33 protein-coding genes (1 of these 33 cut by a window edge) are annotated in these 46,396 nt (G+C 70.2%); 16 read left to right on the top strand and 17 right to left on the bottom strand.

All coding sequences use genetic code 11. The annotated features are described in order from the left end of the window. A partial coding sequence (locus tag VMR06_RS13740; protein ID WP_325377220.1) for a helix-turn-helix domain-containing protein occupies positions 1-185 on the bottom strand: 185 nt, incomplete at its 3' end. 91 nt (positions 186-276) lie between these two features. Here VMR06_RS13740 and VMR06_RS13735 point away from each other — a divergent pair. The 3 genes from VMR06_RS13735 (at position 277) to VMR06_RS13725 (ending at position 1,655) form a co-directional block, all read left to right on the top strand. Further along, positions 277-570, top strand: coding sequence for a hypothetical protein (locus VMR06_RS13735; protein ID WP_325377218.1), 294 nt, complete (start codon positions 277-279; stop codon positions 568-570). Positions 571-724: 154 nt separating this feature from the next. Beyond that, complete coding sequence (locus tag VMR06_RS13730) at positions 725-856, top strand: hypothetical protein (RefSeq protein ID WP_325377216.1); 132 nt, start codon at positions 725-727, stop codon at positions 854-856. A gap of 70 nt (positions 857-926) precedes the next feature. Then, positions 927-1,655, top strand: a complete 729-nt coding sequence (locus tag VMR06_RS13725; RefSeq protein WP_325377214.1) for an RHS repeat-associated core domain-containing protein — start codon at positions 927-929, stop codon at positions 1,653-1,655. A gap of 861 nt (positions 1,656-2,516) precedes the next feature. Here VMR06_RS13725 and aceK read toward each other — a convergent pair. Both aceK and icd read right to left on the bottom strand, forming a co-directional pair. Continuing rightward, entirely contained in the window at positions 2,517-4,271 is a 1,755-nt protein-coding gene (gene aceK, locus VMR06_RS13720) for a bifunctional isocitrate dehydrogenase kinase/phosphatase (RefSeq protein WP_325377212.1), read from the bottom strand. 247 nt (positions 4,272-4,518) lie between these two features. Continuing rightward, complete coding sequence (icd, locus tag VMR06_RS13715) at positions 4,519-5,778, bottom strand: NADP-dependent isocitrate dehydrogenase (protein ID WP_325377209.1); 1,260 nt, start codon at positions 5,776-5,778, stop codon at positions 4,519-4,521. Positions 5,779-5,978: 200 nt separating this feature from the next. On the opposite strand from icd, the gene VMR06_RS13710 reads away from it, so the two are divergent. Continuing rightward, on the top strand, positions 5,979-9,353 hold the full coding sequence (locus VMR06_RS13710; RefSeq protein ID WP_325377207.1) for a DEAD/DEAH box helicase: 3,375 nt from the start codon (positions 5,979-5,981) through the stop codon (positions 9,351-9,353). Positions 9,354-9,723: 370 nt separating this feature from the next. On the opposite strand, the gene VMR06_RS13705 is transcribed toward VMR06_RS13710, so the two are convergent. The 4 genes from VMR06_RS13705 to VMR06_RS13690 all read right to left on the bottom strand — a co-directional run bounded on the left by VMR06_RS13705 (position 9,724) and on the right by VMR06_RS13690 (position 19,262). Continuing rightward, the gene (locus VMR06_RS13705) at positions 9,724-13,728 is read right to left on the bottom strand and encodes an Ig-like domain-containing protein (RefSeq protein WP_325377205.1); all 4,005 of its coding nucleotides are present in this window, start codon (positions 13,726-13,728) and stop codon (positions 9,724-9,726) included. Between the two features lie 94 nt (positions 13,729-13,822). After that, positions 13,823-14,542 (bottom strand): hypothetical protein, encoded by a 720-nt coding sequence (locus VMR06_RS13700; protein ID WP_325377203.1) that lies wholly within the window; start codon positions 14,540-14,542, stop codon positions 13,823-13,825. A 1,115-nt stretch (positions 14,543-15,657) separates the two neighbouring features. Next, positions 15,658-16,218: a hypothetical protein gene (locus tag VMR06_RS13695; protein ID WP_325377201.1), complete on the bottom strand. Its 561-nt coding sequence runs from the start codon at positions 16,216-16,218 to the stop codon at positions 15,658-15,660. Further along, positions 16,215-19,262: a CHAT domain-containing tetratricopeptide repeat protein gene (locus tag VMR06_RS13690; protein WP_325377199.1), complete on the bottom strand. Its 3,048-nt coding sequence runs from the start codon at positions 19,260-19,262 to the stop codon at positions 16,215-16,217. The genes VMR06_RS13695 and VMR06_RS13690 overlap by 4 nt, the downstream gene beginning before the upstream one ends. 602 nt (positions 19,263-19,864) lie before the next feature. On the opposite strand from VMR06_RS13690, the gene VMR06_RS13685 reads away from it, so the two are divergent. Continuing rightward, on the top strand, positions 19,865-22,924 hold the full coding sequence (locus VMR06_RS13685) for a PQQ-binding-like beta-propeller repeat protein (RefSeq protein ID WP_325377196.1): 3,060 nt from the start codon (positions 19,865-19,867) through the stop codon (positions 22,922-22,924). A 258-nt stretch (positions 22,925-23,182) separates the two neighbouring features. Then, entirely contained in the window at positions 23,183-24,241 is a 1,059-nt protein-coding gene (locus tag VMR06_RS13680) for a hypothetical protein (RefSeq protein WP_325377193.1), read from the top strand. A gap of 7 nt (positions 24,242-24,248) precedes the next feature. Here VMR06_RS13680 and VMR06_RS13675 read toward each other — a convergent pair whose 3' ends face one another. The 6 genes from VMR06_RS13675 to VMR06_RS13650 form a co-directional block, all read right to left on the bottom strand. Beyond that, the gene (locus tag VMR06_RS13675) at positions 24,249-24,650 is read right to left on the bottom strand and encodes an NUDIX hydrolase (protein WP_414648138.1); all 402 of its coding nucleotides are present in this window, start codon (positions 24,648-24,650) and stop codon (positions 24,249-24,251) included. 164 nt (positions 24,651-24,814) lie between these two features. Continuing rightward, the gene (locus tag VMR06_RS13670) at positions 24,815-25,819 is read right to left on the bottom strand and encodes a DJ-1/PfpI family protein (protein ID WP_325377186.1); all 1,005 of its coding nucleotides are present in this window, start codon (positions 25,817-25,819) and stop codon (positions 24,815-24,817) included. A 109-nt stretch (positions 25,820-25,928) separates the two neighbouring features. Further along, positions 25,929-26,888 carry a GlxA family transcriptional regulator gene (locus tag VMR06_RS13665; RefSeq protein ID WP_325377184.1) on the bottom strand — a complete coding sequence of 320 codons (960 nt, stop codon included), beginning with the start codon at positions 26,886-26,888 and terminating at the stop codon, positions 25,929-25,931. A gap of 486 nt (positions 26,889-27,374) precedes the next feature. Continuing rightward, positions 27,375-27,845, bottom strand: a complete 471-nt coding sequence (ybeY, locus tag VMR06_RS13660) for an rRNA maturation RNase YbeY (RefSeq protein WP_325377182.1) — start codon at positions 27,843-27,845, stop codon at positions 27,375-27,377. 7 nt (positions 27,846-27,852) lie between these two features. Then, the gene (locus tag VMR06_RS13655; protein ID WP_325377180.1) at positions 27,853-28,713 is read right to left on the bottom strand and encodes a hypothetical protein; all 861 of its coding nucleotides are present in this window, start codon (positions 28,711-28,713) and stop codon (positions 27,853-27,855) included. Then, positions 28,710-29,690: a PhoH family protein gene (locus VMR06_RS13650; protein WP_325377178.1), complete on the bottom strand. Its 981-nt coding sequence runs from the start codon at positions 29,688-29,690 to the stop codon at positions 28,710-28,712. The genes VMR06_RS13655 and VMR06_RS13650 overlap by 4 nt, the downstream gene beginning before the upstream one ends. Before the next feature lie 176 nt (positions 29,691-29,866). Here VMR06_RS13650 and VMR06_RS13645 point away from each other — a divergent pair, with 176 nt between their 5' ends. From VMR06_RS13645 to VMR06_RS13620, 6 genes are all read left to right on the top strand, one after another. Beyond that, a complete protein-coding gene (locus VMR06_RS13645; RefSeq protein WP_325377176.1) occupies positions 29,867-32,326 on the top strand; it encodes a M14 family zinc carboxypeptidase in 2,460 nt (819 codons plus the stop codon). After that, positions 32,323-33,099, top strand: coding sequence for an ABC transporter ATP-binding protein (locus tag VMR06_RS13640; RefSeq protein ID WP_325377174.1), 777 nt, complete (start codon positions 32,323-32,325; stop codon positions 33,097-33,099). Before VMR06_RS13645 ends, VMR06_RS13640 begins: the two co-directional genes overlap by 4 nt. Then, the gene (locus tag VMR06_RS13635; RefSeq protein WP_325377172.1) at positions 33,096-33,899 is read left to right on the top strand and encodes an ABC transporter permease; all 804 of its coding nucleotides are present in this window, start codon (positions 33,096-33,098) and stop codon (positions 33,897-33,899) included. The genes VMR06_RS13640 and VMR06_RS13635 overlap by 4 nt, the downstream gene beginning before the upstream one ends. A 125-nt stretch (positions 33,900-34,024) precedes the next feature. Then, positions 34,025-34,738, top strand: a complete 714-nt coding sequence (locus tag VMR06_RS13630; protein ID WP_325377170.1) for a glycosyltransferase family 2 protein — start codon at positions 34,025-34,027, stop codon at positions 34,736-34,738. Next, positions 34,735-35,124: a DUF2304 domain-containing protein gene (locus VMR06_RS13625; RefSeq protein WP_325377168.1), complete on the top strand. Its 390-nt coding sequence runs from the start codon at positions 34,735-34,737 to the stop codon at positions 35,122-35,124. Before VMR06_RS13630 ends, VMR06_RS13625 begins: the two co-directional genes overlap by 4 nt. Positions 35,125-35,166: 42 nt before the next feature. After that, a complete protein-coding gene (locus VMR06_RS13620) occupies positions 35,167-36,306 on the top strand; it encodes a glycosyltransferase (protein ID WP_325377166.1) in 1,140 nt (379 codons plus the stop codon). Between the two features lie 22 nt (positions 36,307-36,328). On the opposite strand, the gene VMR06_RS13615 is transcribed toward VMR06_RS13620, so the two are convergent. Both VMR06_RS13615 and VMR06_RS13610 read right to left on the bottom strand, forming a co-directional pair. After that, positions 36,329-36,919 carry a hypothetical protein gene (locus VMR06_RS13615; protein ID WP_325377165.1) on the bottom strand — a complete coding sequence of 197 codons (591 nt, stop codon included), beginning with the start codon at positions 36,917-36,919 and terminating at the stop codon, positions 36,329-36,331. Further along, the gene (locus tag VMR06_RS13610) at positions 36,916-38,190 is read right to left on the bottom strand and encodes an MFS transporter (RefSeq protein WP_325377163.1); all 1,275 of its coding nucleotides are present in this window, start codon (positions 38,188-38,190) and stop codon (positions 36,916-36,918) included. The genes VMR06_RS13615 and VMR06_RS13610 overlap by 4 nt, the downstream gene beginning before the upstream one ends. Positions 38,191-38,481: 291 nt before the next feature. Between VMR06_RS13610 and VMR06_RS13605 the strand changes: the two genes are divergently transcribed. Beyond that, positions 38,482-38,691, top strand: coding sequence for a cold-shock protein (locus VMR06_RS13605; protein WP_325377161.1), 210 nt, complete (start codon positions 38,482-38,484; stop codon positions 38,689-38,691). A gap of 267 nt (positions 38,692-38,958) precedes the next feature. On the opposite strand, the gene VMR06_RS13600 is transcribed toward VMR06_RS13605, so the two are convergent. Beyond that, positions 38,959-39,549: a glycine zipper 2TM domain-containing protein gene (locus VMR06_RS13600; RefSeq protein ID WP_325377159.1), complete on the bottom strand. Its 591-nt coding sequence runs from the start codon at positions 39,547-39,549 to the stop codon at positions 38,959-38,961. A 455-nt stretch (positions 39,550-40,004) separates the two neighbouring features. Here VMR06_RS13600 and VMR06_RS13595 point away from each other — a divergent pair, with 455 nt between their 5' ends. Both VMR06_RS13595 and VMR06_RS13590 read left to right on the top strand, forming a co-directional pair. Next, entirely contained in the window at positions 40,005-40,424 is a 420-nt protein-coding gene (locus VMR06_RS13595; protein ID WP_325377157.1) for a ribonuclease, read from the top strand. Beyond that, positions 40,421-40,870 (top strand): barstar family protein, encoded by a 450-nt coding sequence (locus VMR06_RS13590; protein WP_325377155.1) that lies wholly within the window; start codon positions 40,421-40,423, stop codon positions 40,868-40,870. Before VMR06_RS13595 ends, VMR06_RS13590 begins: the two co-directional genes overlap by 4 nt. 84 nt (positions 40,871-40,954) lie before the next feature. Here VMR06_RS13590 and VMR06_RS13585 read toward each other — a convergent pair whose 3' ends face one another. Beyond that, positions 40,955-41,314, bottom strand: coding sequence for a hypothetical protein (locus tag VMR06_RS13585; RefSeq protein ID WP_414648140.1), 360 nt, complete (start codon positions 41,312-41,314; stop codon positions 40,955-40,957). An 896-nt stretch (positions 41,315-42,210) separates the two neighbouring features. On the opposite strand from VMR06_RS13585, the gene VMR06_RS13580 reads away from it, so the two are divergent. Further along, on the top strand, positions 42,211-46,396 hold the 5' portion of the coding sequence (locus tag VMR06_RS13580) for an ExeM/NucH family extracellular endonuclease (protein ID WP_325377153.1). 1,112 nt of this gene lie beyond the right edge of the window; 4,186 of the gene's 5,298 nt are visible here — the first part of the coding sequence; its start codon is at positions 42,211-42,213; its stop codon lies off the right edge, out of view.

Below are 46,396 nucleotides of genomic sequence, written 5' to 3'. Positions count from 1 at the left end.
TTCGCCTCGTAGCGAACCCGCTTCCCCGGCTCCATCTCTACCTCGTTACGCGCCAGCTCGCGCGAGACCGTCGACACGTCCCGATCCAGACCACGAGCGATCGCACGCAGCGATGATCCATTCCTCCGCTCGATCTGGATCACCGCGCGTTCCTCTCCACTCAGATGCTGATACTGTCTTGCCATGGCGACACCCTATCCGTTCCTGGGTGTTGCGCTTGGAAGTTGAGACTAAGCCTCGATACGGCGAATTGAGTGAGGGTTTATGAAGAGAATGGTGAACGCCGCGCTTTTACTGTTGCCCATGCTTTCTGGTAACTCGGAGGCCCGTGGTGATGATTCTGTTATTAGTTATGCTTGCGCCAAGGCGATAGCCTCGTCAGTAATTGATTTGGAAGGCAAGGGTTTTCATCTAGATTATGTAAAGGCAGGGGTGGCTTATTGCAATGAGAATAGTGATGGACTTGAGGTTGTATTTATGATGAAGAACAGAAGGGTCAGGGGTGGTGCTTATTATTATTATCTAGATGCAACAGGATCTATTGTAACCAACATTAGAGTTGGTAGATGAATTGGGGCGGGCGGCACATGATTTTTGTGACGTTATTTGGTTTCTGAGCGTGACTTAGCAGGCTGTTGAGAAACGCCCCACCCGAGCGACAATCATAGCCTCCATCAATCATGGGTCGATGAGGCATGCGCGGATCGGACGTACAGCAGTTGGGATGTTCTCGTACGTGTCGGTGGAAGAGCGAGTGCCGCGGGATCATCCGATCCGCAAGCTGCGCGTGCTGGTCGATGCGATCCTGAAGGACATGGATGGGTTGTTGGGCTCGCGTTACGCGAACGGGCCGTGAGTCGATCCCTCCGGAGCGACTGCTGCGCGCCTCGCTGCTGCAGGTGGTCTACAGCGTACGCAGCGAGGGTGTGTTGATTGAGCAGGCGCGGATTGCGCTATGCGGCCATTACACGGATTTCGCGACCGGTCTGAGCTACATGCAGCAGCGCTACTACGATCCGTACGCAGGAAGGTTCCTTGCAGTCGATCCGGTCGCGGCTAGTCCGGGCAGCTTCAATCGGTATTGGTATGCCAACAATAATCCTTATAAGTTCGTTGATCCGGATGGGCAGGCTAGCAAAGTTGCATATCTCGTTAGACTCACCGCAACGGGAATGAGAAAAGTTGCCGCACTAAGCCAAGAACAAGCAGTGCTCGCCCGCAGATCGGGTGAGAATGTGCTGGGTGCACGGAGGCAGATCTCTAGCCAGATTGAGAGAGCGGCGTTCCCCAACGGAGACAGAATGAAGCACGCGGCACACGAACTCGAAGATGGAGCGAAAGGATTGCCGCACTATCAGACAGAAGGCCAGATTGGCCACTCGTTTTGGGGAAGGCTCGGTGGTGCTGCGCTCGCTGCATCCACTTTCTTAGATAATTTGGCTGATGCAGCTGAGTACCTTCCGGACGCTGCACCGCGGCCTGCAACGGGTGATGATATTGACAGGACGAATGGGGTTATAAATTTCATGAACGAAAAAACTGGTTCTGATATACCGAACTTTTCTAAAAGAGGAATCGGTGAATTTAAAGGGGTTTTTAGAGTGGGCGGGAGAGTAGATGAGAGCCGGCTTAACGAGGAAATGAAGCGAAAATGACGTCGATATACAAAATTATAGTGGAGGGCATATTTGTAAGGTACAGAAACGAAATGTGTTGTGGGTTCTTGTCAACCTTCTATATAAGTGCCAAGGATGGACTAGAGGCGAAGTCCAAGGTTTTTCTCAAACTTGATCAAAGAATGAGAGAGAATGAGCTCCAGTCTAATGTTTGCTATATAAAGTCGAGGTATTACATTGAAGAGATATGGAAGTCGGAGGAGGGCGCTCCCGTAGGCGAAGAAGTCTCAGGTGTGGCCGGCTTTTCTCTATATAAAATTAACCTTCTTAATTTCATGCCTTGTTTAATAAGGTACTTTTTAGTAAAAATAAGGGAGCCTGGTCGCATTTTTAGGGAGAAAGATACGAGCATTTAGTATCTGTTGCTTAATGACCGATGTGATGAAGGTCACTATTGAGCGAAGGCGCGCGCGTCACGTTTAAAACTTCAAGGAAGTTAAAGGCGCGTTTCTTTTTCTGGTCAACCAAAGGCCCTGTCTGACTGGATAGAGACTAGGCCGGTTACTCAGGATCGGCTGGGCTGGCATGTGGTGAAGATTGATCCCAAACTGGCATCTGTGGTCAACCGGGTGCAGTCGATGACGACCGGTGGCACGGCGGAGGCTACACCTACTACGGTCAGGGTCGGCGCATGCGGGTGACGAAGGGATCGGTCACGAACATGCACTTCTACACGTTGGCAGGTGCCGGCGAGAGAGTGAACGAATCAGTCTTTCATAGACGCCTTGGGGGCATGGCCAGACGGCGCGCCTCACTTTTCGTTCTACTCCGAAGAACAGCTAATCATCGACGGCGCTTCATGGTGTGCTTCGCGGATCGGAATGCGAAGCACGCGGGCTCTTAGAGATCCTCATCCGCGTCTTGCTCAGTCAAACGCGCCGACGGCGGATACGGCGGCACGTCGGCATAGTCGCCGGCCGCGATGCCGTCCTGCACGGCCTGCCACCAGCGCGGATCGAAGATCTCGCCGTGCGCGGCGATCAGCGCCTGGCGCAGCTCGGCCGGAATGCCGAGGAAGCGCGGAAACTGCTCCGGAAAGACGTCGTTCTCGCGTACGGACAACCAGTCCTCGAGCGGACGCGTCTCGTCGTCGGCGGCGGCCTCGGGCAATGCGCGGAAGCGGCAGCTCTCGACCAGGCACAGTTCGTCGTAGTCGTAGAAGATTGCGCGCCCGCCGCGCGTGATGCCGAAATTCTTCAGCAGCAGATCGCCCGGAAAGATGTTGCTGCGCGCCAGGTCCTTGATCGCCTGGCCGTAGTCGAGCACGGCCGCGCGCGCCGCGTCCGGATCGGCCTCGCGCGCGTAGAGATTGAGCGGCCGCAGCCGGCGTTCGACGTAGCAGTGCGCGACGACCAGGTCGTCGCCGTCGACCGTCACCGTCTCGGCGCATTCGGCGAGCAGTTCCTCGAGCATCGGCGGATCGACCTGCGCCAGCGGAAAGCGCAGATAGCGAAACTCCTGCGCATCGACCAGGCGGCCGATGCGGTCGTAACGGAACACCAGGCGGTACTTCTCCTCGACCTGACGCCGGCCGATGTCCTTCGGATACGCGAAGCGGTCGCGGATCACCTTGAACACCAGTGGATAGCCGCGGGGCGTGAACACCGCCATGACCATGCCGCGCTCGCCGTCGGCGCGCACCAGCCGTTCCTCGGGATGCGCGGCCAGATGGCGGAACAGGTGCCGGTAGCGTTCGGTCTTGCCCTGCTTGGCACGGCCGAGCACCGTGTAGAGCTCTTCGATCGGCTTGTGCGGCATCAAGCCGTGCAGGTAGACGACCGTGTCGGTGACGGTCGGCAGATCGGCCAGGAAGTAGCTGCGCGTGTAGCCGAACAGCGTGGAGATCTGCTGCTGGCGCGTCAGCACCGCGTCGGCGCGGACGCCCTCGGCGGTGCTGACCAGGGCGATCGCCAGCGGCAGCTCGGCGCGTTCGCCGAGCAGGCGGCCGACCAGATAGGCGCGCCGCTCGCGGAAGAACGGGGTCGGCAGCAGTTCGATCGCGATCGCCGCACCGCCGTCGTGCTCGCGCAGCTGCGCCTCGCACGCGGCCGCCACGCGCATCGCGTCGGCGGCGGCCTCGGCATAGCCGCACGCGAACGGCACGTCGGCGAACACCTGTTCGATCGCCTCGGCCGGCGCGTCGCGCAGCCGGTAGCGCGTGCGCGACGTGGCTTCGGCGACGTGCGCGGTCGATTCGCGGTCGAGCGCGACGAACTCGATGTCGGCGGCGACGCCGACGGTGTGGAAGAAGCGCCGCGACAGCGAATTGAAGAAGGTCTTGCTGAGCTCGCGGTCCAGGTACGGCGCCACCTGCAGCTCGAACGCGTCGCGGATGCGCTGCCACAGCGGGCGCGAGCGCACGCGCTCGTCGAGCAGCAGCTCGAGCCGGCCGAGCGTCTCGGCCAGGCATTCCTCGTAGAGGTCCAGACGCCAGACCGTGTCGATCTGCGCCTGCCGCCAGCTGCGCCGCTCGAACCAGCGCTTGGCGCGCCGCGTGATGTCCGAGTAGCGCGCGTTGTAGTCGAGGAATGCGTCGAGGATCAGCGCCGCCGCGCGCACGGGCGTGCCGTCGGGACCGCTGGGCACCTGGCTCATCGTCGGACTCCATCGGATCCGGCGGCCGGAGGGCCGCCGTTCGCGGCAGTCTAGAACGTCCGACCGGCGTTGCGGCGGACATGCGGGCCGCCGCGCGTCGCGCGGCCGGGCACGCGCCGCCGCGCTGCGGACCGATGCTGCGGCGCGCCCGGCGAACGGCTCCGACAGGGCGAGGCTCTCGGGCCGCGCCGCGAAAACGAAGAGGCCGCCCATGGGCGGCCTCTTCAAGTGAACACCGCGCGCGCGGTCAGAGGTGCTTGATCAGCTCGTCGGCGAATTCCGAGCACTTGACCTCGGTCGCGCCGTCCATCAGGCGCGCGAAGTCGTAGGTGACCTTCTTCGATCCGATCGCCTTGTCCATCGCGGCGATGATCGCGTCGGCCGCCTCGGTCCAGCCCATGTAGCGCAGCATCATCTCGCCGGACAGGATCACCGAGCCCGGATTGACCTTGTCCAGGCCCGCGTACTTCGGCGCGGTGCCGTGGGTCGCCTCGAACACGGCATGCCCGGTCACGTAGTTGACGTTGCCACCGGGCGCGATGCCGATGCCGCCGACCTGGGCGGCCAGCGCGTCGGACAGGTAGTCGCCGTTGAGGTTCAGCGTGGCGACCACGTCGTACTCGGCCGGACGCAGCAGGATCTGCTGCAGGAACGCATCGGCGATCGCGTCCTTGATCACGATGTCGTTGCCGGTCTTGGGATTCTTGAGCGTGCACCACGGGCCGCCGTCGAGCTCGACCGCGCCGAACTCGCGCTGCGCCAGCGCGTAGCCCCAGTCGCGGAATCCGCCTTCGGTGAACTTCATGATGTTGCCCTTGTGCACGAGCGTCACCGACTTGCGGTCGTTGTCGATCGCGTACTGGATCGCCGCGCGGACCAGGCGCTCGGTGCCTTCCTTCGACACCGGCTTGATGCCGAAGCCGGAGGTCTCCGGGAAGCGGATCTTCTTGTAGCGGTCCGGGAAGTTCTCCTTGAGCAGCGCCGCGAACTTCTTCGCGTCGTCGCTGCCTTCCTGGAACTCGATGCCGGCGTAGATGTCCTCGGTGTTCTCGCGGTAGATCGTCATGTCGACCTTGGACGGGTCGCGCACCGGCGAGGGCACGCCCTTGAACCAGCGCACCGGACGCACGCAGGCGTACAGGTCCAGCATCTGGCGCAGCGCGACGTTGAGCGAGCGGATGCCGCCGCCGACCGGCGTCGTCAGCGGTCCCTTGATCGAGACCAGGTAGTCGCGGCAGGCGGCGACGGTGGCATCCGGCAGCCAGGTACCGAACTCGTTGAACGACTTCTCGCCGGCGTAGACCTCGAGCCAGTGGATCTTGCGTGCGCCGCCGTAGGCCTTGGCGACCGCGGCGTCGAGCACGCGCACCGAGGCGGCCCAGATGTCCGGACCGGTGCCATCGCCTTCGATGAACGGGATGATCGGGTTGTTCGGGACGGTGAGGACGCCGTCGGCGATCGTGATCTTGGCGCCGTCGGCCGGCGGCGTGAGGGTGGGTTCTGCCATGGATTCCTCCAGAGGTGACGGCGCCGGCGGCAGGCGGAGCGCACAGGGGATGTAAGCGGATGCAGGTAGCCGCCCATTGTCGCCGGAACGGCCCGTGCACGCCACGGGCGGCACCGCGCAGCGGCATCGCGCGAGGACCGATGACGGACGTCGGGCCGGCTCGTGCGACAATCAACGGTTTCCCCGGAGCGGACGGCTTGGTGGATACGGCGGCACTGCAGCGGATTCTGGCCCAGGGCGGATGGCGCGAACGCTTCGATCCGGGCGCGCTGCAGCGCGGCAACGCCTATTTCCGCAACGGTCGGCTGCGCGCGCTGGCGTATCGGCCGCGCGAGGGCGGCGGCCGGCTCGAAGCCGAGGTCCGCGGCCAGCACGGCAACGTCTACCGCACCGTCGTTTCGCTGACCGCGCATGCCGACGCCGGCGACTGGCTCTGCCAGTGCGAATGCCCGGTCACCTACGACTGCAAGCACGCCGTCGCCGTGCTGCTCCACGCCGAGCGGCGGCCGCCGTCGAGCTGGCCGGCGCTGACGCCCGCGCGGCCGCCGCCTGCGGCGAAGGCCGCCGCTGCATCGGCATCGGCGCCGGCACCGACCGACGAGGACGACTGGGCGCGCTGGCTGAGCCGGCTCGAAGCCGTCGACGAGGATCACGCCGCCGCGGTCGCCGAGCCGGGGCGCGTGTTCGCGCTGCTGCTGCGCGGCGCACCGGGCGTGCCGCAGCCGCGTCTGGAAGCGGCACCGGTCTGGCTGCGCCCGGCCAAGAGCCGCAGCAGCGGCCTGGTCGATCCGCAGCCGCTGGTGATGGACGTCGGCGGTCCGGTGCCGGCACCGGCCGGCGGCTGGCCGGTCGCCGATGCGGTCGCGCTCGGCCTGTTGCTCGGGCGCGCCGAGGGGCGGCACGGTCCGTTCGTGCCGATCGATACGCGCGCGCTCGAGCAGGCGCTCGCCGAGCTCGCGCGGCGCCATCGCGTCTACGTCGACAAGCCGGCGCACGGCGCCTGGACGCTGGCCGAGCCGGTCAAGCCGGTGCTCGCCTGGAAGGATCTGGCCGACGGCAGCCAGGTGCTCGACATCGGCATCGAAGCGACCGGCCCGGCCACGCTGCTGCGCGGCGCCGGGCTGTGGTACTTCCTGCCGGAGGCGCATCGCTTCGGTCTGGTGCAGGCATCGCCGGCCTGGGTCGATCTGGTCCAGGGCGCGCCGCGCGTCGCGCCCGAGAACGCCGAGACCGTGCGCCGCACGCTCGGCACGCGCAGCGCCGCCGCGGCATTGCCGGCGCCGGCGGTGCGGGCGCTGCGCCGCATCGAGGTCACGCCGGTCGCCGAGCTGACGCTGCGCACGGTCGACGTGCCGTGGCGTCAGGCGCTCCGGCTGCGTCTGGTCAGCGCCGGCTGCGCGCGGCTGGCGTTCGACTACGGCGGCGTGCGCGTTGCGCCGGCCGCGGCGGCGACGACGCGCCTGCTGCACGAGGGCGAACTGGTCGAGATCCAGCGCGACCGCAGCTACGAGCGCCAGATCCTCGATCTGCTCGAGCAGGTCGGTCTCGTCGAGGCCGACCTGCCAGTCGTGGCCGGCGCAGACGAGGCCGTCCATGCCGATTTCCTGCTGCAGCCGGCCGAGCAGCGCCCGCCGCTGGCGCCCGATGCCTGGAAGCCGGTCGTCAAGCAGCTGGTCGAGCAGGGCGTGCACGTGGTTTACGCCGAGGGCTTTCCGCGCGACGAGCTGCTCGACATCGACGACTGGCACGCCGATCTGGCCGAGACCGGCACGCCCTGGTTCGACGTCGCGCTCGGCATCGACGTCGGCGGCGAGCGCGTCGATCTGCTGCCGATCCTGCGCCGCCTGCTGACCGACCCGCGCTTCTCGCTGGCGCCGCGCCGCGGCGAGCGCCGCGACGCCGCGCTGCGCGTGCCGATCGACGAGCGGCGCAGCGTCGAGCTGCCGCTGGCGCGCGTACGCGCGCTGGTCGGACCGCTGCTCGAATGGATCGACGCCGATCGCGGCGAGCGCCTGACCGTGCACCGCAGCGCGGCCGCCAGCCTGCTCGCGGCCGGCGACGAGGCCGGCCTGCACTGGGCCGGCGGCGACCGCCTGCGTGCCAATCGCGACGCATTGGCCACGGCACGCCGCGCGGTCGAACCGCCGGCCGGGCTGCAGGCCGTGCTGCGCGAGTATCAGCGCGAAGGCCTGGCCTGGCTCGGTTTCCTGGCCGACGCCGGGCTCGGCGGCGTGCTCGCCGACGACATGGGGCTCGGCAAGACCGTGCAGGTGCTCGCGCACCTGCTCGACGAGAAGGCGCGCGGCCGCCTCGACGCGCCGGCGCTGGTGATCGCGCCGACCAGTCTGATCGGCAACTGGCAGGACGAGGCGCACCGGTTCGCGCCATCGCTGTCGGTGCTGACGCTGCACGGCGCCGGGCGTGCGCGTGCCTTCGATGCGATCGCCGGCCACGATCTGGTCATCACGACCTACCCGCTGCTGCCGCGCGACCGCGAGCGCCTGACCGCGACCGCGTTCGCGCTGGTGATCCTCGACGAGGCGCAGTCGGTCAAGAACGCGCGCAGCCAGGCCGCCCAGGTCGTGCGCGAGATTCCGGCGCGGCGCCGCCTGGCGATGACCGGCACGCCGCTGGAGAACCACCTCGGCGAGCTGTGGGCGCTGTTCGACGCGGTCGAGCCGGGCCTGCTCGGCAGCGAGCGGCAGTTCGCGCGCTTCTACCGCGTGCCGATCGAGAAGCACGGCGACACCGACCGCAGCCAGCGTCTGTCGCGGCGCATCGCGCCGCTGCTGCTGCGCCGGCGCAAGGAGGACGTGCTGACCGAGCTGCCGGAGAAGACCGAGATCGTGCAGCGGCTCGAGCTCGAAGGCGCCCAGCGCGAGCTCTACGAGACCTTGCGGCTGGCCCAGCACGAACGCGTGCGCGAGGCGATGCGCGAACGCGGCCTGGCGCAATCGGGCATCGTCGTGATCGACGCGCTGCTGAAGCTGCGTCAGGTCTGCTGCGACCCGCGCCTGGTCAAGCTCGACAGCGCGCGCCGCACCGAGGACTCGGCCAAGCTCGAAGCCCTGCTCGAGCGGCTCGACACGCTGATCGGCGAGGGCCGGCGCGTGCTGGTGTTCTCGCAGTTCGCGCAGATGCTGGCGCTGATCGCCGAAGCGCTCGATGCGCGCGGCGTTTCCCATCTGATGCTGACCGGCCAGACCCCGGGTGGCGCCCGCGCCGACCTCGTGCGCCGTTTCCAGGACGGCGAGGCGCCGGTGTTCCTGATCAGCCTCAAGGCCGGCGGCACCGGTCTCAACCTGACCGCGGCCGACGCGGTGATCCATTACGACCCGTGGTGGAATCCCGCGGTCGAGGCACAGGCCACCGACCGAGCGCACCGTATCGGCCAGGACAAGCCGGTGTTCGTGTACAAGCTGATCTGCGCCGGCACGGTCGAGGAGAAGATCCAGGCCTTGCAGGCGCGCAAGGCCGGCCTCGCCGATGCCGTGCTCGAGGGCGCCGGCACCGGTGCGCTGCATCTGGACGAGTCGGACCTGGCCGAGCTGTTCGCGCCGCTGGCGCCGGAGTGAGGCCGGCCGCGTGCGCCGATCGCGATGCGCCGCGCACGATCCCCGGCAGACGATGCTTGCAGGCGCCACGATCTTCGCCGTCGCTCGCTGCATCGAGCATCCGGCAATTCGCATCGAACGATGCGAAGCGTCCATTCGTTCGCGATCTGGCGATCACGACGCACGGACGTCGATGGGCTGAGCGGTCCCGCCACGGCATGTGGGCGGGCAGCGAACCCGGCATCGATCGGCTGCACCCGGCCGGGGCGTGAGCCTCCGACGTTCGCGTTCGCGCGACGAGCGCATCGAGATCCGAATCGCGCGGTGACCGTGCCGATGCCGTACCGCTCGACCGGGCCGGCGGCATCGTGCCACCGGCCCGGCCGCCCCCTCAGCGCGTCTCGAAGCCGTCGGCGAAAATCCGGTCGATCGCCGCGGTCACCGTGAATGGCCGCGATGCCGAGGCCGGTCGCAACGCCGCGTTGCCGCCGTACTGCACGTCGAGCGTATAGGTGCCCGGCAACGGCAACGTGACCGTGCAACTGGCCAGTCCGGTTGCATCGGTCGTGCCGATACAGGTCTGGCCGCCGACCGCGAACGACAGGGCCGCGCCGGCCACCGGGCTCGGCGTGCTCGCGGCCGAAATGTCGGTCAGTCGTGCCGTCAGCGCAATCGGCCGCGCGACGACCGCGCCCTGCGCGCCGCCGAGCGCGAGGAAAGTCGCGTGCGGTCCTTCGGTGAAGGTCACGCGCGCCGGATTGGACGTGAGGTCCAGCGTGTCGCTGCGCAGCAGCGCCGTGATCACATCATTGCCGGCCCGCGTGCCGGCGTAGCTCAGCGTCGCGATGCCGTTCGCGTCGGTGCGGGCCAGCCGCACCTGCGCATTGGCCCCTTCGATCAGGAAGCGCACCGGCGTGCCGGCCGGCACGCTGGCGTGCGCGACTTTCGCCTGCAGGGTGAACGTCGTGCCTTGCAGCGGATCGGGCGAGGTCAGGCGCGGGTCGAGGCCGAGCGCCGGCGTCGGGTTGCTGCTTGCGAAATCGCAGGCGCCGCTGGCCGGCGCCAGCTTGTGCACGGTGTCGGCGGTGCTCGAGTACAGGCAGCCGTCGGCGCCGATCGTGCCGGTGCCCAGATGATCGGCCAGCGCGGTGCGCGTCACCGGCGTGGTCGTCAGGTCGACGAGGTAGAGCGTGTCGGGCTCGTTCCAGACCAGCAGCGAGCGCGCCGCGCCGTCCGGTCCGGCCTCGCCGATGTTGATCCAGTAGTACGAATCGAAACCTTGCACGGTCGTCACCGCCGCCGGCTGCGGCTGGTCGGTGCCGGCGACCTGGACCAGCGGCGAGTGCGGGAACGTCGAGTAGGCGGTCGCGACGTAGATCGTGCCGTTCGGCGCAATCGCGACCAGGCCGTTGGGCGTCCCCGGCAACGTCGCGTAGACGGTCACGGCGGTCGGGCGCGCCGGATCGGTGTCGCCCGGATCGGTCAGCCGGTACAGCGACGGATTGTCCGATCCGGCGCCGGTACAGCTGTTGTCGAAGAACAGATCGCCGCTCAGCGGGTCGGTCGCCAGTCCGTGCGGGCAGGTCAGATTGTTCGCGACGATGCGCAGCAGGTCGCCGCTGTCCGGGTCGATCTCGATGATGTCGCCGCTGCCGAACGAGGCGCCGGTGACGCCGCGTGTCGCGTAGAGCTTGCCGTCCTTGCCGAACACCGGCTTGCCGAGCGTGACGCCGAGGTTCGACAGCGGGCCGACCGCGGCACCGCCGGTGTCGCGCAGCCGGTAGAGATCTCCGGTCTGGAAGTGCGCGACGTAGGCCGCGCCGTCCGCGCTGAACGCCGGATTCGACGCGCCGCTGCAGCCCCAGTTGACGTTGCCGTAGAAGAACGGATACGCGGCAAAGCCGTTCGCGAACGCGGTCAGCGCATGGCCCGGCGCCGCTACCGGCGCCGTCACGCAGGAGCCGACCGCATTGGAGTAGGCCACCGTCGCCGTGCCGGGCACCGGCAGCTCGCCGTCGGTCACGTCGACCGCGGTGTAGCTGACCGACTCCTCGACACGGTTGCTCGCCGTGAAGCGGATCTCGCCGTTCGCATCGGTCAGCGGCGGGTTCGGTCCGGCCACGGCCGACCGGCCCGGGCCCTGCGACAGGACGACGTGCTTGCCGGGCGTGGGGCGGCCGTCGGCGTCGCGCAGCGACACGGTGATCGTCGTCGTCGCGATGCCGTCGGCGGTCACCGCGACCGGAAACGCCAGGATGCCGCCGGCCGCTGCCGGCGGCGCGACGAACGTGAGCGGCATGCCGGCGCCGATGTCGAAGCCGTCGTCGATCGCACGTGCGGTCAGCGTCACCGTGCCGACCGTCGCGCGGGTTACCGCGAACACCGCGGTACCGTTGGCCGCCGTCGTCGTCACCGCTGCCGATGGCGTGATCGTGACGCCGGAGCCGCCCGGTGCGGTCAGGCCGACGCGACGGCCGCCGACCGTGCTGCCGGCCGCGTCGCGCAGCTGCACGACGACGTGCGTGGCGGTCGTGCCGTCGGCGATGCCGGCCGGCGGATCGGCGATCACGCGCGAGGTCACGGCGCTGGCCGGTCCCGGTGCCTGGCCGGCCAGCGCGAGGTTCAGCACGCTCAGGTTCGGACTGCCGAGGCCGACGTGCGCGAAGTCGCTGCCGAGCGCCGCGGCGCCGTGGAACGCCGCCGTGTTCGCCAGCGGATAGGCATGCGCGTTGAACAGGCCGAGATTCGCGCCCTGAGCATGATTGAGGGTCGCCGCGAACGCCGCCATCAGCGGCGCCGACATGCTGGTGCCGCCGTAGAGCAGGCCGCTCGGGCAGCCGCCGCGGCTGGCCTGGCAGATCGGCACGCCGTTGGTCATCGGATCGGCGTTGACGGCCAGATCCGGCACCGAGCGCATCGCCGATGCGTTGAGGCCGTTCTGATAGGCCGGCCGTGCGAAGAAGCGGCTGACGCCGTAGCCGCCCTGGCCGTGGCCGGCGCTGCCGCCCTGGCCCCACCAGGTCGCACTGGCGTAGGTGCCGCCGGGACCGGCGAGCGTCGAGGTGCCGCCGACGGCGGTCGCGTTCGGCGAGCCGGCCGGCACGGTGATCGTGTTCGGCGCGCCGTCCAGGCAGGTGCTGCCGGTGTCGCCGGAGGCGTTGAACACGCTGACGCCGGCCGCCGCCGCCGTCGCGAGGATCGCGTCGATGCCGCGCACGTCGGCCAGCGTCGTCTGATCCTCGCAGTACGCCCAGCTGTTGGAGATCACGTCGACGCCGTCGTCGAGCATGCGGCTGAACAGCGTCTGGAAGCTGCCGGCGCCGGCGAACGGCGCGCTGTAGACGACGACGTCGGCGCCCGGCGCCGTCGCCATGACGACGCTGATGTCGAGTACGACCTCGTCCTCGTTCGCGCCCACCGGCGCGCCGCCGTTGACCGCGATGCTCGACAGCTGGCCGATCTGCGTGGCCGGTGCGCCGATCAGATCGAGGAAGTCGCGGATGTCGGAGGTGTGGAAATTGTCGAACTGGACCAGCGCCACGGTCTGGCCGTCGCCGGGCAGGGCATCGCCGCCGGCCGGCAGCAGCGGCGCATCCAGCGGCGAGGCCAGGATCGGCACGACGCGGCACAGGAACAGCGACAGCAGGATGCCGATCGGATTGCTGCAGATGTTGTTGTGGGTGCCGAGCGCGTTCTGATAGACGCCGTAGCAGAAGGTCTTGGTATAGGGGTCCACGCCGGCGCCGTTCGCGCAGTTGTAGCCCCAGTTGCCGACGAACTGCGGCGACGGCAACCGCTCGATCCGGGCCAGCGTCGACAGGCCCGAGATCGACTGCACCCGCGGCGCGATCGCCGCCGGCAGCGACGGCTCGCCGGCATTGGCGAGGAAATGCCGGCCGCTGCCGGGCAGCGCGTAGGCGTCGATCGCGACGTCGAGCGCGGCGGCGACGCGATCGCGAGAGCCGGTCACGCCGAGCGCCAGCCGGCCGGCCGATTCGGTCGTGACCACGAAACCCCGATTCGCGAAGTAGTCGCGCAAGGCCGCGTAGTCCGCGGCGCTCGGCCCGAAGCGATCGGCCAGCGCGGCCGGCGACAGATAACGGCGGTAATCCGGCGAGGCCGGGTCCTGGACCGCCCTGCGATACGCCTCGAAACCGGCCGCGTCGCGTCGGTTCAGGACCAGCGTCAGCGTCATCGGCGCATCGAGTGCGGCCGTTTCGGCAGCCGGCAGTCGCTGCGCGCCGGTCAGTGCCGGCAGCACGTGACCGCCCAGCGTCGTCCAGCCCTCGGCTGCGAATGCCGGCGCCGGCAGCCACACCAGGATAAGCCCGAGCAGCCAGCTGATCGCCCGCACCGCCGCCGCAGCGGTTGCGGGAACTTCCGATGTGCGCAACATGATCGTCTCCCGGACGCGCGGTCGATGCGCCGCGCCGTAACTCCAGTGAGCGATCCGGCGCAGACATCACGCGGCCGTGCGGGACGACTCGCGACTACGGCGCAGTCGTCTCCAACTGCCAGATCGCGGCGGCGTCCGGCGCGCCGGCCGGCACCAGCTCGACCTGGCGCCGGCCCGGACCCGCTGCCGCGGCCGGGATCGCCGCTTCGACGTAGGCATACGGGCCGGCGTGGCGCGGCGCGAGGCCGGACGCATGGAAACGGACATCCGCGCCGTCGCGAACGGTCAGCGCGTAGGTGCCAGCCGTGGAATCGGCCACCTCGACTTGCAGGCGCAGCCAGCCGCCGCTTGCCGGAAGCCGCAGCGGCGCGGCCTCGCCGCGCGTCGCCGCCAGGCGCAGGCTGATCGTCGGCAGCGCCGCGATGTCGGCCGGCGACTGCGGCGGTCGGGCCGGCTGCATCAGCGCGATCGCCAGTACCGCCGCTGCGGCCAGGGCGCCGATCGCCGCGGCGACGCGGCGTCGCTGCCGCCGTCGTCTGCTCAGTGTCGCTGCAGATGTTCGCGTGGCCAGCGCCCGCGCGACCGTCCAGCGCCAGCGACCGGCCGGATCGGCGACCAGATGACGCGCGACCGCCTCGCGCGTGGCGGCATCGAGCCGCCCGGCGGCGTGGTCGTCGATCAGATCGGTCTCCATCGCGCGCAGCCGTGTCGCGAGTGCGTCCTCGCGCAGCAGCCGTTCCTCGAGCGCAACGGCCTCCGCTTCAGGAAGCCGGTGCAGGAGCCAGTCGCGCAGGGTGGCGTCGGTGGGGGACATCGCGGCTCGGTGGTGAGGTTTCTTTCTGTGGCGCGGGCTTGGGAAGTATCACGCTGCGAGGGTGATGGGGCTCTCTATGGCGGGTCGGTTCGCTTCCTGGGTGAGCCGCATCCCTGGCTTGTTTCCGCTCGCCTCCGGGCGAATGGGTCACTTTTTTGTGTGCCTATGTGCCGCAGGCGCGGCGCGAACGGCGAAGTCGGCTTGATATTTGAGCGGTTGTTGCTTCGTCGGTGTGCGGCATCCCTGCCTGTTTTCCGCTCGCTCCCGCGAGCGGGTCACTTTTCTTTGCGTGGCCAAAGAAAAGTAACCAAAAGAAAGGCCACCCCGGTACCTCGGTCTCCGGGCATCCTGCCCTGCGACTGCGCGAAGGCGCTGCGGGGGTCTGCTGACAGCGCCTCCTGCGCTGACAGCAGACTGGGCCACGTCCTGTGGCCCACCCTTCGGGCTTTTCCCTACGCACCTTCGCCGCGGCACAGGGGCCCCGTTGGCGCGCGTCCTGCGCGCTCAAGCAAGTGCAGGAGCGAGAGCGGAGAAGCGACGGCCGCAACAATGAGTGAGTGCATATGAAATCGAATCTTGAATTGAAAGCGGAAGCGAAAGAGCAGGGGCGGGGCGCACTCGACGCCGCTTGTGCTGTTGCTTGATCTTCTGCGCGCAGGAAGCGCGCTATCGGGCACGTCTGTGGGGTGCCCTTCTCTTTGGTTACTTTCTCTGACTCCGCGCATCCTGCGCTCCGCCCTCCGGGCCGGCTTCGCCGTTCGCGCCGCTCCTGCGGCGCAGTGGGCACGCAAGAGAAAGTGACCCGCTCGCCTGGAGGCGAGCGGAAAAAGGCAGGGATGCCGACCGCCTACGAAGCAACAACCATCACGCCGTTTACGCCATTCGCGCCGCTCCAGCGGCGCAGTGGGCACGCAAAGAGAAGTGATCCGCCCGCGGGAGCGAGCGGAAAAACACACATGCCGCTCGCCTCTCAATAGTCGACATGCAACGCCAAGTCGCGAATTAGCCGATCCACTCGCGCAAGGACAATGGACGACCGACAGGCCCGGCCCATCACGGGCGCGACCTCAAAGACCATCACCGACAGAGTCACGCCAGCGCCAGCAACGCCGCACTCAGCCCGACAGCAGTCGCCCGCGCACGCACGCCTCCAGCGCCTCGCGCACACGCAGCGCCCGGTTGCGCAGGGCGTTGAGGCTGATGCCGAGCGCCGCGGCCAGGCGCTGGCGCAGCGCGATGCGTTCGCCGCCGTCGGCGCCGTAGTAGTCGAGGATCAGACGGCTCTGTGCGGGACCGGCCGTGTCGAGGCAGGCGTCGAGCGCGGCGAGCACGGCCTCGTGCCGCACAGCCTCGGCGACCGCGTCTTCGTCGAGCGGCTGCAGAAGCGGATCGTGTTCGGAACGCGCGGCGCGGATCGCCTGCGCCTGTGCTTCCCGCACCAGATAACGCGCGATGCCGAGCGCATAGCCGCCGGTATCCTCGACCGCGACGCCTTCGGCGAGGCGACGGCCGAGCCGGTCGATGGCGATGTCGGCGAGATCCTCGGCCTGGGCCGGCACGTGCAGGCGGAAGAACGCGATCAGCCGGCGACGCAAAGCCTCATAGGCGGCAGCCGCAGCGCGACCGCCGCCCAGATGCGCGAGCAGCGCATGCAGCGGATTGTCCGCCCCGGTCATCGCCAGTCTCCTTGCAGCACGTAGCCCGCCCAATAATACGGCGCCGCCCAGCGCGGCTCGGCGCGCAATGCCCGTTGCGCGCGCGCCAGTGCTTGCGGCGGCAGCAGGCCCTGACGCAGCAGGCCTTCATAGAAGTGGCCCATCAGCGCGGCACCGGCGCGATCGTCGACGGCCCAGAGGCTGGCCAGCACGCGCCGCGCGCCGGCATGGAAGAACGCGCGCGCCAGGCTGAACGGGCCCTCGGCACCCTGGATCGGGCCGATCGCGCCGTCGCAGGCGCCGAGCACCACCAGGTCGACCGGCATGTCCAGCGTGTAGAGATCGTCGGCGCGCAGAACGCCGTCCTGCGGCGTGCCGTCGGCAGCGTAGGCCGACAGGACGATCGCCGACAGGTCCGGCCGCACGACGTCCAGGCGCGCATGCGTCGCGAAATGGACCGTGCCGTAACGCGCCCAGGGCAGCGCCGCAAGCGTCTGGCGACTGGCGTCGAAGCCGTCGATCCAGCGCGACGCGCCGCGATCGGCCAGCGCCAGCAGCGCGCGCGCCTCTCGCCGCGCATACGGCAGCGGCGTGGGCGCGTCGATCGCCGGCACCCCGGTCTGCGGCAGACGCGGATCGTCGGCACGCACGACCGGATCGGCGACGATCGCGACTGCGTCCGGCGCGCCGCTGCGTGCCGCCGCGCGGATGCCGGTGAGTGCCGACAGCGCCGGCAGGTAGACGCGACCGCGTCCGGCGTCCGGCTCCAGCAGCACGAACGGCACCCAGGCGAGAGCGCCGTCGGGGATCGTCACATGCAGCGCATCGTCGGCGGCGTCGGGCAGATCGAGCAGCGTCGTCAGCGCGTGCGCCGCGGCGTCGACTTCGGCGGCGCGCGCGGCCTCGTCGATGGCGATCCGTTCGATCGACTGCGCCGTCGCGGCGGCCGGCGCGGCCGCCACGCGTTCGCGCAGCCGAAGCGCCGCCGTCTCGATCGCGGTGCGGCCCGGCAGCACCGCTGCCGACACGCCGCCGGCCGTGATGCGCCAGCGATAGCTGTGCGGCTCGGCCAGCCACCAGCTGTCGGCCACGATGCCACGGTCGTGCAGGAGCTGAAGGATCGCATCGGACGTCGGCGCCGGCGGATGCGCCAATTCCGCGTAGCGCGGGTTCTGTGCGCGAATCTGGCCGCGCACGGCGTCGAGCCTGCGCTGCGCCTCGGCCACTGCCGCGTCGTCTTCCGCTGCCGCTGCACGCACGGCCAGTTCCGCCGTCCGCTCGGCTTCGAGCAGACCCAGATCGACCGTGTCGGGCAGGGTCAGACGCCGTTCGTTCAATCGATCCTGCAAGGCGCGCGCGCGGGCACGCTCGCTGACCAGGAGCGCCTGCATCGCATGGCCGGCATCGGGCTGTGCGGCGTGGCGCTGCATCAGGATCTCGATCGCGAGGTCGTATGCATCGCGTCGCGTCGCGAAGTACCGGCTGCGCAGCTGCGGCGGGTCGATCACGCCGCGGGTCCCCTCGATCAGGTCGAGCGCCGGCATCACGGCGATGTGCGCCGCGGCCAGGTCGCCGGCGGCCAGCGCGAGTCGCGCGCGCAGGATCAGGACCTGGGCCTCGCCGGATACGTCGTGTGCGCGCTTGGCCTGGTCGAGTGCCGTCGCGGCCGCCCGCGCTGCCGCCTCGTGATCGCCGCGGCGCAGCGCGAGCTCCGCCAGTGCGAGCCGCGCGGCTACGGCATTCGCACTCGCACCGATCGATTCGGCCAGTACGGCCGCCGCTTCCAGGTGGCCGCCGGCCTCGGCATCCTCGCCGCGCAGCGCCGCCACCGAGCCGAGCCCGATCCGCGCATGCGCCTCCTCGCGGCGAAAGCCCTGGGCGAGATCGACGTCCAGCGCGGCACGATAGCCCTGCCATGCGGCGTCGAGTCTGCCTTCGTCCAGATCCAGATCGGCCAGGTTCAACTGCACCTCGGCCAGGCCGGAGACATCGCCACTCTCGCGCCATATCGAGGCGGCCCGCCCCAGCGCGTCGCGGGCCGCGGTGCGATCGCCGGTCTGCCGATAGAGCAGGCCGAGATCGTTCCAGGCCATGCCCTCCACGCGCGGATACGGCGTGGTCCGTAGTGCATCGAGCGTCAGCCGGTACGCGCTCAGGGCCGGTCCGAGTTCACCGCGCTGCAGACGGATCGCCGCGATGCTCTCCTGCACGAACACGGCACGCCTGGCGTCGCCAGCGCGCTCGGCGGTGGCGAGCGCCTCGTTCGCGGTGCGCAAGGCACGTTCGGTATCGCCGAGCGCGCGATGATTCGCGCTGAGGTTGCCGAGCAGCAGTGCCTGGTAGGCCAGGTCGCCGGTGCGGCGATACAGTGCTAGCGCGTCGGTCTGATCGGCGATCGCGCCGGTGAAATCGCCCCGATATCCGCGTGCGGCTCCGCGGGTTCGCAGCGCGGCCGCGCGTTCGGCATCGCCGGCCAGGCCGTCGACACAATGCGAGGCCAAGGCGGTCTCGGCCGCCTGCTGTGCCTCGCGGTAGCGTCCTTGTGCGAAATGGTGCCGCGCACGCCCGGTCTCGACGCGCAGTTGCAGGCAGTCATCGGCCGCGGCCGCGATGAGCGCGCGCTCGTATGCGGCCTCGACCGCCACGTCGTCCTTCGCCGTGCCGGCTTCCTGGCTGCCGGCCGTGCGTCGCAGCGCCTCGGCCTCGGCGAGCCGTTGCAGCGCCTGCGCACGTGCGGTGAGGCGTGTCGTCGTCGGCTGCGGTCGTGAGGTCATGACCTCCACGGTCGCCGGCCGGTCCGGGCGAGTGGAGGAAACCGTCAGCGTCCACTGCGTGGCCCGGTCCCCGGCATCCAGCACGTAGTCGATCCGGCTTCTGAGGCCGGCGTCGTTGCGCAGGCGGATCGGATCGCGAGCCGGTGCCGTCAGCTGCGCCTCGACGGCTCCCTCGCTCTGGTCGAGACCGATCTCGATCGATGCGTGCGCCGGGACATCAAGAGGCAGTACGACCACGTTGCCGGGCGACACCTGGACGCGTATCGCCTCGGCCGGAGATGGTTCCGCCACGTCGCTCGCCGGCGCCTGCGTCGGCGCGACGAGCAAGGCCGTGAAGAGGATCGAGGCGAGTCGGCACGCGGTGACCATGGCGGCATTGTCCACTCACTCGCCGCCGTTGTCGTGACGTGCAGGATGGAGAAAGTGGCGCTCGCGAAGCCGCTCGGCGGATCGCTTGTCATTCTTGGGTTATCGACCGGATCGGTCTCTCGTGCGACCGAGAGACGTACCGTACAGCCGATCGTGCGCACCCTACTCGAGGCGATCGGATCGGAAACGAAACAAAGGCCGGCAAGGCGTGGGGGCCCGTTGCCGCGGAACTCCCGTTTCGCGCGCACTCCGGTCGCCGTGCCGCTGTCCTATTTGACACCCTTCGTTGCGACGCTGAAGGCCGCGGTCACGTCCTAGGCAGCGGACCGGATCGCCGCTGTCCACAAGGCGTGCCGGGACGGCGCTCGCATGGCCGCGGCCGTTCGACGCGCGTGTGCACGATGCGCGTCTCGGTCAGCCGTTCCGATCGACAGGCGGGCAGCGGACATCATTTCCCGATCATCGGCACCGGTGTCCGCGGGACATCGGAACGGGGTCTCTTGCGCAATTGAAAAGGAGCGGTCATGGCAATCGAGAGCGGCTTCATTCGTCGGGGACGTGTGACAGCGCCCCTGCTTCTGGCTTCGATCATCTGCGCACCGTCGGTGCACGCCGCGGACGTCGTATGGGAGACCCGCTTCGATCCGGTCTTCGCGCCCGCCTTCGAGAGTCCGATACCGCTCGATGAGGCTATGGGCGGCGCGCAGCCTTCATCGCAACTGGCGCTCGCACCGGACGGGGATCTGTACTACTACGCGCGCGATGAGATGCAGTACCCGACCGTCACCCGGCTCGCGGGCGCCGATCTGACTCCGATCTGGGCGCGCAGTATGCATACGTACTGGGCGAAGGGATTCAATGCGCTGGACGGCCGGGCGGCAGCGGGCGGTCCGCTGGCGGTGCTCGGCGGCGTCGTGCGCTACGCTCCGGACGGGACATGGCTGTGGGCACGCGGCAGCGCGGGGCGTGTCGGGCATCCGGCCGACGTCGCGCTGCTCGACGACGGCAGCGTGCTGACGGTCGTGTCCGCACAGACGTCCAACGAGCCCGCGCTGGCACGCATCGACCCGCACAGCGGCGCGCTGCGCGACCGCGTGCCACTGCCGGCATCGCTGGCGCCCTGCACGATCGGACTGCTGGCGGTGGGGCCGGCCGATGCCATCTACGTGGCGGCCGGCTGCGCCGATGAGGCGGCCGAACGCACGCAGGTGTTCAGGCTGTCCGCCGACGGCAGCGTCGTATGGACGACGGTCTGGCCGGAGGGCTTCTCGCTCGATCGCAGCGTCTACGGCAGCGAGGTGGCTGACGCGAGCGGGCTGTATCTGGTTCGCAGTCGCCCCGATGCAACCGAAGAACGCGTCAAGCTGTCGGCCGCGGATGGCAGTATGGCGTGGACGCGTGTCGGCAATGCCGGCTTCGCGGCGCTCGATGCGGCGGGACGATTGCTGACCCTGCAAGCTTCCGGCAGCGGGCATCGTGTCGAGGCACTCGACGCTACAACCGGCGCGGTTCTGTGGTCGCAGTCGCGAGCAGCGCAGGAGATGACGATGGCGCTGGCGGGCGCTGCGGTATATCTGGCCGGTACCGACCCCACGCGTTCCGCCGGCGTCGCCGAGCGACTCGACCTCGCGAGCGGTGCGACGGTCTGGCAGACGCCGCTGCCGGCGATGATGGCAGCACGCCTGTTTCGGCCGCGCGACCTGCTGGCCACGCAGTCGCGCGTGTTCGTCGCCGGTTCCGATTGCCTGCCGTGGATCGAATGTCGCGGCCGTCTGTTCGGCCTCGATTCCGAATCGGGTCTGGTGACCGCTGCCGTGCAGCCTGCGATTCCGCAGTCCGCGATCGTCGACGCGATGGCCGATGGTCCGGATCACCAGCTGGTGTCTTCGCTCGAGCAGCGTGAGCAGGGACCGCACGTGCGCGTCAAGCGCATCGATGCAGCCGGTCAGGTGAAGTGGGAGCATCTATGGCCGATCGATACGCCGCTGCCGATCAGCGCCGCGGAGGTCCGCCGTGCCGGCGACGGCGATCTGCTGCTCGCCGCCAACTCGCCGACTTCGTACGAATCCATCCTGCCCGGCTACCCGTACCTCGCCAAATACGGCGAGGACGGCACACTGCGCTGGGCGCGCGAACTGCGGCTGTGGAGCGACCAGGTTACAGCGGGGTTCTCGGCCGGGTCGGACGCAGATGGCAACGTGTTCGTCGGCCTGTGCGCGATAGTCGAAGATGGCAGTTGGATCGGAAACTCGGTGCGGCGGCGAATTCTGCGTCTGAATGGCGCGACCGGCGAAATCGACTGGTCGTTGTCCTTCGACGGGGGGCCGGTCGAAGGTTCGCTGCAACAAGGGGTTCTGCGTCCGAGCGGCACGGCTGACGATATCGACCGGCCGCTGTCCCCTCAGGGAGGACTCTGGGGTTCGTGCCTCGACATCCCCCGGTTCGACGTCATCGATCGTGATCTGCTGCTGTGGGAGGCTCCCGCTCCTGTGGTGCTGGCCGACGCCCCGATGCGGATCGCCGGCGCCGATCATGCCGTGATCTGGAGCAATGCCGCTCTGGCCTCTTCGCAAACCGAGCTGCTCGCGCGCGACGGCGACGACGGCTATCTCGGCCTTGCCGGCGGCCGTATCGTCGCCTTGTCGCTGGCGACCGGACAGCCGCTTTGGAACTACCAGGACGGCGACGCGGAGAGACGCGTCGGCTTCCGGTACGCGCGCATCGCGGACGACGGCGACCTGTACGTCAGCGGCTGGGTTCGCTGGCCATCGCACAATACCCGCATCGTGACGCGTCTGGATGCAGAGGACGGATCGCTGCGCTGGGTGTACGAGACCGAGCAGGACCGCTCCGCCTCGCTACCCAGTGCGAGAGTGCACGACGTCGCCGCTGATCACGTGCTGTTCCTCGATGTGTTCACGACCACGCCAGGCTATACGCACGTCCGCGTGTCGCGCTTGGATCGTGCCAGCGGCACGCCGATCGACGCCAGCGTGAACGCCCAGGGCTGGGTCGACGAGGCGCTGCCTGCCGATCTACTGAGCGTTCGCGCGGTCGCGTCGGACGGCGGCCTGCTGGTGGCCGGTTCATCATCCGGACCGGAAGAACCGATCCGGCCGTGGGTCGCCAAGGTCGTCGCGCCCGATCGGGCGCGCCACGGCAATCTGGCGACCTCGTTGGCGGTCGAGCCGGCGCTGGCCTCCGTCGGTGAATCGGTGCAGGTTCGCATGCAGGTCAGCTATGTCGGCGATGCGCCTGCCGAAGGCGTGATCGTATGGGTTCGATCGCCCGATTCGCCGGTCGCCGGGCTCTTTCCCGATGCGCTGGTCTGGAGCGATCCGGTCTGCACCTCAGCCAACGGCGTCTGCACGGTCGAAACGACACCGGCCGGCTTGCGTGCGCGACTCGACCTGCCTGCCGATGGCGAAGCGCAGATCGTCGCGACGGCGCGCCTCGTTGCCGCGATGCCGGGCTTGAGCGCCGAAGCCTACGCGCCATACGGATTGTTCGAGCCGGACCTGGGCGACAATTACGACGCGGCGTGGATTGGGCCCGATGCTCTATTCGCCGACGGATTCGACTGAGTTAGCCGAACATGACGGCCGTCCCTTGTCGCGGCGCGAGACGGGCAGAGCAGTGCGTGGCACGAGACGAGCGCCGTTATCGGCATCGTGCCGCGCACTCGCCGTCCTCCGGGCGGCTCCGGTCACAGCGGCGGACGGTCGGCGAATCGCCGTCGGCTCGCCGAATGCCGAAGCGATCTTCGACGCGCGCCCTTGCGCACGGTGCGCGGATGCGTAAGGTGGCGCGCTGCGCCCGATCGGGCGGACGAGGGGATACCGATGAGCGTCAAAGCCTGGGCGACGGCCGCCCTGTTCGTGGTGCTGTTCGCGGCGGGCCTGCCGTGCCGCGCGGCCGGCGTCGGCATCGCCGCGCTGGAGATCGCCGATCCGGTCGGCGGCGGCACGATGAGCGGCTATCTGTTCTATCCGGCCAGCGCTTCGGCCGGCGGTACCACGACGCTGGGGCCTTACACGGTGGCGGCGACGCGCGATGCACCGGCGCTGGCCGGCGCGAAGCCGCTGATCGTGATCTCGCACGGGCAGGCCGGCTCCAGTCTCGGTCATCACGACCTGGCGACGACGCTGGCCGCGGCCGGTTTCCTGGTCGCCACGGTCGAGCATCCCAAGGACAATCACCGCGACGCCGGCGGCGTCGGCACTTCGGCCGTGCTGGTCGGCCGACCGGTGCAGGTCTCGGCGACGATCGACGCCCTGCTCGCGGATGCACGCTGGAAGGACCGGATCGATCCGCGCCGGATCGGCGTGGCCGGCTACTCGGTCGGCGGCTACACGGCACTGATGACGGTCGGTGCGGTGCCGCGCTTCGTCCGGCTGATCGGCTACTGCACGCGTCACCGCAACGCCGGTGCGATCTGCAACGACGCGCGGCGGCTGTCCGCCGATGCGCGCGCGCACGGCACCTCGCTGCAGGGGCTGTTGGGCGTCGTGCAGGACGATCTCACGCGCTGGGGGCCGACCGCCGATCCGCGCATCCGCGCCGCCTTCGTGATGGCGCCGCTCGGTCTGCTGTTCGACGCGGCGGGCCTGGCGGCGGTGAACCGGCCGGTATTCCTGGCCTACGGCGAACACGACGAGATCCTGCTGCCGCCGGAGAACGCGCTGCACGTCAAGCGCGAGGTGAAGACGCTGGACGGCGTGCGCGCGGTGCCGAAGGCCGATCACTGGGTGTTCCTGGCGCCATGCTCGGCGGCGCTGGCCGAGACGATGCCGGAGCTGTGCCGCGATCCGGACGGCGTCTACCGCGCGGCCGTGCACGCCCAGGTCGATGCCGATGCGGTCGCGTTCTTCCGCAAGACCCTGGACGCCGCCGGCGACTGAGCCCGGCTCAGCGGTCGCGCGCGGCGACGTGCGGCAGGATGTGCTCGGCGCTGAGCGGCGCGACCGGCACCGCGAACGGACCGCGCGGCGATACCCAGGCCACGGCCTCGATCTCGGCCTGCGGCACCGGCAGGCCGTCGATCTCGATCGCGTAGACCTCGGCGCGGACGCGGCGGCCCGGCTCGTTGACCGCACAGGCTTCGAACTCGCCGAGCCTGGCTGCGCTGTCCAGCCGCGCCCGGACGCCGAGCTCTTCCTTCAGCTCGCGCGCGAGCGTCGTCAACGAGGCCTCGCCAGCCTCGCGCTTGCCGCCGGGCTGGATGAAGACGGCCGAGCCGCGCTTGCGCACCAGCAGGACGTGGCCGCGGTCGTCACGGATGACGGCGGCCACGGTGAGGATCTTCGGCATCGGCATAGACGGTGCGGCGCTGGCGAGGGTGCGTGATTCTAGGCGTTCAGGCGGCGCGGCGTGTTCGCTCAGCGAGCCGGACGCCGCCGGGAACCGCCGGTGTGTGGCCGACACGGAGCTGTGGTGATGCGGATGCAGCCGATGCGCCATGCCCATGGTCGCTGTCACGGCGCGTCGATACTCAGCTCGAGGTCGAAACGGCCGGCTGTCTCGGCCGAGGTCGCCGCCGTCAGCGTGACAGGCCGGCCGTCGCCGTCGCGATGCCAGCGCCAGGCTTCGCCGTCGCGGGTCCAGCCGCCGACCGCGGCGATGCCGTCGGCGATCAGGCCAAGCAGGGCTTCGGGCGAGGTCGCGGTGACGATGCGATAGCGCTTGCGCCAGCGATGCTCGTCGCCGAACGAGGTCAGCTCGGTGGCCGCCATGTCGGCCGGCCAGGCGATCTTCTTGTCCCATTGCCGCACCAGATGGCGATCGGCCATGCGCGAGCGGACGAAGCCGCCACCGGGCCGCCAGTCATACTCGAGCCTCAGCGCGACCGTGCGCGCGACGTCCTCGCCGCGCAGGCGATCGACGACGTGAAGGGCCGCGTCCATGCCAGAGGACAGACCCGCTGAAGTGATCAGCTTGCCGTTGTCGGTCCAGCGCACGTCGTCGATCACCTGCACCTTCGGATAACGCTCGGCCAGTTCGTGCAGCCGCGGAAAGTAGGTCGTGGCGCGCTGCCCGTCGAGCAGGCCGGTCGCGGCGAGGATCGCCGCGCCGGTGCAGACCGTCAGCACGTGTCGTGCCGGTGCCGCCTTGCGCCGGATGAAATCCAGTACGGCGGTGTCGCGCTCGGCTTGCGCGACGTCTCCGCCGGGCACGACCAGCACGTCGAACGCCGGCGCGTCGGCGAAGGCATGGTCGGGCGTGACGCGCAGGCCCATCGCGGTGGTGACCGGCTTGCCGTTGGCCGAGACGGTCGCGACGCCGAACCCGGCCGCACCGAACACTTCGTAGGGCGCCGCGAAATCGATGATCTGGACGCCGTCGAACAGCACGATGCCGACGCGCACCGTCGGCTCCGTGCGCGGTTCGTGGGCGGCGAGGGCCGTCGCCGTCGTCAGCGTGAGCGCGAACAGGCCGGTGAGCAGGGCGAGCGGACCGGCGGCCCGGGACGAGCGGCGCATGGCGATCTCCAGCAGTGTGAATGGCGACCCAGCCTAGCCGGACCGTCCGCGCAAAAACGGACGAAGGCCACGCAGATGCGGACAACCCCGGCCGTCCGGCGCCGGCGTGCTACGGCGTGCCGAATCGCGAGCGGTACTCGCCGGGCGAGACGCCGAGCCGGCGCACGAACGCTCGGCGCATCGCCTCGGCGGAGGCGAAACCGCAATCGGCGGCGATGCGCTTGAGGTCGCGCGAGGTATGCTCCAGCAGCGGCTTGGCGGCCTCGACGCGGCGCTGCTCGACATAGGTACGCGGCGTGGTGCCGAACGCATCGGCGAAGCGTCGTGCGAGCTGACGCGGACTCAGGTGCAAGCGCTGCGCGAGACGTGCCGCGTCCAGATCCGCTTGCAGGTTCTCGCCGATCCAGACCGCGAGCCGAGCCAGCGGCCCGGGCAGGTCCAGCACCTGGAGCGCATCGCTGAACTGGCTCTGCCCGCCGGCCCGCTTGCTCGCCATCACCATGCGCTTGGCGACCTTCAGCGCCAGCGGCAGCCCGTGGTCCGCGGTCACCATCGCCAGCGCCAGATCCATTCCCGCGGTGATGCCGGCCGAGGTCCAGACGGTACCGTCGTGCGTGTAGATCGCATCGGGCTCGACCTGCACGCGCCGATAGCGGCGCAGGTCGGCCAGATCGCGCCAGTGGGTGGTCGCGCGGCGGCCGTCGAGCAGGCCGGCCTCGGCCAGCAGCAGCGCGCCGCTGCACACCGAGGCGATCCGCGGCACGCGCGGCGCGACCTCGCGCAGCCAGCCGACCAGCGCCGTATCGGCGCGTGCCCGATCGAGCGCATCGCCCATGCCGCCGCAGACCAGCAGCGTGTCGGTATCGGCCGGCAGATCCTCGCAGCGCAGGTCCGGCAGCAGGCGCAGTCCCGATGCGGTCGTGACCGGTCCGGTACCGCGCGCGAGGAGATGCAGCCGGTACAGCGGCGGCGTGTCCGGCGCGTCCTCGCGCGCCTGCCGGTCGGCGAGCGCGAACACCTCCAACGGCCCGCTGACGTCCAGCGACTGCGCGCCGTCATAGACGAGCATGCACACGGTCCGGGCCGGGTGCGGAGGGAGGGTCGTGGTGACAGGCGAATGATGGCGTGGCATGGCGAGACTCGATCGATGGCGTCACGCGGCGCCGTCGTGGCGGCTGCTCCGTTCCGGTTGGTGTTGCGGCTCGGCGATTGTGCGCGTGGACTGGAGCGTTCGGAACGACCGGGGCTCCGGTCGGCACGCGCTCGGCGAGGTCGCGAACCGGAACAAGCCGGCTTTTCCACGCGTGCCCGCCTGAGATGCCGTGCCGATGCCCGATACGGATCGGCGAGGGCGGTCGGATCGGTGGTGCGACGGAACATCGGTCGCGAAGCGACCGTGCGCGGGCTCTCCTGCATCGAAGGTCTCGGCAGACAACGTGCGTTGGCGATGATCGAGATTCCGTCCACGCACGCTGCCTCCGCTTTCCGTGAAGCATGTCCGGATGCTCACGGCTGTCCGGAGGCGCGGACGCTCGGGCCCGAGCGCGTGGTCCGCTCAGACCCGATACGGATCGGCGATGCCAAAGCCGGCCAGCACGCGCGTTTCGAGCGCTTCCATGCGTTCGGCGTCGGCGTCGTGCTCGTGGTCGTAGCCGAGCAGGTGCAGCACGCCGTGCACGGTCAGGTGCGCATAGTGGTCACGGGCGGCCTTGCCCTGTTCGGCCGCCTCGCGCGCGACGACCGGCGCGCAGATCACCAGGTCGCCGATCAGCGGCAGGCGCAGTCCCGGCGGCAGATCGGTCGGGAACGACAGCACGTTGGTCGCGTAGTCGCGACCGCGGTACTGGAGGTTGAGCAGCCGGCCTTCGTCGATACCGACCAGGCGGATCGACAGTTCCGTGGCGCGCCGCCGCCGCGCACCGGCGGCCGCGGCGGCGGCCCAGCGCTCGAAGCTCGCGCGCTGCGGCAGGCCGTGGCGCGGCAGGCCCGGCGCCAGCGACAGATGGACGATCGGGGCCTCGGTCAAGCTGGCGTCACCGCTCGAAATCGTCGATGAACAGCGAGGGCGCGCAGCTGCTGCCGTGCAGGCTGACGCGCGCGCCGCTCGATTCGGGCACGAGGATCTGAGCGGTGCGGCGGTCGTAGTCGATGTCGGCGGGACTGGCCAGACCATCGGCGACGACGATCGGCGTCGAGTCGATCGCGAACGGACGGTCGAAGCGGCGCAGGCAGCCGCCGGCCGCGCCGCAGCCGCTCCAGGCCGCTACGAACAGCGTGCCATCGCAGTCGAGCACGATGCCGTCGATATTGCCGAGCGTGGTCTGGATCAGCGTCTGCGGCGTCGCGCCGGGCGTGCCGAGGTCCAGGCTCAGCACCTTCGCATTGCTGCCCCAGGTCGCGATCAGCAGGCGGTTCTCGTCGCGGTCGTAGACGACGCCGTTCGGCGTGGCGGTGCCGGTCGAGGTCAGCTGCTCCTGCGTCGGCGCGCCGAGATCGCCGACGCCGACCCGATAGACGCGACGGCCGTTGAAGTCGGTGACGTAGAGCGTATCGGTGCCGTTGGAGGTGATGCCGTTGAGGAAGACCGCGCCGGTCAGCGCGAGATTCATGACCGGCTCGGCGCTGTCGATGTCGTAGCCCTTGACGCGGCCCGAGTCGAGCACGAACAGCGTGCCGGCGAGCAGCTCGATGCCGTACGGCGAGGACGGGTCCGACGTGAACACGCTGAGCGCGCCGTCGTCGGCGCGTGCGAGGACGTTGCCGCCGCCGGTGTTGCTGACCAGGCTGCGCTTGAGCCGCGGATGGGCCTCCACGCTCTCGGGATTGGAATAGGTCTGGGCGGCGGCGGGCAGGGCCGTGCAGGCGACGAGCGCGGCGGCGAGAATGCGGATCACGAGGACTCCTTCGATGTGCTCTCGTGAGCCTCGTAGGCGCGCACGATGCGTTGGACCAGCGGATGGCGGACCACGTCCTTGGCGTTGAAGAACGTGAAGCTGATGCCGTCGACGTCACGCAGCACTTCGATCGCATCGCGCAGGCCCGAACGGACGTGGCGCGGCAGATCGGTCTGGGTGACGTCGCCGGTGACGACCGCGACCGAGCCGAAGCCGATGCGCGTCAGGAACATCTTCATCTGCTCGACGGTGGTGTTCTGCGCCTCGTCGAGGATCACGAACGAATCGTTGAGCGTGCGCCCGCGCATGTAGGCGAGCGGCGCGATCTCGATCACGTTGCGCTCGATCAGCTTGGTGACGCGCTCGATGCCGAGCATCTCGTACAGCGCGTCGTACAGCGGGCGCAGGTACGGATCGACCTTCTGCGTCAGGTCGCCGGGCAGGAAGCCGAGCTTCTCGCCGGCCTCGACCGCCGGACGCACCAAGATCAGCCGCTGCGCGCGGTTGTCGTTGAGCGCATCGACCGCCATCGCGACGGCGAGGTAGGTCTTGCCGGTGCCGGCCGGACCGATGCCGAAGTTGATGTCGTGCGTGGCGATCGCGTGCAGATAGCGCGCCTGGTTCGGGCCGCGGCCGCGGATCGTGCCGCGCTTGACCTTGACCGCGACCTCCTGGACGCCTTCGGCGGCGGCCGCGGCCATCGCCTCCACGCCCGATTCCTGCAGGTGCAGATTGATCTGGTGCGGACTCAAGGTCTCTTCCGCGGTCGCCGCGTAGAGCTGCTGCAGCAGGCGCGTGGCCAGCTGCACCGGACGCGCGTCGCCGATCACGCGGAACACGTGGCCGCGGTTGGCGATCTCGACGCCGAGCCGCAGCTCGATCTGGCGCAGGTGTTCGTCGAACGGGCCGACCAGGTTCGCGAGGCGCTCGTTGTCGTCCGGCTCCAGGGTGAAATCGTGCTGGGTGGGTTCGGTCATAGGCGCGCGAGGGTAGCGCGGCGGATCGGTCGGCGTCACGCCGCGCCGGATGCCGGCGCAGCGCCTGTTCAGTCCCGCGATGCCGATCCGTGCGGCAGCGTACGCATCCATCGTGCGTGGTCTTCGCAGCAAGCGACCGCTACCATCCGCCGCTCGCCTACGCTCGGAATCACCGCATGTCCGCCGCCTCGCGTCGACGCCGCCGTCTCGTCCTGGCCCTGATCGTCGCGTCGGCCTGGCCGCTGCAGGCCCCGGCCGCACGCTGGATCGCCCAGTTCGACTACGCCGATGCGGCCGCGCGCGACCGGCTCGTCGCGGCGTTCGGTCATCCCGAGGTCGATCCGCTGCGCCGCCGCGTCACCGCCGAGGCCGACGACGCGACGCTGGCGCGCCTGGTCGCCGAAGGCTTCGCGCCGCGCATCGACGCGGTTGCCAGTGCTCGTCTGCAGGCGTTCGAGCGCGACGGCGGCGCACTGCGCGCGATCCCGGGCTTTGCGTGCTATCGCACGGTCGACGATACGCATGCGCGGCTGCAGCAGCTGGCTGCCGCGTATCCGGCGCTGGCGAACGTGGTGCCGATCGGACCGTCGTGGCGGCGCATGCAGGATCCGGCCAGCGGCCATCTGCTCGAAGTGCTGCGGCTGACCCAGTCCGGTACCGACGGCACATTTCCCGACAAGCCGGCGCTGTTCGTGCTCGGCGGCATCCATGGTCGCGAGTACGTCACGGCCGAGACCGCGCTGCGCTTCGGCGAATGGCTGGTCGAGCGCTACGGGCGCGACGCCGATGCGACGATGCTGCTCGACCACTATCAGGTGCATCTGCTCGTGCAGGCCAATCCGGACGGCCGCGCGATCGCCGAAACCGGCGTGCTCTGGCGCAAGAACGCCGACGACGCGTTCGGGGCCTGCGCCGCACAGCCGCCGACCGGCAGCTATCACGCCGGCGTCGACCTCAACCGCAACTATCCGTTCAACTGGAACGCGGGCGGCAGCAGCGCCGATCCGTGCGCGCAGACCTTCCGCGGCCCGGCGGCGGCGTCGGAGCCGGAGACGCAGGCCGTCATGACCTATATCGCCGGCGTGCAGGCCGGCGCCGGCCTGCCGTACGCGGGCGGTCTCTACATCGACCGCCGTACCGACGACCGCCTGACGCCGGCGCCCGACACGACGACCGGCGTCGTGCTCGATCTGCACAGCAACGGCCGGCTGGTGCTGTGGCCATGGGGCGATACTGCCACGGCGCCGCCCAATGGCGCCGCGCTGGAACGCTTCGGCCGCCGCATCGGCTGGCACAACGGCTACATGCCGATCGTCTCCAACGGCATCGGCGCGACCAGCGGCACCACGCCGGACACCGCCTACGGTGCGCTCGGCGTCGCCGCGTACACGATCGAACTCGGCGGCCTGGACTTCTTCCAGGATTGCGCGGCGTTCGAGGACGACACCTGGCCGAAGAACCTGGCCGGCCTGCGCTACGCCGCGCGCAACCTCGCCGCACCGTACCGGCTGCCGGCCGGCCCCGACGTCGCCGAGGTGCGCGTCGAGCCGGATCTGATCGTCGCCGGCGAGACCGCGACGATCCGCGCGCGTGCCGACGACGGCGGCTACGCGGCCTACGGCACCGCGCCGGCGGTGTTCGCGATCGCCGCGGCCGGCGCCGGCATCGGCACGCTGCCGTGGCAGGCCGCTTCGGCCCTGCCGATGACGGCCGACGACGGCGCGTTCGACCAGGCGGCCGAGACCGTGTCGCGCGTCATTGCCGCCGACACGCTCGGCCCCGGCCGTCATCTCGTGCACGTGCAGGCGCGCAATGCGGCCGGTGCCGACGGCCCGCCGGCTTCGGCCTTCGTCGAGGTGGCCGCAGCCGGCGCGGTCGCGACCGTCGCCGGCACGGTCCGCGATCGCACCAGCGGCCTGCCAGTGGCAGGGGCGCAGGTGCGCATCGTCGAGCCCGACGGCGATCTGCGCACGCTGCCGGCCGCCGCCGACGGCGGCTATCGCCTGCACGCGCATCCGGGTGCGGTGACGCTCGAGGCGCGCCGCTTCGGCTATCTGCCCGAGCGCATCGAGAACTTCGCACTGAGCGCCGGCGTGACACGCAGCCGCGATCTCGCGCTGAGCCGGCAATGCAATGCGTTCGCCGACGATGCCGAAGGCGGCAATCCCGGCTGGACCGCGCAGCCGGCCAGCGGCGGCTGGGGCGTCGAGACGATCGCAACCGGCGAGCACGTCTGGAACGACAGCCCGGGCGGCCGCTATCCGTCCGGCACCGACCTGCGCCTGACCTCGCCGGCGCTGGACCTGTCCGGCTATGCGGCGGTCACGCTCGCGTTCGACGAGCGCTGCGCGACCGAGGAAACCTACGATACCGGCGTCGTCGAGGTCTCGACCGATGCGGCGCACGCGGTCTGGACCGAGGTCTACCGCTGCAGCGGCCGGGCCGCCTGGCGGCAGGTGACGCTCGACCTGCCGCAACTGGCCGGACAGGCCGACGTGCGGCTGCGCCTGCGCACGCGCAGCGACGGCTCCGGCGAGTTCGACGGCTGGAGCGTCGACGATCTGAGGCTCGGCCTGCCGGATGCGGCGTGCCGCGTCGGCGTCGATCCGCTGTTCGACGACGGGTTCGAGCCGTGAGCGCGGTGACTGCGGATGCCGCCGCGGCGGCGCAGCCGGTGCTGGCGGTCGCCGATCTTCGCAAGCGCTACGGCACGACGACCGCGGTCGACGGCATCTCGTTCACGGTCGACCGCGGCGAGATCGTCGGCCTGCTCGGCCCCAACGGCGCCGGCAAGACGACCACGATCAACATGGTGCTCGGCCTGCTCGAACCGAGTGCCGGCACGATCCGCATCGACGGCGTCGATCTGGCGCGGCAGCGTTCGCGCGCGCTGGCGCGCTGCAATTTCGCGGCGGTCTACGCGGCGCTGCCGGGCAATCTGACCGTGCGCCAGAATCTGCGCTGGTTCGGCATGATCTATGACGTGCCGGATCTGTCGCGGCGCATCGATGCGCTGCTGGAACGGCTCGATCTGGTGCGTTTCGCCGACACGCGCTGCGGCCTGCTGTCCTCGGGCGAGCAGTCGCGCGTGGGCCTGGCCAAGGCGATGCTCAACGATCCGGTTCTGCTGCTGCTCGACGAGCCGACCGCCTCGCTCGATCCGGCCACCGCCGAGGATCTGCGCGGTCTGATCCGCGGCATCGCCGACCAGGGCCGCGGCGGCATCCTGTGGACCTCGCACAACATGCACGAGGTGCAGGCCGTCTGCGACCGCGTCCTGTTTCTGGCCGACGGACGCATCCTGCTCGAAGGCGATCCGCGCGCGCTGCCGGCCGAGCACGGCGTCGAGTCGCTCGATGCGCTGTTCATCCGGCTGGCGCGCCGTCCGCTGACCGAGGGCACACCATGAAGCCACGCCGTATCGGTGCCGTCGTGCTGCGCCAGTTCTACCTGATGCGCGCCAGCCCGACCCGTCTGGTGCCGGCGTTCGCGTGGAGCGCGATCGACATCGTGCTGTGGGGCTTCATCACGCGCTACCTGGCCACGCTGTCCGATCAGGGGCCGGTACTGGCGCTCGGCCTGCTCGGCGCGGTGCTGCTGTGGAACTTCTTCGGCCGCATCATGCACGGCGTGACGACCGCGTTCTTCGAGGACGTGTGGTCGCGCAATCTGATGAACCTGTTCGCGACGCCGCTGGCGATCTCCGAATACGTGACCGGCCTGGTGCTGACCAGCCTGGCGACCGGCGCGATCGCGCTGACGGTCATGCTGGCGCTGGCCGCCGGCGTGTTCGGGCTGTCGTTCGCGGCCTACGGCCTGGCCTTCGTGCCGTTCCTGCTGATCCTGCTGCTGTTCGGCATCGGCCTCGGGATACTCGCCAGCGCGATCGTGCTGCGGCTCGGGCCCGCGTCGGAATGGCTGATCTGGCCGATCCCGGCCCTGCTCTCGCCGTTCGCGGCGGTGTTCTATCCGCTGTCGATCCTGCCCGGCTGGATGCAGGCGATCGCCCGTCTGCTGCCGCCGGCGTATGTGTTCGAGGGCATGCGCGCGATCGTCGCCGGGCAGCCGTTTCCGCTGCACGTGCTCGCCGTCGCGGCTGCGTTGGCGGTCGCACAAGTGCTGGCCGCCTATGCGTTTTTCGTCTGCATCCACCGGGGTGCCGTGCGCAGCGGCCTGCTCGCGCGCTACAGCGCCGAAAGCGTCGGCTGAAGCGGCCGGGCCGGCGGTTATGGGCCGGTTTTCGCATCGGCGTCCAGGTTGACAGCGGCTCGCGCGACTGCCGAGAATCGCGATCCCTTCTGGCCGGGCCCGCCCCGATTCCGATGCGCCCCCCCTTGAATCCTCGCGATTGCCTGGCCGTGATGCCTGCCCGCAACGAGGCGGCCACGGTCGGCGAGGTGGTGCGCGGCGTGCGCGAGGCGCTCGGCTGCGACGTGCTCGTGGTCGACGACGCCGGCGACGACGGCACCGCCGAGGTGGCGCGGGCCGCCGGCGCCGAGGTGCTGGTGCTGCCGCTCGGCCTGGGTGCCTGGGGCGCGACGCAGACCGGCATCCGCTACGCGGTGCGACAGGGCTACGGCGGCGTCGTGACGCTGGACGCCGACGGCCAGCACCTGCCCTCGTCGCTGCCGACGCTGTTCGAGGAACAGGCGCGCAGCGGCGCGGACGTCGTGATCGGCACCTGCATCGAACGCCTCAGCGGTCCCAAGCGCATCGCCTGGCACTACCTGCGCGTGCTGACCGGCCTGCGCCTGTCGGATTTCACCTCGGGCCTGCGGCTGTACAACCGCCGCGCACTGGTGCGGCTGGCCTCGCCCGAGGCCAGCCTGCTCGATTTCCAGGACGTCGGCGTGCTGATGCTGCTGGCGCGCGAAGGCCGCACGATCGCCGAGGTGCCTACGCCGATGCGCGCGCGCAGCAACGGCCATTCGCGCGTGTTCGCCTCGTGGTGGGTCGTGCTGCGCTACATGATCAACACGACCGTGCTGTGCCTGGCCCGGCTCGATGCCGGCCGCCGCGCACCGGTCGCCGGCGAGGCGCGCCGATGAACGCGCAGCTGACCGCGGCGATCATCGGCATCGGCCTGGCCGTCGCGATCCTCTATCTGGTCCGCCGCGACCATCTGCACGGTCCGTACGCAGTCTGGTGGCTCGGCGTCGCGGTCGCGACCCTGGTGCTCGGCCTGTTCCCGGCCCTGGTCGGCTGGCTCGGCCGCGCCACCGGCATCAGCTATGCGCCGGTGCTGCCGATCATCATCGGTCTGTCGTTCGTGTTGCTGCGGCTGCTCAAGCTCGACATCGAACGCTCGCGCCAGGAACGGCAGTTGCGCCGGCTGACGCAGAAGCTGGCGATCCTCGAACGCGAACTGGACCGCGTCGGCTACCGGCTGCCGGAAGGCGATCCGGACGCCGAACTCGTCTCCGACGACGAATGAGCGGCCGCTGCGCCGCCGCGGCGGACCGCTGAGGCCCGGCCGGTGCGCATCCTGCACGTCGGCAAGTACTACGCGCCGCAGCGCGGCGGCATCGAACGCTGTACCCAGGATCTGGCCGAATGGGCGGTCGCACACGGCCATGCCGCGGCCGCCCTGGTACACCAGCCGGCCGGCGTCGTGCGCGCATCCGCCGAACACATCGGCAGGGTCGAAGTGGTGCGTGCCGGCTGCGTCGCGGCGCCGCTGTACACGCCGCTGAGTCCGGCGTTCGCGCTGCATCTGGCGCGCCTGATCGACCGGTTCCGGCCCGACGTCCTGCATCTGCATCTGCCCAATCCGTCGGCGTTCTGGGCGCTGACGCTGCCGTCCGCACGGCGCCTGCCGTGGGTCGCGCACTGGCATGCCGAGGTGCCGACCGACACGCCGGACTGGCGGCTGCGTGCGGCCTATCGCGTCTATCGGCCGTTCGAGCAGGCGCTGCTGGCGCGCGCGGCCGCGATCGTGACGACGTCGGAAGCCTACGCCGCGGCCAGCCGCGCGCTGGCGCCGTGGCGCGCCAAGACGCGCGCGATCCCGCTCGGCATCGGCGAGGCGCCCGCCGTGCCGGCCGCGCCGCCGGACTGGCCGGGCGGCGTCGGCCTGCGTCTGCTCGCGGTCGGCCGGCTCAGCGCCTACAAGGGTTTCGACGTGCTGCTCGAGGCGCTCGCGCGCTGCGCCGGCGCACGGCTGCTGTTGATCGGCGACGGCGAGGAGGCGCCGCGCCTGCGGGCCCTGGCCGCGCGCCTCGGCCTCGCCGATCGCGTGCGCTTCGCCGGTGCCGTCGACGATGCGACGCTGGCCGCGGCATATGCGGCGGCCGATCTGGTCGTGCTGCCCTCGCTCGATCGCGGCGAGGCGTTCGGCGTGGTGCTGCTGGAGGCGATGCGCGCCGGCCGTGCGGTGATCGCCAGCGACGTGGCCGGCTCGGGTATTTCGAGCGTGGTCGGAGCCGATGCCGGCGTGCTGGTGCCGCCGGGCGACGCCGCGGCGCTGGCCGCCGCGATCGCCGCCCTCGCTGCGGATCCGGCGCGGCGCCGCGCGCTCGGCGAAGCCGGTCGCGCGCGCTGGCGCGAGCGCTTCACGCTGGCGCATGCGGCCGGGCCGTTTCTCGCGCTGTACGCCGAGCTGATGGCCGCGCGCTGAGCGCAGGCCGCCGCTGGCGCCGCTACCGGGGCGGCGCGATCGTGATACCGGCGACCACCGCGAGCACGTCGGACAGCACGCTGGCGTCGTGATCGCTCGCGTAGAGCGTGAAGACGATCCCTGCCTCGCCGTCCAGGCGCAGGCCGCGCGTCAGGAACAGGAACTCGCCGGCGCGCGGATGGCGATCGGTCAGGCGCGCGTAGACGCCGCGCGCATCGGGGCCGAAGCGCAGCGGCACGACCGCGTCTTCGAGAAACCGCGGCAGCAGGCCGGACAGGCTCGCGATCAGATGGCCGGGCAGGCCGGCATCGTCCAGCGCATCGAGCTTCAGCGCCGCGTGCGTGCCGATCTGGATCTCGAGGCCGAACCGGTTCTGCGGCGGCGCCACGCGGACGAAGGTCGTGCCGGCGCCGTCCTGCCGCTCGAAGGCGAGCCAGGCCGGCGGCATGCGCATCTGGATGCGGCCGAGCCGGGCATGGTCGAAGTCGCGGACCGACCAGGCCGTGGTATCGGTCGCCGTCGCGGACGTCGACAGGAACGCGCTCGCCGCGATCAGCACGGCGTGCAGGCCGCCGCGCAGCAGCAGACGGCGGCCGGCGCGGATCGCGTTCACGCCGCCTCGCCGGCACGCGGCCGGATCAGCAGCAGCGCTACCAGCGAGACGGCGGCCGCCGCCGAGAGGTAGTAGCCGACCCAGGCCAGGCCGTAGCGGCTGGCGAGCCAGGTCGCCGCATACGGCGCCAGCGACGCGCCGACGATGCCGGCGAGGTTGAACGTCAGCGAGGCGCCGGTATAGCGCACGGCGGTCGGGAACAGCTCGGCCAGCGCGGTGCCGAGCGGCCCGTAGGTCAGCCCCATCAGGGCCAGGCCGAGCGCGAGGAACGCGAACGTGCCGGCCGCGCTGCCGGCGCCGAACAGCGGCGCGAACGCCAGCCCGTACAGGCCGATCGCGATCGTCGCGCCGATCAGCACGGAGCGCCGCCCGCGCCGGTCGGCGATCCGCGCCGACAGCGGAATCGTCGCCGCGAAGAACAGCACGCCCGTCATCTGCAGCACCAGGAAGGTCTCGCGCGAATAGCCGAGGGCCGAGGTGCCCCAGCTCAGCGCGAACACGGTCATCAGATAGAACAGCACGAAGGTGGCGGTGGCCGCGAACGTGCCGAGCAGCAGCGCCAGCGGATGCTGCGTCAGCACCGTCGCCATCGGCAGGCGCACGCGCTCCTCGTTGGCGATCGCGCGCTGGAACGCCGGCGTCTCGGTCAGCCGCAGCCGCACGTACAGACCGACCAGCACCAGCAGCGCGCTGGCCAGGAACGGGATGCGCCAGCCCCAGGCCAGGAACTGCGCCTCGTCGAGGCATTCGCTGAGCAGCAGAAACACGCCGGTCGAGCAGAGAAAGCCGATCGGCGCGCCGAGCTGCGGAAACATGCCGTACCAGGCGCGCTTGCCGGGCGGCGCGTTCTCGGTCGCCAGCAGTACCGCGCCGCCCCATTCGCCGCCGAGCCCGAGGCCCTGGCCGAACCGGCACAGCGCGAGCAGGGCCGGCGCCAGCACGCCGATCGAGGCATAGGTCGGCAGCAGGCCGATCAGCACGGTCGAACCGCCCATCGTCAGCAGCGCGGCGACCAGGGTCGCCTTGCGGCCGATGCGGTCGCCGAAATGACCGAACAGCGCCGAGCCGACCGGCCGCGCGAAGAACGCCAGCGCGAACGTCGCCAGCGACTGCAGCGTCGCCGAGGCCGGGTCGGCGGCCGGGAAGAACAGCTGCGGAAACACCAGCACGGCCGCGGTGGCGTAGATGTAGAAATCGAAGAACTCGATCGTGGTGCCGATCAGGCTCGCGAAGAGCACGCGCCGCGGCGAGGCGGCTGCGGATGTCGCCATGTGGTCTTTCCCCTTACGGCCCCGCCGGCGGGGCGCAGCCGATTCTGGCACCGCCCGGGCGTCGAAGGCACCCCGTTTCCACACGGCGCTCGCTTTGTCGCGAAAACCCCTGTAGAGTGCGCGCCACTGTGTTCTCGAGGGTCACTGTGAATCGTGGCCCGATGTGGTTGATCGTTCGATCCGCTCTTCGTCCCCTCTCGCGTACTCCTTGGCGACTCAGTACCGACCCGCGGCTTTCTCCGCCGGTCGCGTTCCATTTCACCCATCATCGAGTTTGTCAGGAGTAGTCTCATGAGCAACCGCCAGAACGGTACCGTCAAGTGGTTCAACGACGCCAAGGGCTTCGGCTTCATCACGCCGGAAAGCGGCCCGGATCTGTTCGTGCATTTCCGTTCGATCCAGGGCAGCGGCTTCAAGTCGCTGCAGGAAGGCCAGCGCGTGACGTTCGTCGCCGTGCAGGGCCAGAAGGGCATGCAGGCCGACCAGGTCCAGGTGGACTGATCCCGCCGGCGGGCTTGCCCGCCGCTGCGATCGCGCCGGGGCTCGATCCCGGCGCACCAAGAACCCCGGGCGTTCGCGCCCGGGGTTTTTCTTTATCCGGACTCTCGTGCGGGACGACCGCCGATCGGGTCCGCGCGTCGTGCTCCGAGCAGCCGCTGCCGCGAAAGCCGCCGGCTGCCAGGCCCGCATTCGGGTCCGGGTAAGGCCGACATAAGAAAAGCCGCCGGCGCGGGGCCGGCGGCTCGGGTGGGGCGAGCGGGGGCAGTCCTACTCGACCATGCCGCGCACCGGCAAGGCGATGCGGTCGCCGGGATCGTGGTCGAGCCGCGCATTCAGTACATTGCCGGCGTACTCGTAGCGGACGTCGTAGGCATAGACCTCCTCGGTCGGCTCGTTGACGGTGCGGCAGACGTTCTCGACCTGCGTGACCGTATTGCGCTTCTGGTTGTGCTCCTGGATCTTGCGCCCGGCGATCGCGCCGCCGACGACGCCGGCGACGGTCGCCGCATCGCGGCCGCGGCCATCGCCGATCTGGTTGCCGGCCACGCCGCCGACCAGGCCGCCGATGACGGTGCCGGCGATGCGATCCTCGTCCTTCGGCTTGACGCGATGCGTGACCGCGCGGTCCTCGCAGACCTCGCGCGCGTGGTCGATGCGGCGCTTGACCGGCGTCACGCTGATCACGCGCGCATAACCGGAGGCCTCGTCGCGGCCGTCCGCGACGGCGGCGGGTGCAGACGGGTCGGCACCGGCCGTGCCCGCCGGCGGCGAAGCCGGGCCCTGGGTGCAGCCTACCGCCAGCGCGGCCACGGCCGCCGCCAGCGCCAGGCGTATCGGGATTGCGATCGGCAGGTTCATGAGCGGCCTCCACGGCGAAACGAGCGAGGGTTCCGTTGTGCCCAATCGTGCCCGAGCGCCGGCTGAACGAAGCGCCCGCACCGGCGCTCGCTGCGTTCAGGCGTGTGGTAGTCCGTTTTGCGCGGCCTGCCTTCGCCGGGCGATGCGACCGGGCGCCGCCGGCGCAGGCCCTCGCGCCCGGCGTCGGGTACCGATTCGACGTGCCGGTATCGATGGCTGGGTTCCGAGCGCCTCGAAAGCGTCCAGTGCCTCGCGCGGCGAGCAGATCGTCCGGCGGCGGCGGCGGCGGCCGTGCGCGATGCGATCGATGTAGAGTCCGCGCGCGATCGTGAGACGGCATGGCCTCCCTCCGCGTGGTACGCCTTGCCGTCGCCGAAAATCCCGATACGCCGTCACGCGCGTCGGGCGCGGCCACAGGGCACAATGGCGGTGTCATCCGCCGGAGCGATAGGGACATGGCGACGCCGATCAAGCGTTCTTCTTGGGCGATCATGGTGGTGCTGGCGCTGCTCGCGGCGTCGGCCTGGTGGCAGCGGGCGCCGTCGACGGCGCCGCCGGCCACGGCGGATGCTGCGCTCACGGCGGCGCCCGCGGCCGGTCTGCCGGCCTTCCTGCCGCCCGAGGCGCACGAGACGCTGCGCCTGATCGCGCGCGGCGGGCCGTTTCCGCACCGGCAGGACGGCGGCGTGTTCGGCAATCGCGAGCAGCGTCTGCCGAACCGGCCGCGCGGCTATTACCGCGAATACACGGTCGAGACGCCCGGGCTCGACCATCGCGGCGCGCGGCGCATCGTCACCGGCGGCCAGCCGCCCGAGGTCTACTACTACACCGACGATCACTACGCCTCGTTCCGGCGCTGGGAGATGCCGCGATGAGCACGACGCGCGAAAACCTGAGCGATCTGGCCCGCGCCGGCCTGCATCTGATCGCCGAGGACGAGGCCGATGCACTGATGCGCGCGGCGCGCGCCGCGGCGTTCGAGGTCCGCCGCATCGATCTGCGCGGCTGCGTCGGCAAGGCGGCCTGGCTCGAGCGCATCGCCGCCGTCATGGATTTTCCGGATACCTTCGGGCACAACTGGGACGCGCTCGAGGACAGCCTGCGCGATCTGTCGTGGCTGCCGGCCTCCGGCTACGCGCTGTTCGTCCGCGGCGACGCGCCGCGACGTGTCGGCCGGATCTGGGACATGCTGCTCGACGTGCTCGAGAGTGCCGCGATGGACTGGACCGCACGCGGCGTGCCGTTCTGGGTGTTCGTGACGGTGCCGCCCGACGACGCTCCGGATGCGCGGGGGCCGGATCCGAAATCGCGCCTGGCCTGAGGCGGAAGCGGCGCCGGAACCGATCCGCGCCGATGCCGCCGGCGCGATGCGTGGTCGCGACGGCGGCATCGGATGCGGCAGCGGTCAGAGCTGCAGTTCCTGCTCGGCTTCCTGCGTCGCGCGGCGTGCCAGCGCGAGATTCGAGCGGGCCTTGTCGAGTACCAGGTAGATGAAGAGTCCCGGCTTGCTGACCACCGGGCGGATGATGTGGTACTGCTTGCCGAGCGTGATCAGGATGTCCTCGATCGCGTCGTTGAGGCCGAGCGACTTCATCGTCTTGAGCTTGGCGCGCATCACCTCGGTATTGCCGGCCGCGGCGAGATCGAGGTCCATGCCGGTGCCGATCTTGCCGAGCATCATGCCGCTGCTGGCATCCACGACCGCGCCGCACACGGCGCCGTCGACTTCAAGCAGTTTGGCAAGGCTTTCGTTGATGTTGGCCACGGAGTTCTCCTTGGGAAACGGGCGAGGCGACGCGAACGGGCAGCTGCGGACGGTGCCTCGTCGTCCCCGCAGCGGCTGATAGCGATAGCGATGTCGATGCGCAGCCGCCGGCGGCGGCTCGACGCGTGGATGCAGCAGGCGGTTGCGGCGTCGCTGCGGACGGCGCGGTCGCCGACGGCGGGCGCAGCCGCTTTCGCGCGGCTCTCGCCGATGCATCGGACCTGCGCGTGCGCACGGCAGGACGAGCCGGGCGAGAGCGGCGTGCTGACGGAAGTGGCGAGCGAGGCCATGGCCCATGCGAAGCAATCGCGGTGCCATGCTCGGGTTGCAGTCTGCCAACCGGTACGCGATCGGCATTGCGAGCCGCCAATGCGCGACGGCTCGCACACAATTTTCGTGACCGGATCGTGCAAGCCCGCATCGCCGCCGCGATCCGGCGGCGATCCTCCGCGTTCGTCGAGCGCATCGAGGAAGACTACGTCGCTCGGCGGCGGCACATTCAGACCAATCGTGTCGGTTCGGAACCGGTCAGCCCCTGGTCGGCGATGTCCTCGGCTGCGGCACCGGGCGCCCGATGCCCAAGCCGTCGGCCGGGACTCGCGCGATCGGACCGGAGCGTCGGTGATCGTCGTGCGGCCGCTGCCAGCGACGTCACGGTATGAGGAGGGCGCCCTCGTCATACCGATGTCGCATCGGCCGCGCAGCATGCCGGCCCTGTCGATCGCCCATCGCAGATCGGCGCGCGGCCGCGCCCTCGCGCAGCCGCCGCGCGCACCGGGGAATCGTTCAAGACCTTGCATCCATCGCCTTCCAAGGAGACATCCGTGGCATCGTCCGCTTGTGCTCGTCCGCCGCGCCGTGGCGCGGCTCCCGGCGACGTTCGACGTCGGCTATCGGTGGCCTTCGCGCTCGCCGCGCTCGCCTGCGCGACCGCGCCCGCCGCGGCGCAGGTCGCGCTGACCGCGCTCGACCAGCCGTATACGCAGTCCTTCGACACGCTGCCGGCGTCCGGATCGGCCGCATGGGTCAACAATTCGACCGTGCCGGGCTGGTTTCATGCGCGCACCGGTTCGGGCGCGACGATCGCCGCCGACACCGGCGCCAGCAACGCCGGCAATCTCTACAGCTACGGTGCCAGCGGCAGCAGCGATCGCGCGCTCGGGTCGATCGGCTCCGGCAACGCCGCGGTCGGCAGCCTGTTCTGGGGCCTGCGGTTGCAGAACGCGACCGGCACCACAATCACCGCACTCGACGTGGCCTACACCGGCGAGCAGTGGCGCAACGGCGGCGCGACCGGGTCGGCGGCGACGCAGACGATCACGTTCTCGTACCTGATCGGCGCACCGGCCGTGACCGGCTCGCTGGCCGAGTTCCAGCAGCCCGGCGTCGCCGTGCCCTCGCTCGATTTCACCGGTCCGGTCACGACCGGCTCGGCCGCGGCGCTGAACGGCAATCTCGCCGCCAATCGCACGGACCGATCGTTCACGATCACCGGGCTCAGCGTGCCGCCGGGCGGCGAGCTCATGCTGCGCTGGTCCGATCCGGACCACACCGGCGCCGACCACGGTCTGGCGATCGACGAGGTCTCGGTGACCGCGCGCGGCGAAGCGGCCGGTCCCGAGCTCAGCGTCGGCGACGTCACGCTGGCCGAGGGCGACTCGGGCACGACGGCCTTCACGTTCGCGATCGGCCTGTCCGAGCCGGCACCGGCCGGCGGCGTCCATTTCGACATCGCGACCGTCGATGACACCGCGACCGCGCCGTCGGACTACGCGGCGCTGGCACTGACCGGCGTGACGATTCCGCCCGGCAGCGACGGCACCACGGTCACCGTGCTCGTCAACGGCGACGCGCTGCCCGAGGATGACGAGGTCTTCCTGCTGCGCGTATCCAATCTCGTCGGCGCGACCGTCGCCAACGACACCGGCATCGGCCTGATCGTCAACGACGACGCAGGCGTGCTGCTGCGCGTGGACGACGTCGGCGAAAACGAAGGCGACGGCGGCAACCGGACCTTCACGTTCACGGTCAGCCTGTCCGAACCGGCACCGTCCGGCGGCGTGACGTTCGACATCGCGACCGCCGACGGCAGCGCGATCGCGCCGTCGGACTATGTCGCGCGCGCACTGAGCGGCCAGACCATCCCCGCCGGCAGCGACCAGTATGCGTTCGCGGTCACCGTCAACGGCGACACCGCGGTGGAGCCCGACGAGAGCTTCTACGTGCGCGTGTCCAACGTCACCGGCGCGATCGCCGTCGTCGCCGAGGGCGTCGGCACGATTCGCAACGACGACGCGCCGCCGGCCTCGCACCGCATCCATCAGCTGCAGGGCAGCGGCGCGTCGACGCCGATCGGCGCCGGCGTCACGGTGTCGGTGGAAGGCGTCGTGACCGCGAGTCATCAGGGCGGCACGCGCCTGTCCGGCTTCTTCGTGCAGGAGGAGGATGCCGACGCCGACAGCAATCCGGCCACGTCCGAAGGCATCTTCGTCTACTGCGGCAGCTGCCCGGTCGCGGTCGCCGAGGGCCAGCGCGTGCGCATATCGGGAACGGTGTCCGAGTACTTCGGCATGACCCAGCTCAATGCGACGACCGCCGCTGCGGTGGTCGTGGCCTCGACCGGCAACCACCTCGACGAGATCACGCCGGCGCCGATCGTGCTGCCGGTCAGCGGCGACGTCGACGCGTTCCACGAGGCGCGCGAAGGCATGCTGGTGACCTATGTCGATCCGCTGATCGTGTCCGAATACTTCCAGCTGCATCGCTTCGGACAGATCACGCTGTACCCGGGCGAGCGTCCGCGCCAGTTCACCGAGGACAACGCGCCGAGCGCCGCCGGCTACGCCGCCTATCAGGCCGAGCTGGCGCGCCGCCGCGTGATTCTCGACGACGACAACGACACCGAGAACGTCTCGCTGACGATGCCGGACGGCCAGCAGTTCGTGTTCCACCCGCGGGCCAACGGCGGCTTCGGCATCGGCACCCAGGGCATGGACTTTTTCCGCGGCGGCGACCAGGTGCAGAACCTGACCGGCGTGCTGCACTGGTCCTACGCCGGCTTCACCGGCACCGACGCCTGGCGCATCCGGCCGACCCTGGCCCGTCCGGCGACGTTCACGGTCGCCAATCCGCGGCCGGCCACCGCCCCGGCCGTGCCCGGCGCGATCAAGGCCGCCGGTTTCAACGTGCTGAACTACTTCTCGACGATCGACACCAGCTCGAGCAGCTCGTCCGGATCCTGCGGCCCGTCCGGCACGCTCGACTGCCGCGGCGCCGACAGCGCCGCCGAGCTGGCACGCCAGCGCGAGCGCACGGCCCTGGTCGTATGCGGTCTGGACGCCGACGTGGTCGGCCTGGTCGAGATCGAGAACCATCCGAGCTCGGCCGCGGTGAACGATCTGCTCGGTGCCGTCAATGCGCGCTGCGGCGGCAGCCATCCGTATGCGTTCGCCAACACCGGCGGCGCGCTCGGCAGCGACGCGATCCGCGTCGCGCTGATCTACCGCTCCGGCGTGCTGGCGCCGGTCGGCGCCGCGATGGCCGACCTCAACGCGATCCACAACCGGCCGCCGACCGCGCAGACCTTCGACGTGGTCGACGCCGCCAACCCGGCGTTCGGTGAGCGCTTCACGGTGGTCGCGAACCACTTCAAGTCCAAGGGCTGCTCGGGCGCGAGCGGCGCCGATGCCGACTCGGGCGACGGCCAGTCGTGTTTCGCGAGCCGCCGCAACCAGCAGGCCAGCCGCCTGCTGAGCTGGATCAACGGCACCGTGATCCCGGCCGCCGGCGATCCGGACGTGCTGCTGCTCGGCGATTTCAATTCCTACGCGCGCGAGACGCCGATGACGACGCTGGCCGGCGGCGGCTACGTCGACCTGATCGCCGACCGCCTCGGCCCGGCGGCGTACTCGTACCTGTTCGACGGCCAGCTCGGCCATCTGGACTACGCGCTGGCCAACGCGAGCCTCGACGACCAGGTCGCCGGCGTCGCGGTCTGGCACATCAATGCCGACGAGGTACCGCTGTTCGACTACAACGACGAGATCCGCGACGTCGGCGAGCCCGACTACGACGAGAAGCCGAACGGCTCGGCGCTGACGCCGCCGCGCTCGCTGTTCGAGCCGGCCAGCCCCTACCGCGTCTCCGATCACGACCCGGTCGTGGTCGGCCTGTTCGCCGGGACCGCCGAGGCCGATCTGTCGATCGCGCTGCAGGCCGCGCCGGATCCGGTCGTCGCCGGCACCGCGTTGAGCTATGCGGTTACCGTCGAGAACCTCGGCCCGGCGGCGGCCGGCACGGTCTCCCTCGCATTGCCGCTGCCGGCCGGCACCACGTTCGCCGCGCTGACCGCGGCCGCCGGCTGGTCGTGCACGTCACCGGCCGTCGGTGCGGCCGGCAGCGTCAGCTGCCAGCAGGACTCGTTCGCGCCCGGCACTGCGGCGTTCACGATCAGTGCGATGGTCGATGCGGATCGGCCTGCCGGCAGCTCGCTCGCGGCAACCGCGACCGTGAGCTCGGCGAGCGCCGACCCGGCGACCGGCAACAACAGCGCGAGCGCCGGCGTCACGGTCGCGGCCTCGGCCGATCTGGCCGTCGCGATGAGCGGCAGCCCCGACCTGGTCGCGGCCGGCGATGCGCTGACCTACACGCTCACGCTGAGCAATCTCGGTCCGAGCGCGGCCGCCACGGTGGTGCTCAGCGATACGCTGCCGGCGGCACTGCGCTTCACCTCGCTGAGCGCGCCGAGCGGCTGGAGCTGCACGACGCCCGCGGTCGGGCAGGGCGGCATGGTCAGCTGCCAGCGCGCCTCGATGGCGGTCGGCACGGCCGAGTTCACGCTGGTCACCGCGGTCGCGGCCGACGCCAGCGGCAGCATCGCCAACACCGCGACGGCGGCCGCGGCGACGAGCGATCCGGTTCCCGGCAACCAGAGCGCGACCGCGACGACGACGGTGTCGGCGCCGCAGGCCGACCTGTCGGTGACGCTGACCGATGCCCCCGATCCGGTCGAGGCCGGCGGCATGCTGACCTACACCATCACGGTCGCCAATGCCGGCCCGGCCGCGGCCGCCACGGCGACGC

The sequence above is a fragment of the Dokdonella sp. genome (genome assembly GCF_035511235.1).
Taxonomy (GTDB): domain Bacteria; phylum Pseudomonadota; class Gammaproteobacteria; order Xanthomonadales; family Rhodanobacteraceae; genus Dokdonella.
This window is presented reverse-complemented; position numbering and strand designations above follow the sequence as displayed.

Coding starts and splice junctions, on each gene's coding strand:
- VMR06_RS13595 (WP_325377157.1), top strand. CDS start 40,005: ATGGCGACGCCGATCAAGCGTTCTTCTTGGGCGATCATGGTGGTGCTG.
- VMR06_RS13705 (WP_325377205.1), bottom strand. CDS start 13,728: ATGTTGCGCACATCGGAAGTTCCCGCAACCGCTGCGGCGGCGGTGCGG.
- VMR06_RS13680 (WP_325377193.1), top strand. CDS start 23,183: ATGAGCGTCAAAGCCTGGGCGACGGCCGCCCTGTTCGTGGTGCTGTTC.
- VMR06_RS13685 (WP_325377196.1), top strand. CDS start 19,865: ATGGCAATCGAGAGCGGCTTCATTCGTCGGGGACGTGTGACAGCGCCC.
- aceK (WP_325377212.1), bottom strand. CDS start 4,271: ATGAGCCAGGTGCCCAGCGGTCCCGACGGCACGCCCGTGCGCGCGGCG.
- VMR06_RS13700 (WP_325377203.1), bottom strand. CDS start 14,542: ATGTCCCCCACCGACGCCACCCTGCGCGACTGGCTCCTGCACCGGCTT.
- VMR06_RS13605 (WP_325377161.1), top strand. CDS start 38,482: ATGAGCAACCGCCAGAACGGTACCGTCAAGTGGTTCAACGACGCCAAG.
- VMR06_RS13590 (WP_325377155.1), top strand. CDS start 40,421: ATGAGCACGACGCGCGAAAACCTGAGCGATCTGGCCCGCGCCGGCCTG.
- VMR06_RS13730 (WP_325377216.1), top strand. CDS start 725: ATGTTCTCGTACGTGTCGGTGGAAGAGCGAGTGCCGCGGGATCATCCG.
- VMR06_RS13670 (WP_325377186.1), bottom strand. CDS start 25,819: ATGCGCCGCTCGTCCCGGGCCGCCGGTCCGCTCGCCCTGCTCACCGGC.
- VMR06_RS13695 (WP_325377201.1), bottom strand. CDS start 16,218: ATGACCGGGGCGGACAATCCGCTGCATGCGCTGCTCGCGCATCTGGGC.
- VMR06_RS13610 (WP_325377163.1), bottom strand. CDS start 38,190: ATGGCGACATCCGCAGCCGCCTCGCCGCGGCGCGTGCTCTTCGCGAGC.
- VMR06_RS13645 (WP_325377176.1), top strand. CDS start 29,867: ATGTCCGCCGCCTCGCGTCGACGCCGCCGTCTCGTCCTGGCCCTGATC.
- icd (WP_325377209.1), bottom strand. CDS start 5,778: ATGGCAGAACCCACCCTCACGCCGCCGGCCGACGGCGCCAAGATCACG.
- VMR06_RS13675 (WP_414648138.1), bottom strand. CDS start 24,650: ATGCCGAAGATCCTCACCGTGGCCGCCGTCATCCGTGACGACCGCGGC.
- VMR06_RS13600 (WP_325377159.1), bottom strand. CDS start 39,549: ATGAACCTGCCGATCGCAATCCCGATACGCCTGGCGCTGGCGGCGGCC.
- VMR06_RS13650 (WP_325377178.1), bottom strand. CDS start 29,690: ATGACCGAACCCACCCAGCACGATTTCACCCTGGAGCCGGACGACAAC.
- VMR06_RS13635 (WP_325377172.1), top strand. CDS start 33,096: ATGAAGCCACGCCGTATCGGTGCCGTCGTGCTGCGCCAGTTCTACCTG.
- VMR06_RS13625 (WP_325377168.1), top strand. CDS start 34,735: ATGAACGCGCAGCTGACCGCGGCGATCATCGGCATCGGCCTGGCCGTC.
- VMR06_RS13665 (WP_325377184.1), bottom strand. CDS start 26,888: ATGCTCGTCTATGACGGCGCGCAGTCGCTGGACGTCAGCGGGCCGTTG.